This is a genomic window from Jatrophihabitans sp., assembly GCF_036388195.1.
Taxonomy (GTDB): Bacteria; Actinomycetota; Actinomycetes; order Mycobacteriales; family Jatrophihabitantaceae; genus Jatrophihabitans_A.
Genome location: NZ_DASVSG010000056.1, coordinates 1 through 55,543 on the forward strand (window position 1 = coordinate 1; position 55,543 = coordinate 55,543).

Consider the following 55,543-nt stretch of genomic DNA (forward strand, 5'->3'; position numbering starts at 1 on the left):
TCCCGCCACCCCGACCAGGATGGGCCCTACTCGAAACATCGGCCCAAAGCAGGGTCTTTCATGGCCTCCGCGAGCCGGCGCCAGCACGACGAAGGCGATCGCGAGCCTCACTCTCCGACAGTGAGGTGATGGGCTGCCCGACCGTGTGCTGATACTTGGCGTCGTAGGCCCGGGTCCAGACGCCAGCCGCCCACGACTGTTCGAGTTCGCCGGCGCTGAACTCCCGCCCACGCGCATGGCAATACGCGGCGAGGAACCGCTCGGTGTCCTCGACGGTGGCCAGCTCGTCCGCGCTGACGGTCGAGTACAGCGCGGACGCGAAGCCGACGAGGACGGCTTCGCTATCAGCGGTCATGCTGTCCCAGTCGTGCACCACCAGTAGCTCGTCTCCGCTCCAGCGCAGGTTGCCGGCAAGCCAGTCGCAGTGACCGATCACGGCTTCGGACTCGCCGGCTCGCAGCCGGTCACGGGCACGGCGCCCGGCATCGTCGATCCACTCCGCGCCGGCCACCTCATTGAGGTTGACATCCCGGCCCTCCGGACACGGCCACAGCCCGTCCCCGCCGTGGTTCCAGGCCGCCCACGACGGCGCCGGGTCGAGCGTGGACACCTCAGCCGGCCGGGGAGCCAGCCGGATCAGCCACGCGAACGCATCAGCGAAGGCTGTGGCCGCGTGGTCCGAGCTCGGGAGCGTCGCACCGCCGGGGACGTAGGCCTCCGCGGTTGCGACGTCGCATCCGAGAGGAACGGCGCCAGTGAGCGGCTGGGGGCACGGATAACCAGCCTGGGACATGCGGCGCTGGACCTCCACGCATGCCGCTATCCGCGGCGAGTCCGGACGAACCTTGACCACGACCTCGCGGCCGTCTGCCAGCCGAAGCCCGATGACCGCGGACAGGTACCCGGATGTGAAGATCTCACCCGCTGGCGGGCTGCCCAGATGCTCCAGGCACCACTGGGCAAGACGGCCAGGATCCACGGCAAGCGCACGGGGTGACATCTGAGCATCGTCACATAGCTGGTGGTGGCATGGCTGCTTCCAGACCTACGCGCATCACCCAAACAGTGGCAGGCTCGGCAAACAGGTATACAGTTACTGGCGTTCCTCCCGAGTGCCTTTGGCGGCTACGCCGCCGCGCTGAGGCCCACCCGGCTCGTTGCCGGACGCTCTTCCCAAACCCCCAAGGAGAAACGTGCAACCCTGCACAGCCCTGCCCCCGCATGTCCCGACCCGCCGATCCTCACCCACCACGCTGCGCACCATGATCCGGGCGCTCGTCCTCGCGATATTCGTCCTCGCGACCTTGCCGCTGATCGCGACCCGGGATGAAGCCCATGCCGTCGCGCCGCTCCTGACCAAGACGCAGCGACAGGCCTATTTGAACTACTACGCGCCGGTGATCTTCAAGCGCGGCAACGAGAACAACGCGCAGGAGGGCCGCGACTGGTTGACGAACTACGACTTCGATCAGGACCGCAACTACGCGACGAACCGGGTCAACTGGCTGAAGGTGAACCAGTACGTCGCCGCGTCGGCGGCCAAGGCAACCACCAGCCCGTACGCCAAGTGGCGCATCCGTCCGACCCTCTACACCTCGCTGATCGAGTACATGAACGGCACCACCAAGTCACTGGTGCTGCTCTATCACGTGTACAACGCGGCGGACAAGGAAGGCTCCGAGATCCACGACTGGGAGCGGATCGAGATCGTCGTGCGCAACGTCACCGGCACGCCGGGAGCGACCGGTGAGTACGTGAACACCTCGACCATCACCCACCACAGCGAGGACATCATCCGCAAGCGCGGCGACTCCGGGTTCAACTTCATGAACACCGCGACCGGCAAGCACCTGATGATCTGGCAGGCCGACGAGGCGGGCGACGTCACGGCCACCCATGCGCACGAGCTGCGGTACTCCAACGACACCTACAGCGCGCTCATCAGCCAACCCTCGACCAACCAGGCCGAGGTGGAGATCAGCGGCAAGGACGAGGACAAGAACGTCCACTACATCTTCGTCCCGCAGTCATCGTCGGCGGCGGTCAGCGCCTGGGGCGCGAAGCCGCTCAACTTCTCCAACGCCGCCACGCTGTACACCGGGTACGACAACGAGCAGACCATCGCCTGGTACCAGACGAAGCGGCTCACCTACGAGCTGCAGGACCTCGCCGACATCACCCTGAGCCACTGGTCCGGCAACCCTGCCTGGTCCACGCACTGGCTGTCGACCACGGCGGGCGACATCGTGCTGGAGTCGCCGGTCGTGAACGAGGCAGGAGCGACCGAGGTGCCCGTCGGGCGCCAGCGCTTCTACACCCGGGCCCGTGACAACGGGAAATCCGACCTGGACGGCAGCCGCAACGGGCAACTGCTCAAGGACTGGTTCTACGGCGCGTACTCCGCCGAGGCCGACGAGGACTGGCCCTCTGACAGCGATGACTTCAAGGGTTATGAGGGGGTGGGCACCGACAACTCCGTGTGGACCCGCCAGATGGCCAGCGGACGCTACGACTCGCCCAGCTCCTACTGGTGGCAACACGACTACTTCGTCCATGACGGAACGGTCGACACCGACGCCTCCGAGGAGAACGGCGACTGGCTGCGCGGCGCCTGGTACACCGCCGCGAACGGCGGCTTCGACGGACGCTGGGTGCAATTGTTCGACGACCGTCCGGGGCTCGAGCCCTAAACCTCTGACGGGCGCAGGGAGCGGCCCGGCTCGCGCACACTCCGCGAGCCGGGCCGTTCCGTTGTTCTGGAGCTAGGTGGCCGGGCCGGCCTGGCCGTCCACCGGGCCGGACGACGTAGCGCGGGGCGAGGTCCGCGCGGGCGTCTGGCGGGTAACAGCGGACGAGGCCGTGCCTCCCCCGCTGGCCGTGGCGCCCGCTTGGGTGCGGGCGAGGAACTGCTCGCGCACATAGCGCAGCGCCGTGACCGAGACGGCGACCAGCGGCACCGCGAGGAACGCGCCGATGATGCCGGCCAGCGCGCCGCCGGTGGCGACGGCCAGGATCACCACAGCCGCGTGCAGCTCCAAGGCACGGCCCACCAGCACCGGCTGCAGCACGTGCCCCTCCACCTGCTGCACGATCACCACCAGCGCAAGCACGATCAGGGCGCTGGTCGGCCCGTTGGTGACCAGCGCGACCAGGGCGGCCAGCGCTCCGGTGACGAAGGCGCCGACGATGGGGATGAAGGCGCCGAAGAACACCAGAACCGCCAGCGGCAAGGCGAACGGCACGCCCAGCACCGCCAGGCCGATGCCGATCGCCACCGCGTCGACCAGCCCTACCGCGGCCTGGGCGCGCATGAACCCGCTCAGGACGTTCCAGCTGCGCACCGACAGCTCCCCCAGGTGACGGCCGCCCTCCGGGCCGACCCAGCGGTCGAGCCAGGGGACGAACTTCGGCCCGTCCTTGAGGAGGAAGAAGCACAGCACCAGCGCGAGCACCCCGTGGATCAGCAGGCCGCCGATGGTGGCGACCCCGGTCAGGACAGTGCCGGCGATCGAGCCGGAGTTCGCCTTGAGCCTGTCGGTGGCCTGGTTGACGTAGTCGGTCAGCGCGGTCGCGTCGAGGTTGAAGGGCGGCTTGGCGAGGCGATCCCTGAGGTCGGTCAGCCCGCCTGCCACCGCGTCGGTGAACTCGGCCCACTGGTCGGTGACCTGGGGCACCAGGATCGCCCCCAGACCGACCAGGACGCCCACCCCGATGAGCAGGGTCAGCAGGGCGGCCAGGGCCGGCGGGACGACCTTCCGGAGCAGCCGGGTAAGGGGCCAGAGCACCGAGGCGAGGAAGAGCGCCAGCAGGACGGGGAGGACCGCGTCCCACAGCTTGCCGAGTATCCAGGCGACCACGACCACGGCTGCTCCGGTGAGCAGCAGCCGCAGGCTCCAGGTGGCGACGGTGGCGCCGGCCCGTTCGATGACCGCGGCCGGGCCGGTGACGCGGCGGTGGTCGGCCGGCGCGGACACCGGCTCGGTCACCGTCGGCGCGATGGCTGGACGTGCTCGGCGGGCAAACATGGAAGGGGCGCTCCTCAACTAGGTGGTGGTGGGCTGGACACGGCTTCCCCACGGCGCACGGCGGCGTCGTGGCTGGCCCGGGCGCGTTCGAGCAGCGCCATCAGGGCCGGCTCGTCCCGGACCTTCTGGCGGTACTTCGGGCCGAGGGCGATGATCTGGTCGCGTTCGGCCAGCAGCGCGCGATAGATGCGCTCCCGCTCGGCCGGGTCCGCGGTGTACTCGGAGTCCAGGTAGGAGCTGGCGTGCCGGCGGGCGTTGGAGATGGCGTTCTGGGCCTTGCCCGCCGGGCTGAGCACAGAGGCGAGCACCGTCACCAGCAGGACTCCGATGATCACCGACAGCGAGAGCCCGGTGCTGATCTCGACCACCTTGACGTGCTCGCCGTCGTTGATGAACGGCACGTTGTTCTCGTGCAGGGCATGCAGGATCAGCTTTACGCCGATGAAGCCCAAGATCGCCGCGAGCCCGTAGGAGAGGTAGATCAGGCGGTCCAACAGCCCGTCGATGAGGAAGAACAGCTGCCGCAGCCCCAGCAGCGAGAACGCGGTGGCGGTGAAGACGATGAAGGTGTTCTGGGTGAGCCCGAAGATGGCCGGGATCGAGTCCAACGCGAACAGGATGTCGGTGCCGCCGATGGCGACCATGACCAGCAGCATCGGGGTCATCGCGCGCTTGCCCTGATGGACGGTGAAGAGCTTGTCGCCGTCGTAGTAGTCGGTCGTGTGAAACATCTTCCGGGCCAGCCGGATGATGAGGTTGTCGGCGGAATGGGAGTCCTCGCCCTCGGACTTCAGCAGGTTGCCGGCGGTGAGCAGCAGGATCAGGCCGAACAGGTAGAAGACCCAGGCGAAGGAGTTGATCAGCGCCGCGCCCACGAAGATGAAGCCGGTGCGCGCGATGAGCGAGAAGACGATGCCGAACAGCAGCACCTTCTGCTGGTCCTCCCGCGGCACGCGGAAGCTGGTCATGATGATCAGGAAGACGAACAGGTTGTCGACCGAGAGCGCCTTCTCGGTGACGTAGCCGGCGAAGTACTCCGAGCCCGCCTGGACTCCCCCGAACACCAGGACGCCGACGCCGAACAGCAGCGCCAGCCCGACGTACAGACCGGACCACATCGCGGCCTCACGCAGGCTGGGCACGTGGGCCTTGCGGACGTGGAAGACGAAGTCGAAGGCCAGCAGCCCGGCGATCGCCGCGATCGTCAGAACCCAGACGAGGCCGGATACCTCCATCGATCCTCCTGCCAGACGGCGGCCGGCGGGGGGCGGCGCGGCCGTGCCCCATCGAGCGGAGGGCTACCGTCACGTTAGAGGCGTCCCACCACTGTGTCATAACGCCGCCGGGGACCTGTCAAGGCCGGTGAGCGAACCCCTGGCGCCTCGATCCTGTCAGAGCGCGGGTGCACAATCTGGGATATGGAGAAACCGCAGGTCGTCTCGGCCGAGGAGTGGCAGCAGGCACGCGAGGAGCTGCTCGTAGCCGAGAAGGAGGTCACCCGCGCCCAGGACGCCCTCGCCGCCCGGCGCCGGCGGCTGCCGATGGTCAGGTTCGAGAACTCCTACACCTTCGACACTCCGGCCGGTCCCCAGTCCCTGCACGAGCTGTTCGAGGGCCTCAACCAGCTGGTCGTCTACCAGTTCATGGACCTCGGCCCCGATCGCTACTGCCCGGGCTGCACCTGGTTCACCGACCACGTCCCGGCCGCCGCGCTCGTGCCGCTGGCCGACCTCGGGGTCAGCTGGGCCACGGTGTCGAACATGCCGCTGGCCCAGATCCAGGCGTACAAGGCCGAGAAGGGCTGGACGCTGCCGTTCGTGTCCTCGCACGGCACCTCGTTCGCCGACGACTGCGGCGTCGACGGCGGCTTCATGCTCAGCGTGTTCCTGCGCGACGGCGAAGAGATCCATCGGACCTACAACACCACGTCCCGCGGAGTCGACCGGTTGGTCTTCACCAACCATCTGCTGGACCACACGCCGTACGGCCGGCAGGAGGACTGGGAGGACTCGCCCGCCGGCTGGCCGCAGCACCCCACCTACGGCTAACCGCGGCTGCTCAGCTACGGGGCTATGGCGGGCAGCCCAGCTGGCTAGACCGCGGCTGCTCAGTCGAACTGAGCCTTGCCCTCCGCCTCGGCCCACGCCTCTTCCAACGACGGGCGATCCGGGGCTGCGAGAACCACCCAGCCCAGCCGTGACCGGAAGTCCGGATGGGTGTTGGGCCTGGCGCCCACCGAGGTCGTGAAGCCCGCGGAGTCGACGTTCTTGCCGGCGAGCAAATCCTCGACCGACGGAACCCGAGCCACCACGTCCAGCTCGGGCCGCCGGAAGAAGCGGATGCCTGCCGTCCGCGCGAACTCCACGTCGAGCCCGCGGCCGCCACTGCTCCTGAGGCCGGTCGCGATCTCGACGAACACGTCGGCCAGCGGCACACCGGTGCTCAGCGCGACCAGGTTCGCGATCTGGTCGCCCGGCATGCGGGCTCCCAGCTCGATGACGAACGGCTTGGCGCCGCAGATCCGGAACTCCAGGTGGAACAGCGCGTTGTCGACACCCAGCGCCGTCGCGACCGCCGCTGCCCAGTCGGCCAGCTCCCGCAACCGCGCCGGCGGCATGTCGGCCGGGACCGTGTGGCCGAGCTCCACGAAGCTGGGCGGCGCCGAGAGCAGCTTCTCGGTGATCGAGACGACCGTCGGGACTCCTCCCACCACGTAGCCCTCAGCGCTGAACTCCGGCCCGTCGAGGTAGCTCTCGATGAGCACTTCGCGGCCCAGCTCGTTGCCGAGATCCAGATCGGTCTCCGAGCAGATCAGGTCGTAGGCAGCGCCGAGCTCCTCGGGTCCCTCGACCCGGCTGACATGAACGCTGCCGGCAGCCCGGGGCGGTTTGACGACCACCGGGTACCCGATCTCGCCGGCCGCCGCCTCCACCGCGGCCCGCGACGAGGCCACCCGGAACCGGGGGATGTCGAGTCCGGCCGCAGCGAGGGCCTGCCGCATCAACCTCTTGTCCCGGACCCGCTCGGCGACGTCGGGCGTGAGCCCGGGCAGCCCCAGCCTGGCCGCCACCTCCGCTGCCGTCGGCACGAAGTACTCGAAGCCGGGGAGGACGCCGCGGATGTCGCCCCGCTCGGCAAGCTTGTCCACCAGGGCGATCACGGCCGCCCGGTCGTTGGTATCCACCTCATGAACCTCGACAGCGTCGTTGTCGAGCATGCTCGGCGGGATCCTGCGGTCCTCCTGCTGGTAGGACAGCACGATGGGCCGCAGGCCGTGCCGGAGCGCGGCGTCGACCAGGCCGAACCCTGCCGACACGGGCTGGATGATAAGGAGGGCAGACATCTCTTCCGCGTTATCCAATCTGGTGGGCGGTCATCCGACCGGCGACGGCGGTATCCGACCCGGCGGGGCGTGCCGACTCATCGCGGCGCCTTTTCGTAGAAGATTCCCAGCCCTTCCCCGAATTCGGGCTGATCGACGGTACGGGCGTGTGCGGTCAGCCAGGCGGCGATGCCCAGCGCGAGCGCGATCATCGATACCACGACCCAGGTGGCCCGCAGCCCGTACCGCCCGACCAATCCGCCGATCACCAGCCCGGCAAACGGCATGGGCAGGTAATTCAGGAACACCGTAGCCGACATCAGCGAGGAGTACCGGTCGCGCGGGATGATCCGGATCCGGACCGACCGGGCCACCATCGCGATCACCGAGTCGCCGACGTAGGCGATCGTCAGCACGACGGCGAACAGCACGATTCCCGGCGAGAAGGTGGCGAGCGCCCCGGCGGCGACGGTCGCCGCGGTCATCGTCCACAGGCAGGCGGCGTAGCCGAATCGCCGGGTCAGCACCGGGGTGAGCAGGATCGTCGCCAACGAGATCGCCCCGCCGGCGGACGTGATGATCGAGGCCGCCCGGGGATCGTGTCCGTAGATGATCCCCACGACAGCGGCGAGGGTGGACAGGATGGCCGCGAGGATGATGTTCGCAGCCATCGCGGTCAGCATCGTGATGCGCAGCAGCCGGTGGCCGAGGACCGTCCGGACAGCCCTGGCCGAGTCGGCCGCAGCCGAGGATCGCCCCTGCGCTGACTCAGCGGGGGACGTCCGGGCCTCCGGCGCCGATCTGGTCGCGACCAGGCCGATCGCCATGGCCAGCGCATAGCCCGCCAGCAGCGCCGGGATCCCGAGCAGCAGCATCGCGCCGCCCAGTGCCGGGCCTCCGATCAGCGCCGCCTGGTCGACGGCCCCAAGGCGGGACTGGACGACCTCCGCCCGCGATCCCCGGTCCACCACCTCGGCGGCCAGCCGCTCGTTCGCGACGAACCCGATCTCGAAGAACCCGGCGCTGATGACACCGCAGGCCGCCAGGATCACCGCGGTGACCGTCTCCGACCCGGAGCCGAGCACCACTCCGAGAAACCCGAACAGCCCGGTGGCAGACCGGATCAGCCAGGCGGCCGTCGCCGACCTGACCGGGCCCAACCGGTCGATGATGGTCCCGCCGAAGAACAGGAACGCCAGCCGGGACACCCATTCCAGGCCGAAGACGAGCGCCGACAACGCCGGCTCCCCCGTCACGATGAACAAGGCGGCCGGAATCGCGAACTGGAACGCCTCGTTGACGAAGAAGTTGATCGAGCGGTCGAGGAAGATGGCGCCGAACCCGCTCTTGGAGGGATTGGTCAGCATCACTCGTCGATCTCAGCCAGCTCGTTGGTCGCACAGTGGATGCTGCCGAAGTTGCTCTCGAAGGTCGAGAACTCCACCGTGACGACGTCTCGTCCCAGCTCTCGCAGCGGGGCGGCCATCTCCGGCGCGGAACGGCTGCAGATCACGGCGGACGCCTCCGGCAGGTCCAGGACGTTGAAGCCGAACGGCCCGGCGACCTCGCGCGGCACCGGCAGCAGGCTCATGCCGAGGAACTCTAGAACGTGATCCAGTCGCGTCGCAGCCGGCTGGCCGCCGTCCTCCGGCGTCAGGTACTCGACGTCGGCCAGATCCGCCACCCGCTCCCGGTCGCACACCAGTGTCTCGCCGACGACCGCCGCCCAGTGGTCGAGGTGGAACTCAGCACGGGCCCGGCGCCGATCGGGCAGCAGCACCGTCGACCAGCCGCGACCGGCGATCGCGGTGGCGATGCGCAGCGCCGCACGGCGGTCCGAGCGGTAGCCGTGGGCAAGGAACAGCACCCTGCGCCGCCGGCACGCCAACGCGTCCCCTCCTTCGAAGAACGAGTCGAGCCGAACGAGGTCGAGCTGCGGCCGGGCCGCCCGGATGCCCAGCGCAACCAGCTCGGCCTCGGCCTGGCGCTCGTCGCGGCGAAAGTTCGCGACGAAGCAGAGGTCCTGCACCTGCAGCACATGATCGCGCGGGAACATCAACCCGTACAGCGGCTGCAGGGTGTAGGACTCCGACTCCGAGTCAGGGCTGATCTCCGACAGCCCGGGCTTCGGCGTGAGGGTGAGGGACGGGCGCTCCACGATGATCTGGAGCAGCTCGCCGGCAGGCATGGCCGCCAGGTTCTGCTGCACCTCCTCAGCGCGGCCGGGCGGGTGCCGCACCGCGGCCGCAGCCATGGCGCGGAGCTCGTCAAGGGTCATCCGGGACGTCAGGTGCAGCAGGTCGCACGGCTGCACCCCCAGCTCGGCCAACGCGCCCGTGAGGCCGAGGAACTCCTGGTGCGCCTGTGCGGTGGAGAAGCCGGACGGCCCGTCGTTGAAGACGGACATGGCCGGTGGATGCACCAGCCGGGGATCGTGAACCAGGATCACGCGTCCAACGCATCTCTGTCGACGTACTCGATGACCAGCACCTCGAGGAACCGCTCGATGCGCGCGATCGCCTCGGCGGGACAGGCGCCGTACACGTGGGCCGACACCCCGGTGAAGTCGTACTCGGGGTCGTCCGGCACGACCTGGCCCGGAAAGGCGGCGTGGCTGATGGCGATGCCGTCCGGGAGGAGGCCGCGCGCGGAGATGCTGCGCACCACCCTGCCGGTCTGGCCGACGGCCGGGCACATCACCCAGCCGTAGCTGCCTTCCGGCGATCGCGGCCGGGTCCCGGGCTGCAGCGCCGGCAGCTGGCAGGACAGCCGGACGGCGGCCGACATCAGGTCCACCCCGCCGTGCCGGTGGATCACCGGCAGGATGTCTCCGCCACCGGGCCGGTGCCCGATCTCCAGGAACACGAACTCGCCCTGGTCGAGGAAGGCCTCGAGATGGAACACGCCGTTCTCCAGCCCGAGAGCCCGCAGGGCCCGGGCCACGCCGTCAGCCAGGATCGGCGCCTCGTCGGTGTGCTGCACACTCACCGAGGCGAGCGGCTGGCCCTCGTTGAAGGACGTGCAACTGCCGACGTACCGCGACATCGACAGATAGCCCACCACGCCGTTCTCGGCATATCCGTCGCAGTGATATACCGGGCCGGGAATGAATGTCTCGGCCTCCCATTCCAGCGCCGGGTCCAGGCTGTCGAGCTTTTCCTGCAGCTCGGCGCGGTCCAGGCATACCCGCACCCCGGTGCTGGCTGCGCCGGAGACCGGTTTCACCACGACCGGATATCCCCAGACCCGATCGATCGACTCTGCAGTCATGCCCGGGTGCACCGGCATCCATTCGGGCGTCCGGACACCGCCGGCGGCCACCAGGCTCTTGCTGTAGACCTTGTCCCGGAAACGACGGACGTACTCGCTGGAATAGCCCTTCACGCCCAGGTATTCGCATACCGCGGCGCCCAACTCCAGGTCGTACTCGGAAATGGCGACCACATGCTCGATCGCGGTCGACGCCGACGGGTCGGAATCGAGGACCTGCGCGATAGTGGCCAGGTCCAGCTCGGAAACCAGGTTCACCTTGCCGAAGTCGTGCCTGCGAAAGCCGGGCAGCCCGTCGATCTTGGTGCTGATCAACCACAGCTCGGCGTCCAGGTCATCGAGATAGGAGGCATACCGCGAATAGTCGTCGGAGAATCTGTTGATGATCAGGCAGATCGGTGTAGTCATTATGTGAATCTCGCTGTCTCCTTGACCGCTTTCCAGGAACGGTCGACACTCCGCCGGTCGGCGCCGGTCATCAGGACCCAGCCCAGTCGCGAGCGGAAGTCGGCCCGGCCGTTGGGACGGTCCCCCGGGCTGACCGTCACCGCGCCCGTGACGACGTTGGGCAGGGTGTGCAGCTCGGAATCGGTGGGCGCGCTGTTGACGATGTCGAGGCCCGGCTCGTAGAAGAACCTGATCGCCGCCACGCAGGACGACTGCACCGTCGGATGGTCCACCTGCTGACCGGTGGCGAGCTGGACGAACAGGTCGGCCAGGCTCACCCCTCTGCTCATCTCGATGAGCGATCCGATGGAGTCGCCCGGCAACCGGGCGCCGAGCTCGATGACGTGCGGGATGCCGTCGCGCAGCCGCAGCTCCAGATGGAACACGGTGCAATCGATGCCCAGCGCCCGGACCACCTCTGCCGTCCAGCTCACCACCTGGCGCTCGGTCGCCGGCTCGATCGAGGCGGGGACGGTGTGGCCCAGCTCGACGAAGTGCGGAGGATCGGACACCAGCTTCTCGGTGATCGACACCACGGCGGTCCGGCCGTGCTGGACGAAGCCCTCGACGCTGTACTCCGGGCCCGGCACGAACTCCTCCAGCAGCACGTCGGGCCCCAGCCGGGTCCCGAGGTCCAGGGTGGGTTCGTAGGCGATCGCCGCGTAGGCGGCCCGGACCTCGTCGAGGCAGGACGCCAGCGACACCCCGATGCTGCCCGCCGACCGGGTGGGCTTGACCACCAGCGGATATCCCACCTGCGCGGCCGCGGCTTCGAGTTCGGAGGTGTCGGAGATCAGCCGGAACCGCGGTCCCGCGATGCCGGCGGCCTCCAGCGCCCGGCGCATGAGGTGCTTGTCCCGAACCCGCTGGCCGGCAGCGGGTTCGAGACCGGGCAATCCGAGGTGGGTGGCCAGCTGGGCGGCCACCGGGACGTAGAACTCGAACCCGGGAAGGACGCCGACGATCTGCTGGCTCCTGGCCGCCTGGGAGGCGCCCTGCAGCACCGCAGCCGGGTCGTTGGTGTCGAGGACCACCAGCTCCGCTCCCCATCGGCGCAGCGCGGCCGCCGGCACCACCCGGTCTGCCGCGTCGTAGGAGAAGACCAGCGCGTGATATCCCGCACGAGCCACCGCGGCGATGAGGTCGAGGCCCGAGGACGACGGCTCGATGATCACCACGCTGGAGCGCAGCACGGCCGGCTCCCCTAGCGCTGCAGGCAGACCGCGACGCCCACCCGCCGCATCAGTCAGCCGAGCTGGCTGCGAATGCCCGGCTGTCGCCCACCGTGACCGTGGATTCGTAGAGCTCCAGGAAGTAGTCGCCGATGAGCTTGACGAAGGAGTCCGCGTACCGCAGGGCGGTCTCGGGCGTGCTCCAGCGGGAGATGGCCCGGTCGACCACCTTCCACATGAGCTCGTCGTGGTCGTGGCTCTCGTCATAGTCCAGATGCGCCTGCGAGCCGCGCAGGGCGTCCTCGCCGTACTGGCTGCGGGCGTTGTTGGTGATGATCTGGTTGAACTGGTCGGAGTACCACTCGACGAAGTAGTTCCAGACCGTCGTCGCGGCCGGCCCCTCCTTGTTGACGCAGAGGTAGAGGTAGCCCATCAGGAGCTCGGTGGAGAACATCGGCCTGGTGCCGTCCACCTTCTCCTGCGTCCATCCCAGCTGCTTGATGTCGCGCATGAACATGTGCTCGTGCCCGTACTCCTCAGCCAGGTACTGCGCCAGGGTGGCCGCGAGGTGGTCATCGGTCGAGCCGACCCGGTAGAGCGCGTACGCGTCCACCTCATTGTTGAGTCGAATTCGCAGAACCGTCTCCACCAGGTGCCGAATGTAGTATTCCCGGTGCATCCACTGACCGCTGTGGAACTCGCGCATCATCGGTACCCGGTTGAATTCGCGTTCGAGACAAACCCTGAGCTGGTTGTCGAGATCCGCTCGTTGAAGACCCACGTCGTTCCCCTTTTCCTGGTTATGTTTTCCGATGAGCTATGAGCACGCCCGCCTGTCGGGCAGATTTCACCCAGCACCCCACTCAAGGCATGCCAAATAGAAGAGCCGCTTACAGCGATAGGGCAATAGCCCTCTCATGCGCTCACGCAAGCGCATTACGTCAACTGTGCTCGGATTCGTGTGCCGCGAACTACCGAGTGGCGAAAACAGGCCCACCTTCCATAGTCACTGACTTCATCCCGCTCGCTGGATCGCGGCTACCGGCTGCTGATATCGACTAGAAAAGCACTGGCTACGGGCTATGTCAATAGCGAGCAGTGTGACTATATTGACGGCATCGTTACATGACTGCGAGGAGGCTTTGGCAGCTCATTCCTCGATGGCGCCGCGCACCGAGCGCAGGTGCTCGCGGAACGTCAGGGACGGGTTGCGGGACCGCTCCGAGAGGTAGTCGCCGAACCGCACCTGCGCGCGCAACGACACACCCTCGCGCATCCGCTCGGCCTGCCCGCGTTCGGTGTCGCGAATCCCCTCAGCGATCCCGAGCACCTCCTCGACCTGCGCGAGCGGCACGAACAGCACCCCGTCGTCGTCTGCGAGCACGACATCGTCGCGGCTGACGAGCCACTGGCCGACGGTCGCCGAGTCCAGCGCGTCCGGCGGCCGGACGCCCGGGCTCAACGGGCCGGTCGGGATCGCTCCCATGCTGAACACCGGCAGGCCGATCGACCGGATGTCGGCGGTGTCGCGGTGCAACCCCCAGATCACCACACCCGCCAGGCCCGCCGCCGCGGCCTCCAGCACCACCAAGTCACCGACGCACGAGGTGTCGGCCCGGCCACCGTCGTCGACCACCAGCACGTCGCCCGGCGTGGCGCCTTCCAGCGCCTCCAGGAAGATGTCGACGCTGCCGACATGCCGGGCCGGCAGGACGCGCCCGGCCAGCCGGTCACCGGCCACCACCGCTTTCACCGCGGCCGGCGCGCAGCGCACCGGCGCCTGAGCCCGAATGCAGGCGTCGGCCACATGGGCAGTGGTCAACTTCGCGAATCGCTGGTCAAGCCCTTCCGAACCCATTCCGCCTACCCTTCTCCCGTTGCCGGCCACTGTCGCGGGACCACGTTGATCGCGTCCTTGATGCAGACGTGGACGATAGTCCCCATGCACCGCTCCCAGCAGCCGGCCGGCGTCCCCCCTCCCGCGGTTCTCGCCGCGGTGGATTCCCGGCTCGCCGGCTCCCCCGGGCACGAGCTGTTCACGCTTCGCCTGCAGCGCTGGTGGCCGGACCTGCACGACGGGCTGGCGGCGGTGTACGGCGCACAGGCCGAGGCCACCGCCGTGCGCCTCATCGAGCTCGCGGTGGCGGCCTACACCGCCCGCGACCCCGAGCTGGCCCGGCTCGACCTGATCCGCAGCCTGGAGCCGGACTGGTTCCAGCAACCGGACATGATGGGATACGCCGCCTACGCCGACCGGTTCGCCGGCACCCTGGCAGGAGTCGCCGAGCGGGTCGGCTACCTGAGCGAGCTGGGCGTCACCTACCTGCACCTGATGCCGCTGCTGCGTCCGCGCGAGGGCGACAGCGACGGCGGTTACGCCGTCGCCGACTACCGCGACGTCCGTCCCGACCTCGGCACGATGGAGGACCTCAGCGCACTCGCCCGCACCCTGCGCGAGGCCGGGATCAGCCTGGTGCTGGACCTGGTGCTCAATCACGTCGCCCGCGAGCACGATTGGGCCCGGGCCGCCCGCGCGGGCGAGGCGAAGTACCGCGGCTACTTCCACACCTTCGCCGATCGCACCGGGCCCGACGCCTACGAGCGCACCCTTCCCGAGGTGTTCCCCGACTTCGCGCCCGGCAACTTCAGCTGGGACGACGACCTGCGCGGCTGGGTGTGGACGACCTTCAACTCCTTCCAGTGGGACGTGAACTGGGCCAACCCCGACGTCTTCGTCGAGTACGCCGACATCCTGTTCTTCCTCGCCAACGCGGGCGTGGAAGTGGTGCGGCTGGACGCGATCGCCTTCCTGTGGAAGCGGCTGGGCACCGATTGCCAGAACCAGCCCGAGGTGCACGCCATCACCCAGGCGCTGCACGCGCTGACCCGGATCGTCTGCCCGGCGTTGCTGTTCAAGGCCGAGGCGATCGTCGGGCCGGCCGATCTGGTGCACTACCTGGGCCAGGGCCCGCACCACGGCAAGGTCAGCGACCTGGCCTACCACAACAGCCTGATGGTGCAGATCTGGTCGATGCTGGCGGCCGGCGACGCGAGGTTGGCGGCCCGCGCGCTCGGCAACCTGCCGCCGGCGCCGTCCACCACCGCCTGGATCACCTACCTGCGCGGTCACGACGACATCGGCTGGGCCATCGACGACGCCGATGCCGCCGCTGTGGGGCTCTCCGGCCACGCGCACCGGTCGTTCCTGTCCGACTACTACGCCGGACGGTTCCCCGGCTCGGCCGCCCGCGGGCTGGTGTTCCAGTCCAACCCGGCGACCGGTGACCGGCGGATCAGCGGCACCTCGGCGAGCCTGGCCGGCATCGAGGCCGGCGACGACCGCGGGGTGCCGCGCGTGCTGCTCGGGCACGCGCTCGCGTTCGGCTGGGGCGGCATCCCGGTGATCTGGTCCGGCGACGAGCTCGGGCTGCTCAACGATCCGGACTGGGCCGCGGAGCCCGGCCACGAGAACGACAACCGCTGGGCGCACCGCCCGCGGCTGACCGAGGCCACCCTGGCGCGCAGGTCCGATCCGGGCACCGTCGCCGGCCGGCTGTTCACCGGCCTGCGGGCCCTGGTCCAGGCTCGCGCCCGCGTCCCACATCTGGACGCCTCGGTCAGCAGCGAGATCGCGCCGCTGGCCGACCCCGGCGTCCTGCCGGTGCTGCGCCGGCACCCGCTCGGGCCGTTGCTCGGCCTCTACAACGTGACCGACAGCTGGCGGCCGTTCCCCTTCTCCCGGCTCGAGGAGCTCGGCATCGCCGATGCCTGGGACGCGCTGTCGGACACGGGCGTCCGGCGGGGCGAGGACGGCGACCTCTGGCTGGCGCCGTACCAGGCGATGTGGATCGTCTGATCCCTCTCGGGTCGCCGGCGCCGGGCCGGCCCGTAAACTCGGTCCAAACAACCGGGCAAGCAGCCGAAGGGTGCGACGTGAATCCGGGTACGGAGATCCAGCTGTACAACTCGATGGGGCGCGCCCTGGTGCCCCTGACGCCGCTGCGCGAAGGCAGCGTCCGGCTCTACAGCTGTGGCCTGACCGTCTACTCCGACCCGCACCTGGGCAACCTGCGCCCCTACGTCTTCAGCGACTCGCTGCGCCGCCTGCTGGAGTGGAAGGGCTACGCGGTCGAGCAGGTGGTCAACATCACCGATGTCGGCCACGCGGTCGGCGACGGCGATGAGGGCGAGGACAAGGTCGAGTGGACCGCCCGCGCCCAGCGGGTGACCCCGCAGGAGGTCGCCGAGCACTACACCGCGCTGTTCTTCCAGGACCTGGAAGCCGTCAACGTGCTGCCGGCGCACCATTCCCCGCGCGCGTCCGCCTACGTCGAGCAGATGATCGAGTTCGCGAAGGTGATCGAGAAGCACGGGTACACCTACCTGCTGCCGGCGGGCCTGTACTTCGACACCGCCAAGTCGCCGGGGTACGGCAAACTGGCGCTGATGCCGAACGCCGGGCAGCTGGAGGGCGGCCGGGTCAGTTCGGAGGGCAAGCGCTCGCCCGCCGACTTCGCGATCTGGCGCAGCGATCCGCCGGACCAGCGGCGGATCATGCGGTGGGACTCGCCCTGGGGGCCAGGGGTGCCCGGCTGGCACCTGGAGTGCTCGGTGATGAGCATCAGCCTGCTCGGCCCGCACTTCGACATCCACACCGGCGGCGTCGACCATCGCCAGATCCACCACGTCAACGAGATCGCCCAGAGCGAGGCCTACCTGCAGGACGGGCAGGACTGGGTGCCGATCTGGATGCACAACGAGTTCCTGCTGCAGGGCGGCGCGAAGATCTCCAAGTCAGCGGGCAAGATGCCCACCCTGCGGGACCTGACCAGCGATGGCTACCCGGCGATGGCCTTCCGCTACTTCCTGCTCACCGGCCACTACCGCTCCCAGATGGACCTGACCGATCAGGGACTGCAGTCGGCCCTGTCGAGCGCGCGCAGGCTGGCCCACCGGGTTGCGGCCCTGGGCCCGCTGCCGGACATCAGGACGTACGAGCAGGCCCGTTCGGGGCTGGGCGAGAACGCGCTGGCGGTCCTGAACAGCATCGATGCCGCCATGTCGGAGGACCTCAACACCCCACGGGTGCTGGCGGACCTGCAGGTCGCGCTGCGATCTGCCGACCTGGCGCGCGACGAGCTCGCCGTTCTCGCCGCCGCGGCCCTGTGGCTGCTCGGGCTCGACCTGAGCACGCTGGCCGAGGAGCCGGCGTCGGAGTCCGGTGCGCCTGAGGGCATCGCCGCCGAGCAGGTCGAGGCCCTGGTCCGCGCCCGGGAGCAGGCCCGTACGAGCAAGCAGTGGGGCGAGGCCGACCGGCTGCGGGAGGAGCTGGCAGCGCTGGGCGTCCAGGTCATCGACACCGCCGAGGGCTCGCGCTGGAGCATCGCGCCCTGAGCCGTGCCTAGAATCAGGCACGACCCTGAGACGTGCCTAGAATCAGGCACCATGCCAGGTACCGCGCGTCCGGTCGTCATCGTCGGCGACCCGGTTCTGCACACCCCCACCGCCGCTGTCACCGAGTTCGACCAGGCGCTGGCCACCCTGATCGAGGACATGTTCGCGACCATGTACGTGGCAGAGGGGGTCGGGCTCGCCGCCACCCAGATCGGCGTGGGGCTCTCGGTGTTCGTCTACGACTGCCACGACGCCGAGGACGTCCAGCACCGCGGGCACCTGGTCAATCCCCGGATCGTCGCCACCTCCACCGTCGAGGAGAAGATCGACGAGGGCTGCCTGTCGGTGCCCGGGCCGTACGCCCCGCTGGCCCGGCCGTTCGAGGTGACGGTCGCCGGCCAGGACCAGCACGGTGAGCCCCTCGAGGTCACCGGCACCGGTTTTCTGGCGCGCTGCCTGATCCACGAGACCGAGCACCTGGGCGGCACCCTCTACATCGATCACCTGAACCGGCGCAGACGCCACCGGATCCTGCAGGAGATCGAGCCGTACGACTGGAACGCGCCGCTGTTCGAACCTCAGCCGTCCTGACGTCCGGACGAGGCCAGCCGAGCCACCTCAGCCGGCCGAGCCACCCTGAGCCGGCCGAGCCACCCTGAGCCGGCCGAGTCACCCTGAGCCGGCCGAGTCACCCTGAGCCGGCCGGCAGCGGAGCTCAGCCGGCCGGGGCCAGCCGCTTCGCCGCCAGCAGCTCGGCGATCTGCACGGTGTTCAGCGCCGCGCCCTTGCGGAGGTTGTCATTGGACACGAACAGCACCAGGCCATAGCCGTCGGCGACGCTGCCGTCCTGCCGGATCCGCCCGACGTAGCTCGGGTCCTGACCGGCGGCCTGCAGCGGGGTCGGGATGTCGGTCAGCGCGACGCCAGGCGCCTGGCTCAGCAGCTCGGTCGCCCGGTCCACCGAGATCGGCGACGCGAACTCGGCGTTGATCGACAGCGAGTGCCCGGTGAACACCGGCACCCGGACGCAGGTCCCGGACACCTTCAGTTCGGGGATGCCGAGGATCTTGCGGCTCTCGTTGCGAAGCTTCTGCTCCTCGTCGGTCTCGAACGACCCGTCGTCGACGAGGGACCCGGCCAGCGGCACGACGTTGAACGCGATCGGGCGCTGGTACTTCACCGGCGCGCCCAGGTCCAGCGCCGAGCCGTCGTGGGCCAGCGACGGCGCTGCCGAGCCTGCCTTCTGCACCTGCGAGTCCAGCTCCTCCACCCCGGCCAGCCCGCTGCCGGAGACGGCCTGGTAGGTCGAGGCGACCAGCCGGATCAGGCCGGCCTCGGCGTGCAGCGGCCGCAGCACCGGCATCGCTGCCATCGTGGTGCAGTTCGGATTGGCGATGATGCCCTTGCTGATGGAGGCGAGCGCCTCCGGGTTGACCTCGCTGACCACCAGCGGGACGTCCGGGTCCATCCGCCAGGCGGAGGAGTTGTCGATCACGGTCACCCCGGCCGCGGCGAACTTCGGCGCCAGCAGCCTCGAGGTCGCGGCGCCGGCCGAGAAGATCGCGATGTCCAGCCCGGACGGGTCGGCGACAGCGGCGTCCTCGACGACGACGTCCTGCCCCTGCCAGGGCAGCGTCGTGCCGGCCGAGCGGGCCGAGGCGAAGAACCGGATCTCGGCAACCGGGAAGTCCCGGTCGGCCAGCAGCTGGCGGACGACCGCGCCCACCTGGCCGGTGGCGCCCACCACGCCGATCCGCAGGCCGGTCATCGGCCGGTCCCGCCGTAGACGACGGCCTCCTCCTCGGCGGTGCCCAGGTCGAACGCGTCGTGCACGGCGCGCACCGCGGTGTCGAGGTCGGTGTCGCGGGTGACCACCGAGATCCGGATCTCGGACGTCGAGATCATCTCCACGTTCACCCCCGCCTCGGCCAGCGCCGCGAAGAAGGTCGCCGATACGCCCGGGTGCGAGCGCATCCCGGCGCCGATCAGCGACAGCTTGCCGACATGGTCGTCGTAGAGCAGCTCCTCGAAGCCGACCAGCTGCTGCACCTTGGTCAGCGCCTGCATCGCCACCGCGCCGTCAGCCTTCGGCAGGGTGAACGACACATCGGTACGCCCGGTGCCTCCGGTGGAGATGTTCTGGACGATCATGTCCAGGTTCAGCTCGGCCTCGGCCAGCACCCGGAACAGCACCGCCGCCTGGCCGGGCTTGTCGGGCACGCCCACCACCGTGACCTTGGCCTCGCTGCGGTCGTGCGCGACACCGGAGATGATGGCCTGTTCCACGGTGAGATCCTCCATAGCCCCGGCGACGAGGGTGCCTGCCAGGTTCGAGAACGACGAGCGGACATGGATCGGGACGCTGTAACGACGGCCGTACTCGACGCAGCGAAGCATCAGCACCTTCGCCCCACAGGCCGCCAGCTCCAGCATCTCCTCGTAGCTGACGGAGTCGAGCTTGCGGGCGTTGCGCACGATCCGCGGATCGGCGCTGAACACCCCGTCGACGTCGGTGTAGATCTCGCACACGTCCGCGCCGAGCGCGGCGGCCAGCGCCACCGCGGTGGTGTCCGAACCGCCCCGGCCGAGCGTGGTGATGTCCTTGGTGTCGGGCGAGACGCCCTGGAAGCCGGCCACGATCGCGATCTTGCCCTCGGCCACCGCGTTCTGGACCCGGCCCGGGGTGATCTGCTGGATCCGGGCCTTGCCGTGCGCCGGGGTGGTCAGCACCCCGGCCTGCGAGCCGGTGAAGGATTCGGCCGAGTAGCCGAGGGAGTGGATCGCCATCGCCAGCAGCGCCATCGAGATCCGCTCGCCCGCGGTGAGCAGCATGTCGAACTCCCGGCCGGAGGGCACCGGCGCGACCTGTTCGGCCATCTCGATCAACTCGTCGGTGGTGTCACCCATCGCCGAGACCACCACCACGACGTCGTGGCCCTCCCGGCGGGTGGCCACGATCCGCTCGGCGACCCGCTTGATCCGCTCCGCATCAGCGACCGACGAGCCGCCGTACTTCTGCACGACGAGTCCCACGGCATTCCTCCAGACGCAGGTCACCGGGCAGACGCTGCTGGGCCAAGTCTAAACGGCGACCGTCACATCATCGGACGCTCAGAATGCACCTGTCGTGACAGGTCCGTGACGGCCGTAAACCAGGGACAGGCGCGGCGCTGCCGGAAAGCCACTCCCGAGGACCTCTCAGAGGGCGGCGGCGAAGGCGTGCTCGACGATATCCAGGCCTTCGCTCAGCAGCTCGTCGCTGATCGCCAGCGGTGGCAGGAACCGCAGCACGTTGCCGTAGGTGCCGGCGGTGAGGGTGACCAACCCCTGGGAGTGGCAGTAGGCGTTGACCTTGCCGGTCAGCGCGCTGTTGGGGGTCAGGTCACCGGCGCCGGCGATCAGCTCGACCGCCAGCATCGCGCCACGCCCCCGGACGTCGCCGATCTGCTCGTACTTGGCTGCCAGCTGCTGCAGCCGGGGCACGAACAGCGCCTCGATCTGCTTGGCGCGGGCGTTGAGGTTCTCGGCCCGCATGGTCTCGATGGAGCCCAGCGCCGCCGCGCAGGCGACCGGGTTGCCGCCGTAGGTGCCGCCCAGGCCACCGCCGTGCACCGAGTCCATCACCTCGGCCCGGCCGGTCAGCCCCGACAGCGGCAGGCCGCCGGCGATGCCCTTGGCGGTGGTGACCAGGTCCGGGACCACGTCCTCGAACTCGCAGGCGAACCAGTCGCCGGTGCGGCAGAACCCGGTCTGGATCTCATCGGCGATGAACAGGATGCCGTGCTCGGCGCACCAGTCCGCGACCCGGCGGACGAAGCCCGGCGCCGGGACGATGAAGCCGCCCTCGCCCTGGATCGGCTCCAGCAGCACCGCGGCGGTGTTGTCCTCACCGACCTGGGCGTGCACCTGGCTGACGAACTGCTCGAACGCCTCGTCCGCGCAGCGGCTCGGCCCGGTGGGCCACCGGAACGGGTACGCCATCGGCACCCGGTAGATCTCGTTGGCGAACGGGCCGAAGCGGTGCTTGTACGGCATGTTCTTGGCGGTCAGCGCCATGGTCAGGTTGGTGCGGCCGTGGTAGGCGTGGTCGAAGGCCACCACCGCCTGGCGCCCGGTGAACGTGCGGGCCACCTTCACCGCGTTCTCGACCGCCTCGGCGCCGGAGTTGAACAGCGCCGAGCGCTTCTGGCCGGTGCCCGGGGTCAGCTCGTTGAGCGCCTCGCAGACGGCCAGGTACTCCTCGTACGGGGTGACCATGAAGCAGCTGTGGGTGAAGTCGGCCACCTGGGCCCGGACCTGCTCGACCACCCGGGGCGCGGAGTTGCCGACCGTGGTCACCGCGATGCCGGAGCCGAAGTCGATCAGCTGATTGCCGTCGACGTCGACCAGGATGCCGCCGGCGGCGCGCTCGACGTAGACGGGCAGCCCGGTGCTCACCCCGGCCGAGACCGCGCTGAGCTTGCGCTGGTGCAGCTCGTTCGACCGAGGTCCCGGAATGGCAGTCTTGAGAACCCGCTGCTGCTCGATCGGGGCGGGACCTTCAGTCATCGCGATCTCCAGGTCGTGGGTCGGTTCGGCTGATTCTAATGCGGCGGGCGTGACGCCCGACCGGGCTAGAAGTCGATGTTGTGCATGACGTGCTTGATCCGGGTGTAGTCCTCCAGGCCGTACATCGACAGGTCCTTGCCGTAGCCGGAGTGCTTGAAACCACCGTGCGGCATCTCGGCGACCAGCGGGATGTGGGTGTTCACCCACACGCAGCCGAAGTCCAGCCGGCGCGCCACCCGCATCGCCCGCCCGTGGTCGCGCGTCCACACCGAGGACGCCAGCCCGTACTCGACGCCGTTGGCCCACCGGATCGCCTCGTCCTCGTCGGTGAAGGACTGCACCGTGATGACCGGGCCGAAGATCTCGGTCTGGGTCTGCTCGTCCTCCTGGCGCAAGCCGGTGAGCACCGTCGGGGAGTAGAAGAAGCCGTTCTCGCCCTGCCGCCGGCCACCGGCCAGCACCGAGGCATGGTCAGGCAGCCGCTCCACCAGGCCGGAGACGTGGCTGAGCTGGTTGGCGTTGTTGAGCGGTCCGTACAGCACGTCCTCGTCATCGGCGGCGCCGGTCTTGGTGGAGTTGGCCTGCTCGGCCAGCGCCGCGGCGAACTCCTCGGCGAAACCGGCCCGGGCCAGCACCCGGGTGGCGGCCGTGCAGTCCTGGCCGGCGTTGAAGTAGCCGGCCACCGCGATCGCCTCGGCGGCCGCCGCGACATCGACGTCGTCGAACACGATCACCGGGGCCTTGCCGCCGAGTTCCAGGTGCACCCGCTTGAGGTCCTTGGCGGCAGCCTCGGCGACCTGCATGCCGGCCCGGGCCGATCCGGTGATCGACACCATCGCCGGGATGGGGTGGGAGACCAGCGCGCGGCCGGTGTCCCGGTCACCGCAGACGACGTTGAAGACGCCGGGCGGGAAGAACTCGGCCGCGATCTCGGCCAGCAGCACCGACGAGGCCGGCGTGGTGTCCGAGGGCTTGAGCACCACGGTGTTGCCGGCGGCCAGCGCCGGGGCGAACTTCCAGACGGCCATCATCATCGGGTAGTTCCAGGGGGCCACCTGACCACACACCCCGACCGGCTCGCGCCGGACGTAGGAGGTGTGCCCGGCCATGTACTCCCCGGCCGAGCGGCCCTCCAGCACTCGGGCGGCGCCGGCGAAGAACCGCAGCTGGTCGACCATCGGCGGGATCTCCTCGCTGCGGGTCAGCGCGAGGGGCTTGCCGGTGTTCTCGCTCTCGACGGCGATGAGCTCCTCGGCCCGGGACTCGACCGCGTCGGCGAACTTCAGCAGCGCCCGCTGCCGGTCGCTCGGAGTGGTGTCGCGCCAGCTCTCGAAGGCCGTCGCCGCAGCCTGATAGGCCCGGTCGATGTCCTCAGGCCCGGACAGCGGCGAGGTGAGGTACACCTGGCCGGTCGCCGGATTGGTCACCTCCAGGGTGCGCCCATCGGCGGCCGGAACCTGCTCTCCGTTGACAAAGTTGGATAACGAGCGCGTCATTGCGTGCCTTCCAGGGATTTGAACAACGATTTCGGTACCTGTTCTACCTTTTCACAACGAGAACGCCAAGGGCCGGCGGGTCTGGTTCTCCCGCTCGGATGCCGCGAGCCAGGGCGGCGCCGGGAGCCCGGCGGTTACACTTCCACGCGACCGCGCCACCAGCAATGTTCCCAAATCCACCGGATCGGATAATCGATGCCAGCCGGCCCTCGGATCAGCGCCTTCGACTTCGATGTCGTGGTGGTGGGTGGCGGCGGCCATGTCGGCCTCCCGCTGGCGATCGCCTTCGCCGACCGGGGCCTGCGGGTCGGCATCTACGACGTGAACGAGCAGGCGGTCAAGACGATCCTCGCCGGTGAGCTGCCGTTCCGCGAGGAGGGCGCCGCCGAGGCGCTGCAGCGGGTGCTGGCGGCCGGCCGGCTCGAGGCCACCGTCGACCCGAGCCTGGTGAGCCGCGGCGAGCACATCGTGGTGGTGATCGGCACCCCGGTGGACGAGCACCTCAACCCGGACCCGCACGCGGTGCCGCGCGCGCTGCACGAGTGCAAGCAGCACTTCCGTCCGGGCCAGTTGCTGGTGCTGCGCAGCACCCTCTACCCGGGCGTCACCCGGCGGGTCGAGACGCTGCTGGCCGACGAGGGCATCGACATCGAGGTCGCGTTCTGCCCCGAGCGCATCGCCGAGGGCCATGCGATGCAGGAGCTGTTCTCGCTGCCGCAGATCGTCTCGGCACGGTCGGCGCCGGTGCTGGCGCGGGCCGGCGCGCTGTTCGCCACCCTGACCGAGACCATCGTGGAGCTGAGCCCGGAAGAGGCGGAGCTGGCCAAGCTGTTCACCAACACCTGGCGCTACATCAAGTTCGCCGCCGCCAACCAGTTCTACGTGATGGCCAACGACCAGGGCCTGGACTTCGACCGGATCCGTACCGCGCTGGCGCAGGACTACCCGCGGGCCAGCGACCTGCCACGAGCCGGTTTCGCAGCCGGGCCGTGCCTGTTCAAGGACACCATGCAGCTGGCGGCGTTCACCGACAACTCCTTCGTCCTGGGCCATGCGGCGATGCTGGTGAACGAGGGCCTGCCGCTCTACCTGGTCTCCCGGCTGGAGGCCAGGTACGACCTGGCGAGCATGCGGATCGGGATCCTGGGCATGGCGTTCAAGGGCGAGAGCGATGACATCCGATCGAGTTTGTCCTACAAGTTGAAGCGGATCCTCGAGTTCAGGGCCAAGCAGGTGCTGTGCACCGACCCCTACGTCAGCGTGGACGACAGCCTGGAGCCGCTGGAGCACGTGCTGGCCACCGCCGACCTGCTGATCATCGGCGCGCCTCACCTGCAGTACCGCGAGCTCGCTGCTCCGGTGCCGGTGGCTGACGTCTGGAACCTCCTCGGACAGGGCAGCGTGATCTGAGTATGGGTGGGCTGAGTATGGGTGGGTCGACATGAGCCTGGCGATCTCAGTCGTCATCCCCGCCTACAACGAGGGCGAGGCCATCATCGCGGTGCTGGACCGGATCTTCGACGCGGTCGAGTCCGAGTGCGAGATCCTGGTGGTGGTGGACTTCGAGGAGGACACCACCGTCCCGGTGCTGCGTGCCTATGCCGAACGGGAGCCGCGGCTGCACATCCTGGTCAGCAGTTACGGCCGCGGGCCGGCGAACGCGATCCGGTACGGCATCGACCAGGTGAAGAACCCGGTCGTGGTGGTCACCATGGCCGACGGCAGCGACGACCCCCGTCAGATCGACGAGCTGGCCCGGCTGGTGGACCGGGGCGTCGTGGTCGCGGCGGCGTCGAGGTACTGCCCCGGCGGCCAGCAGGTCGGCGGCCCGCTGGTCAAGTCGATGCTGTCCAAGGCCGCCGGGCGGTCCCTGGGCACGTTCGGCCGGGTCGGCACCCGGGACGCCACCAACAGCTTCAAGGCGTTCTCCACCGAGTTCGTCCGCGAGGTGGGCATCGACAGCCGCAGCGGCTTCGAGATCGGCCTGGAGCTCACCGCCAAGGCCCGCCGGCTGCGCCGTCCGGTCGCCGAGGTGCCGACCATCTGGCTGGACCGGACCCTGGGGGTGTCGAACTTCCAGCTCGCCGGCTGGATCCCGCGCTACCTGCGGTGGTACCGGTTCGCCTTCGGGCCGCAGCTGACCAAGGAGCAGGTCGCGCGCGCCGCCAAGGCCATCGCGGAGCAGAACACCAAGCCGGCCAAGGGAAAGCAGCGCTGGTGAGCGTGCACACTTCCCAGGCCGGGGCCGCTTCGCAGCAGGTCCTGGTGTCCGGCTCGGCCGGCTTCATCGGTGGCTACCTGGTCGAGGAGCTGCTCCGGCGCGGCCATTGCGTCGTCGGCATCGACAACTACTCCAAGTACGGGCCGGTCGCCAAGTCCTACGACGGCCACCCCGACTATCACTTCGTCGAGGGTGACGCCCGCGACGTCGCGCTGATGACCGAGCTGCTGGCCGACTGCGACCACTTCATCGCCGGCGCGGCGCTGATCGGCGGCATCTCCTACTTCCACGCCTATGCCTATGACCTGCTGGCGACCAACGAGCGGATCATCGCCTCCTCGTGCGACGCCGCGATCGCGGCCCACCGGAACGGCAGGCTGAAGAAGGTCACCTACCTGTCGTCCTCGATGGTGTTCGAGTCGACCGGGCACTGGCCGTCCGCTGAGGGCGACCAGCACCGGATCCCGCCGCCGCGGTCGTCCTACGGCTTTCAGAAGCTCGCCGTCGAGTACTTCGCCAGGGCGGCCTGGGACCAGTACCGGTTGCCCTACACCGTCGTGCGCCCGTTCAACTGCGTCGGCATCGGCGAGGGCCGCGCGCTGGGCGATGTGGAAGTCGCCTCGGGCAACGTCAAGCTGGCGATGAGCCACGTGGTCCCCGACCTGGTGCAGAAGATCGTCAAGGGCCAGGATCCGCTGCACATCCTGGGCGACGGGCACCAGATCCGGCACTACACCTACGGCGGCGACCTGGCCAAGGGCATCGTCGAGTGCATGGCGTCGGACGCCGCGCTCAACGACGACTTCAACATCTCGACCGCCGAGAGCACCAGCGTCCGCGAACTCGCCGCGGTGATCTGGCGCAAGATCAAGGGCGATGTCCCGCTGAACCTGGTCTGCGACCCGGCCTACGAGCACGACGTGCAGAAGCGGGTTCCGGACGTGTCCAAGGCGCGGGACGTGCTGGGCTTCGAGTGCACGACCAGTCTGGATCAGATGCTGGATGAGGTCATCCCGTGGGTCACCGAGGCGGTCAGGGCTGGCCGGCTGTAACAGAGTTGCGGCGGCCTTGTCATGAGGGCGCCGGATAGCGGATCCAGCTCGCCCTGCCTGTGGTGACGGATCGTCTACAACTTGCAGGGTTTCGGCTCCCCTGGCTGGCATCACCACATCACGCTGCTGTCCAGAAGGCAGCTGACACGTGCTGCCCGGTGGAAAGAGGAGAAGGCCTGGGTTGTCCTAATCCGCTGCCAGCGCAACGGAAACTTCCACGAAATTCGATGAGCTGGGGTGCATCCCCGAGCGGTCCTCGCGTGGAAGAAGGGGCAAGGTCGGCTACCGGTCCGGCCCATCGAGAGAGGACATCAACAAGGGCAACCAGCAGATCGCCACGGCATCACCCGCGTCCTTCGCCCGATCAACCTCTGAGCCACCACCCCCCATTCAGAAAAGGAAGAACTGACATGAAGAACGTTCTCGCCCTCGCCGCTGTGACCCTGGCCGGCGCCACCTTCGGACTCGCCGCCCCCGCCCACGCCGCCGACAGCGATGCCACCGTCTCGGTGCTGCACGGCGTCCCAGGCGCCACCGTGGACGTCTACGCCAACGGCAAGACCCTGCTGACCGATTTCAAGCCCGGCACCCTCACCGACCCGGTTCAGCTCGCCGCCGGAAAGTACGACCTGAAGGTCACCGCGGCCGGCGCCGGCGCCGGCGGCGCGGCGGTCATCGAGGCCAAGGGGGTCACCGTCCCCGCCCGGGCCAACATCACCGTCGTGGCTCACCTGAGCGCGGCCGGCAAGCCCGTGCTCACGCCCTACGTCAATGACACGTCCAAGGTCGCCGCGGGCCAAGCCCGGCTCACCGTCCGGCACACCGCCGCCGCGCCGGCCGTCGACATCCGCGCCAACGGGACCGCCGCGCTGAAGAACCTGACCAACCCCAACGAGGCCAAGGCCGACCTGGCCGCCGGCACCATCAAGGCAGACGTGGCGCTGGCGGGCACCAGCACCGTTGCGATCGGCCCGGCCGACCTCACGCTCAAGGAGGGGACGAACACCATCGTCTATGCCTGGGGCAGCGCAGCGGACAGGAACCTCAAGCTCGCCGTCCAGACCATCGCTGGCCTGCACTCCGCTCCCGGCGGCGTACCGGCCGGCTCGGGCGGACAGGCCGCAGCCGCCACCACCGGCGGTTCCGACAACGACCGGCTGGCGCTGATCGGGTCCGTCGCCGGGCTCGCCGGGCTCCTCGTCCTCGTCGCTCGCCGCCGGCCGGCACGGGCGACCAGCTGACGTGAGCCCGACCCGTTCGGTGAGGAGGGTGGCCACCGCTCTGGTGGCCGCCCTCCTCGCGGGTGCCGGCACTGCCTGGGCCACCAGCCCCGAGCACCCTGCAACCCCGACCCCGCAGGAGCAACTGCTCCCCCCGGTGCCCGCCTCCGCTCCCGTCGCGCCTTCCACTGACGGAGCGAAGAGGGCCCCGCGCGTTGCCGTCCGTGCCGTCGAAGCCCCGCAGCTGCCGACAAGCATCGTCATTGCCCGCATCAAGGCGCGGATGCCGATCCTTCCGGTCGGGGTGGCATCGGATGGGCAGATGGCGCTTCCGCCCGATCCGGCCGACATCGGCTGGTACCGGTACGGCTCCCGCCCCGGCGACAGCGCTGGCGCCACGGTCCTGGCCGCGCACGTCGACTCGAAGGAGTACGGGATCGGACCGATGGCCCGTCTCGGCGAACTCCAGGCCGGCGACGTCATCACCGTCCTATCGGCACGTACGGCACGCCGCTACGTCGTCACCGCGACCCGACAACTTGAGAAGTCCACCCTTGACCTCGCTTCCCTTTTCGCCCGTACCGGGCCACCTCGCCTGCACCTCATCACGTGTGGCGGCGAATTCGACGCGCAGGAACGCCACTACGAGCAGAACGTCGTCGTGCTGGCGGTTCCCGTCCGAGGATCTGGAGGAGGCTAGGTTTGTTCGTGTGAACCATCTCGGACCTGAACTGCGCGAGGACGAGCTCGCAGGTCTGCTCGCGGCAGGCTCTCCGGACGCGCTGTCCGACGCCTACCGTCGATGGTCCCCCCTGGTCCACACGATCGCGCTGCGGTCCCTGCGCGATCCGCACGACGCGGAGGACGTCACCCAGCAGGTCTTCGTATCCGCCTGGAACGGCCGCCACACCCTGCGCCCGGACCAGGGCTCGCTGGTCGCCTGGCTCGTAGGCATCACCAAGCACCGGATCGCCGACGTCAGGACCCAACGGTACCGAGCCCACCGCAATCTCACCGCAGTCGCCGCCCATACGACGACCCACGCGTCCTCCCCGCACGACGAGGAGTGCGCCGAGCGACTGCTCGTCGCCCACGAGCTGGAGCGGATGGGCGATCCACGGGGGACCGTGCTCCGAATGGCCTTCATCGAGGACCGACCGCACGAGGAGATCGCCACCCAACTCGGCCTGCCGCTGGGCACCGTGAAAAGCCACGTACGGCGTGGACTGATACATCTACGCACCAGACTGAAGGAGGTGGAAGATGTCTCATCCTGACGAAGAGCTGCTCGCCGATCTTGCTCTCGGAGCTGACCTCGAGGTCAGCCCGCAGGCGCGCGATCACGTCAGCGGCTGCCCCGTCTGTCAGTCCACGGTGCAGGATCTGCGACGAACCCTCGCGCTCGCCGCTCACGCCGAGAGTCCCCCGACGTGGAGCCAGCCCCCGGATCGGGTCTGGTCACGCATCGAGGACGCGGTCGGCGCGCAGCCAACCACGCCCCCCGGGGCGGCTTCCGAGGCCCCGGATCCGACGGCGCCCGCGCCGGTCACCACGCTGGAGTCACGCCGCACCCCGCGCTCGTCTCGGCGGGTCCTGCCATGGGCAGCCGGGATGGCCGCTGCCGGGCTCGCGATCGGACTGCTGGGCGGCAGGGCGCTGTGGCACGACCCCCCACCCGCCCCCGCCACCACCATCGCCCAGGCGCAGCTCGACACGCTGGACACCAAGCGGCCCCGTGGCGAGGCGAGTGTGGTGCGGTCGGGTAGCGGCATCAACCTCAAGATCAGCACCACCGCGCCCCTGGAGGCCGGCAGCGGGTTCCTCGAGGTGTGGTTGATCAACAAGGACGGAAAGCGCATGGTGTCGATCGGCGTGCTGCGCAGCGGCGAGGCGGAGCTGCTGCCGATCACGCAGGCGCTGATAGACCAGGGCTACGTGATCGTCGACGTCTCGCGTGAGGCATTCGACAACAAGCCGCAGCACTCGGGCGACAGCCTGGTCCGGGGCACCCTTCGCATCTGAGGCGTCCGGGGCTCGGGTCCACGCTCGATCCAGCGCTCGATCCAGGGTCAGCCCCGCGTCGGGGTGGCGACCAGGAATGCCTGCGCGCCCAGCACCCGCCAGGCCAGCGGGACCCGCAGGTAGAGCTTCACCAGCGCCGGACCGCTCGGCAGCCGGCTCTTGGTGCTGTAGGGCAGGAACCGCGGGATGTTGGTGAGCACGTCGAAGCCGGTGGCCGCGAATGCCTCGACCAGCGCGCGGTCATCGACCGGGGTGATGTGGTCGAAGAACTGCCAGTAGTCCCGCGCGCAGTACCGGACGTTGGGCTGCAGCACCAGCAGCCGCCCACCCGGACGCAGCACCCGGCGCGCCTCGACCAGCGTCGCCAGGATCGCCTCCCGGCTGATGTGCTCGAAGAAGTTGCTGATGAACACCACGTCGACGGACTCCTCCGCGATGCCGGCCAGATCATCCGAACGGAGCACGTAGGCCTGGACGCCGGCGGCGGCGTGCTGAGTGACGTCGGGGTTCAGATCCACCGCGATCCGGCGGCCGGCGCGGATGTTGTTGATGAACTCGCAGTGCCCGGCGGCGATGTCCAGCACCACCGCGTCCTCGGGCACCCAGCGCTGGAAGAAATGGCTGCACAGCACGCCCCAGAGCTCCTGCCGCTGCTGGGACTCCTGGGCGAATCGGTTGCGGTACAAGGCTTTCAGCCCGCTTGGTTCGAGTTCCACAGGTACGCACCCTTTCGGATCCAGACCCGGCAGGGGTCGCCGCGAGAGCCAGATTGCCCGCGGCAGACTACCGCGTGTGGCGTGTAGCCTTGGGCCCATCATGCGCGCGCTGCTCCTCCTTCGCGGCCGTGACGAGGCACTGGGACGCTAGACGCAGCTGAGGCTGCGGGCGACGTCCGGGTCGGCCCCCTCGTCGCGGGCGAAGTGCTGTGCCGACATCCCGACCACCGTCCGGCACGTCCCGCGCCTCCTGGAGCTCTCCATGCATTCCGCTGTTTCCGCTGCCGTCCGCCGCACTGCCCAGCAGCCCACCACCATGCCGTCGCACCGGTACCGCCCCTTCCCCGCCGTCGACCTGCCCGACCGGCAGTGGCCATCCCGCACCCTGAGCCGGGCGCCGCGGTGGCTGTCGACCGATCTGCGCGACGGCAACCAGGCCCTGATCGACCCGATGAACACCGCCCGCAAGCAAGCCATGTTCGACCTGCTGGTGCGCTTGGGCTACAAGGAGATCGAGGTCGGCTTCCCGGCCGCCAGCCAGACCGATTTCGACTTCGTCCGCGAGCTGATCGAGTCCGGCCGGGTGCCGGACGACGTCACCATCTCGGTGCTGACCCAGGCGCGGGAGGAGCTCATCGAGCGCACCGTCCAGTCCCTGGTCGGCGCGCGCCGGGCCACCGTGCACCTGTACAACGCCGCAGCGCCGGTGTTCCGCGACGTGGTCTTCGGATTTCCCGGAGACGGCCGCGCGCAGTGCACCGCGATCGCCGTCGACGGCACCCGGGCGGTTCTCAAACATGCCGAGCAGTATCTGCTGTCCGGCGCCCGGTCCGGTTCGGGCCCCACCGAGTTCGGGTACGAGTACTCGCCCGAGATCTTCATGGACACCGAGTTGGACTACGCGCTGGAGATCTGCACGGAGGTGATGAACGTCTGGCAGCCCGAAGCCGGCCGCGAGATCGTGCTGAACCTGCCGTGCACGGTCGAGCGTTCCACCCCCAACGTCTACGCCGACCAGATCGAGTGGATGAGCCGGAACCTGCCGCACCGCGAGCACGTCGCGCTGTCGGTGCACACCCACAACGACCGCGGCACCGCGGTGGCCGACGCCGAGCTGGCGATGCTGGCCGGCGCCGACCGGATCGAGGGTTGCCTGTTCGGCAACGGCGAACGCTCCGGCAACGTCGACCTGGTGACCCTGGGGCTGAACCTCTACAGCCAGGGCATCGACCCCGAGATCGACTTCTCCGACATCGACGAGATCCGCCGGACGGCGGAGTACTGCAACCGGATCGGGGTGCACGAGCGGCATCCCTACGCCGGCGATCTGGTCTACACCTCGTTCTCGGGCTCGCACCAGGACGCGATCAAGAAGGGCTTCGACGCCCTGGAGCGGGCTGCGAAGGAAGCCGGTGCGCCCATCTCAGCGATGCCGTGGGCCATTCCGTACCTGCCGATCGACCCCGAGGACGTCGGGCGCTCCTACGAGGCGGTGATCCGGGTCAACAGCCAGTCCGGCAAGGGCGGCGTCGCCTACATCATGAAGACCGAGCACTCCCTGGACCTGCCGCGCCGGCTGCAGATCGAGTTCAGCCAGGTCATCCAAGGGGTGGCCGACGGCGAGGGCCGCGAGGTGGACGCGGCGACCATGTGGTCGATCTTCGAGTCGGAGTACCTGTTCGACGCCGACGCGGCCTTCTCCCTCACCTCGTTCTCCTCAGCCGATGAGGACGGTGTGACCCGGGTGACCGCGCGGGTGCGGGCCTTCGGCAAGGACTACGACGTCGCCGGGGTGGGCAACGGGCCGATCAACGCGTTCTGCCAGGCGGTCTCGGAGCCGGACATGGGCCTGGGTGGCATCGGCCTGCGGGTGCTGGACTACTCCGAGCACGCGCTGAGCACCGGCGGCGACGCCGAGGCGGCGGCATACCTCGAGATCGAGGTGGGCGATCAGGTGCTGTGGGGCGTCGGGATCAGCGAGTCCATCGTGGCCGCCTCGCTGCGCGGGGTGATGAGCGCGGTGAACCGGATCGCCCGGACCCGCTGACCCGGGTCGCCGGCTGCGCACCGGGCGTGAGTTCAATGCGGAGGCGCCGGCGCTAGCTGCACATGTCCTCAACGGCTGACATAGCAGTTGAACGGCGTTACGCGGCTAATGCGGCTGTTGCCTGCGCGTGTAGAGATAGTCTGGAACACTCGCGCACGTAAGAACAGCTAATACCTTCGACGTCAAGGGGACAGCGGCATGACCACAGTGCAACCGGACACGCGACCGCTGATATTCATCAGCCACGTAAGCGCTGATGGCCAAGCCGCGAGCCGATTGCAGGAATATATAGACGAAACGTTTCTCGGTGCAGTCGCCCTGTTCAACACATCCTCTAGATCAACACTGGCTCCGGGAGATAGCTGGCTCGCCCGGATATTTAGCGCGTTAGAAAGAACAAGTCTACTTCTTCCAATTCTTACTCAAAGAAGCATCAAGAGTCCGTGGGTCAACTTTGAGTCCGGTGCCGCCTGGCTCCATGGTGCCAAAGTTGTCCCTTGCTGTGGCGGCGGGATGTCCAAGGGCGGCTTGCCGCAACCTTACTCGACATTACAGGCGATCGACCTCACAGATAGCGATGATCTCGAACAGCTGATGGTGATAATCGGGCAAGAATTAAGCTTTCGAGTCCCCGAACATTCCACCGCGACACTTGCTGCGAACCTTGCTATCGATTTAGCTCCGGACCCTGCCCCGGTTTCACCTCCTCGAGGAGGTTCCAGACGGGAGCGAAAGAGTCACCGCAGATGGCAATTCGAAAAATCTACCACAAACAATGATACATGGAGTGCCAGTTTCAAGTACGTATCTGAATTCACGGTCCTTGAACCACAACTTGAAGAATTAGGCATGAGCTTTACTCCAGCGTTGGAGGCCATATCTTTCAACGAACGCACCCCGCCCACGCAGAAATTGGAATCCTGGACACGTTCCTCAGGTGGATCGGTTTATTTGTCGGACCCTCATAGGCGAACAGGATCGTCCTATGGCTTTAAAATTCGCTTTGAGCCGCCATTGAAACGCGGAGATGAAGTTTCTTTCGAACTTCGGGTCTTCTTCCCTGAGTATCATCTCAGCTCGCGGGAGCAGCTAGCGCAGGCACAACTAGCCAACGGTGTTGAACTCAGTGACTACCGGTGGTCCGGTCGAAGTATCTCGGTGCCTACCGATGATTTCATCTACGAAGTTATATTGCCCAAGCATCTGCTGGCCGCGCCGAGCGATCCTCATGTAATTCGGTACTCCAATCGATATCAGGAAGAAGAGGCATTCATCCGTGACTCAGGTGCATTTATCATTCAAGAAATCGAGGAGGAAGGTGTCGAGTGTTGGCTGATGCGTTTGCGTCGGCTGAATCCACCTGCCGACGTTACCTACCGGCTCCGGTGGAGGTTACCGTCAAGAGCGGCGTTAGCCGCCGCGAGCACTCAGCATGCGCCACAGGCCGAACGAGGGGTTCCGAGATCGGACCTTTGATAGAGCCCGGCCCTTCATAGACCCAGCTATTAAGTGATACTTTGATCATCATGATCCCGGATAACAGGGACACAAGCCTCAACCCCCTGTTGCTTATCACCCTTATTACTCAACCCGCAAAGATTGCGAGATCTGACCATGGGACTGCTTGATCACCGTAAGACATGGCGTTTCACCCTGGTCGCACCGCCAGACCGGTGCGTGGCCGCCTTCATATCCGCCTTCGATGGTTCGAGGAGTGGGCCTGTGCTTAGTCGGGCCAAGTGGGATGTCGGCCGTAAAGGGCAGGGTGCCGTTGCTTCATATAAAGGCCGATCTGGTCTTATAAAGGGCGTGACGCTGCTTTCGTCGCGTGCAAGCAGCGAAGAAGACGCCGCCTTGGGATCAGAGATAACGTTCAAGACCGAGAGGGACGCTGAGGGACGGACGGTGTGCTCGATGTGGCTCAGTTCCCGCGGAACCGCGCTCGGCTTTACCGCCGATGGTAGATTCTTTAGACCCTATATGCGCATGGTGCAAGATGCGTTGGCCGAGCTCGACCCTGCGCTCCTGGTGCAAACATCTTAATGTGAGCACTCACCTCAGGTGATAGCCGATCGCTGTCCGACTCAGGAGTGCGGCACCCTATTCGAGCTGGCACACCACCTCCATTGAAGGGTGCCGGCGCGGCATGTTCGGCTGCTGGTCTGCAGGGCGCGGGTGGCCTCCGGCGATCCTTTGAGCACGCACACCTCTAGACGCGGCCGTGCAACAGGAAGCTCGACCAAGCTGTCATCGCGACCAGCGCCTCGGCCCGGACGCCGCCGGGCTCGGCAGTGTTCCCCTGACCGGGATGCCAGCTACAGCTGCGACCCGGCGCAAACCGCGGTCCTGCCTCGTCTCCGACAAGGTACCGACAGCGTTGCGAGATAGGGCAGCGGCTGATGGGCTGCGCTATCCGTGACGCCGTTTTCCGGGCATTCACCGTAATCGTGATGCCCGCCGCTGCCGGACCGCGGCGGCCAGGACGAGCGCCAGGGCTCCGAATCCCGCCGATCCGCCGGCCAGCAGGTAGAACCGGGAATCCAGCCGGCTGGGCGGGCTGCCGATCCGGTACTCCCCGAGCGGCGCGTCCCGCCGTGCGACGGCGGCCGGTGGGGCGGGGGGCTTGGCCCGGGCCCGGGCCAGCGCCAGCAGCGGCGCGGCGCCGTCCAGCACCGGGTTCGCGCCGGCCGTTCCCGCCGGTCTGGCAGCAATGGCGGCGGCCGGGTCGATGACGCCGATGCCGTACGCGGAGTCGCGGCCCTTCGGCCCGCGGTCGATCGCCGTGGCCAGCAGCCGGTTCAGGATCTGGCGGGCGTTCTCGCGCGGGTACTTCGACCAGATCAGGGCCAGCGCGCCCGAGGTCAGCGCGGTGGCATGTGACGTGCCGTTCCCGACGAACGCCGAGCCTGACTCGCGGGTGAGCGTCGCGATGTCGCTTCCCGGCGCCGTCACGGTGAGGTAGCGATGCCGGGAGGAGAACTCGGTGACCTCCAGCCGCGAATCCACCGCGCCGACCGAGACCACCCCGAGGCAGACCCCGGGCTCCTCCACCGGGTTGCCGGACCCGGCGGAGTTGCCCGATGCGGCCACCACCAGCGCGCCCTTGCCGATCGCGTGCAGCACCGCGTCCTGGATCGATTGGGGGCACGGCACCCGGTCCTCGCGTTCGTTGCGGGGCCCGCCCAGGCTCATGCTGATGATCCGGGCGCCATGGTCGGCGGCATAGCGGATCGACCGTGCGGTGGCGTTCTTGGGCGGCTCGCCGCGGCGGACCACGCTGGCCAGCGGCACCGCGACCGGCAGGATCTTCGCCGCCGGCGCCAGCCCCTCGATGTCGGCGAAGCCCCTGTCGGCAGCGATCAACGAGGCCATCGCGGTGCCGTGCGAGAACTCGTCGCTGTCATAGTCGGTGCGGCCGTCGCTGCCGTTGCCGATGAAGTCCGCGCCCGGCAGCACCTTGCCGCGCAGCTCCGGGATGTCGGCCTGCACCCCGGAGTCGAGCACCGCGACGGTGATGCCCCGGCCGTCGGCGCCACCGGCCCACAACTCGTGGACGTGCCAGCTGTCGAACCACCATTCGGGCGCGCTGCGCGGTCCCGGGGTAGCCGTGGCCGGAGCCGGCGGCAGCACGACCAGCGCGAGCACGGCTGCGGCCAGCAGCGACCCGAGCCGCCTCACGACGGCTTCCAGAACGCGCGGGTGGGCTGGTCCAGGAAGACCCGGGCGTTGAGTACGACGGTGATCGACCCGCGTCGCTGAACGACCTGGTTCTCGAAGTCCCAGGCCTTCCAACTGCCCTGCACCGGCACCCGGGCCCGGACGCTGATCACTCCGGTGCCGCCTTGCTCCAGCTCGACCTGGGGGTGAACGGTGGCAATGGCCGGCGCGCTGCCGTGCAACGAGCCGGGAACCGGCCGGGCCCAGCCGGGCACCGGGCAGAGCGGGTCCTTCGAAGCCGCTGCCAGGCAGCCGGCCAGCAACGCCTGCGCCGCCCGCTCGGCCTGCGTCCGCAACTGCGGTGTCAGGGCAACCCGGGCCTGCGCGGTCAGCCGGCTGTCGGCCAACCTGATCATCGGCTGGTCCTCGGCCGCGCCTTCGGACGTCCGGGCGAGCACCTGCAGCGCCGGTGGGTCGGCGGCCAGGGGCAGCGCACCCGGAAACAGCGTCACCGACCCCGCTGCCGGAAGCGTGCGACCGGCCAGTCGCAGCCGGGTAGCAGTCGGCAGACCGGCCCAGACACTTACCGTGCCGGCCACCCGGCTCATCCGCCACACCGAGCCGCGCCGGACCAGCCTGGCCGTGTCGGCCACCGACCGGGCGCCAGAGCCGAACAGCAGCCGGTACCGGACCTCGACGGTGGCGGTCGCGCCGAGCCGGGTGGCGCGCAGCACCGAGATGTCGGCGAACCGGGCCACCTGCAGTTGCTGCCGCAGCACCACGCTGGTCAGGTAGGGCCCGTGCGGCGGCGCGTCGGCGACGGCCAGCGCGGCCGGCGCATCCCCGTCGGCGAGCGCCTGGAAGAAGGTCCGGGCCACCGATTCCGGGCTGGACCGCGCGGTGTACCGGTCATAGGCGGCCAGGCCCAGCCCAGCTGCCAGCACGGCCGACATCAATGCGGCCAGCAGCGGCCAGCCCCGGCCGCGCCGTCGCCGGCGCCGGGCTACTGGTGGCACCGGGGCATCTGCAGGGAAGGGCACCGGATACTGCTGCCGGGCCGGCCAGACCGGCGGCGGAGCGGTTGGCGGCAGCGCCATCGGCGGTGGAGAGGCTGGGGGAAGTCCGACCGGCGGCGGGGCCGTTGGGGGCAGCGCGGCCGGCATCGAGCCCGAGCCGGGCCACTGGGGCGGCCCACCGGCTCCGGCTCCGCCAAGCTCTGCGGTCATCGGCTAGTCGATGGCCCGCCGGCCGGAGAATGCCCGGCCGAGAGTGACCTCATCGGCGTACTCCAGGTCGCCACCGACCGGGAGTCCGCTGGCCAGCCTGCTCACGGTCACACCCATCGGCTTGATCAGCCGGGCCAGATAGGTGGCGGTCGCCTCGCCCTCCAGGTTCGGGTCGGTGGCCAGGATCAGCTCGGTCACCGTGCCGTCGCTGAGCCGGTGCAGCAGCTCACGCACCCGCAGGTCGTCCGGGCCGATGCCGTCGATCGGGCTGATCGCGCCCCCCAGCACGTGGTAGCGACCCCGGAACTCCCGGGTGCGTTCCACCGCGATGACGTCCTTGGGCTCCTCGACCACGCAGATCACCGCGCCGTCCCGGCGGGGGTCACGGCAGATCCGGCACTCGTCGGAATCGGTGACGTTGCCGCAGATCCGGCAGAACTTCACCTCGGCCTTGACCCGGCGCAGCACCGCGGCCAGCCGGTCGACGTCCACCGACTCGGCGGCCAGCAGATGGAAGGCGATCCGCTGCGCGCTCTTCGGGCCGATGCCTGGCAACCGGCCGAGCTCGTCGATCAGATCCTGAACCGCGCCTTCATACATCACAGTCCGGGGATGCCCAACCCGCCGAGGCCGCCCATGCCACCGGTCAGCGGTCCCAGCTTGTCGGCGGCCAGCTCACCGGCCCGCCGGGTGGCATCGCGCACCGCCGCTACCACCAGGTCCTGCAAGGTCTCGACGTCGTCCGGGTCGATTGCCCTCGGGTCGATGGTGATCGCCAACAGCTCCCCGCCGCCGGTCACCTTCGCGCTGACCAGGCCGCCGCCGGCGGACCCCTCCACCTCGGTGGCCGCCAGCTCGGCCTGGGCGTCGGCAAGCTGCTGCTGCATCTTCTGCGCCTGCTTCATCAGCTGCTGCATGTTGGGCTGGCCACCTGGTCGCACGCGGATCTCTTCTCTGGGAGTGCCTGTCTGGACGTGACGGGGGCAGGACACCGGCTGTCGGGCCGATTCGGGGCAAGCCTAACGCCGGGCGCCGTCAGTTTCGCCGACCGAGACCGCGGGCAGCGGTTCGGACCCGGCACGGCGGCGGTCATCTGAGCGGCCGCCGGCGGTTGCGCCGCTAGGCAGGGCTGCCCGCAGGCGGTTTGTCCTCCAGGATCCCGCGGAACCCGCCCTTGACCAGCCAGGACAGGGCGAAAGCGCAGACCATGATCGACTCGAGCCAGAACAGGGCGCGCCAGCTGTCCGGCATTGCCACCAGCGCGACCAGGCAGAGGATGAGGCAGCCGACGATGACCCCGCCGCAGGCCCGGTAGACCCGATTGCGCAGCACCTTCTGCGGAGTCTTCTTCCCTTGTGAGAGCGTGAAGCGGAACAGGCAGAAGACAGCAAGGATCACGAACAGCGCTACGGCGCATACGTAGTGAAGGGCTCCGACCACCTTCTCGGGGCCGGTCGATGTGACGCCGCCCCGGGTGGTGGGCAGGAAGGCGACGCCCAAGGCGGCCACGCTCGCCAGGTTGCTCAAGAGGTTGTCAGCGCGGAACTCGTCCACAGAACGGTATTCGTAGGACAGGAAGAACACCGCGAGCGCGCACAGGGCGCCGACGAAGTAATTGCGCGAGCTGGTGTAGTAATAGGCGCTGATCGAGCCCTGCGGCACCCAACTGCCGTCCAGCAGGCCCTTACCGAGGACAATGGCGAAGGGCAGGCTCAGCGCAAGGAGCCCGATGGCTATGCGCAGATGGCGGTAGGCCACACTCAGCGCGCGTTCCTCGTCCGGGTCGGTCACCTCGGCCGAGCGCGCAGCAGGCGTATCGGCGGATCGGGTCACGGCGGCTCCCGCTAGGGCAGGGCTAGCGCACCAGCTGGGTGGCGGTGCGGGAGAAACATACCCTCACTGACCTCGGCGGGCCTGGTCGAATTGCGGTGTCAGCGCCCGCGCCAGGCCGTCACAGGCGGCCTCGATCTGGGCGAGCGCGGCAGCGAACTCCGGCTCGCCGTCGTAGTACGGATCCGGCACGTCCAGCTCGCCGGCGGCAACCGCGACCGGGTCGTAGCTGCGCAGCAGGCTGATCGAGGCCGCCGCATCGGCCGGGTCCTCGGCCAGCCGGGCCAGCTGCCCGAGCCGGGCCAGGTGGCCGCCGTCCAGGGCGATCACCAGGTCCCTGCTGGCAAAGTCTTCCACCAGGAACTGCCGCGCGACGTGCGCCGGGACCTGGTAACCGTTGCGGGACAGGGCCTGCCGCGCCCGCGGGTCCATGTCCTTGCCGGCATGCCACGGGCCGGTGCCGGCGCTGTCGATGATCACCTCATCGGCCCAGCCCGCCTCGGCCAGCTTCGCTCGCAGCACCACCTCGGCGGTGGGCGAACGGCAGATGTTGCCGGTACAGACGAAGCAGATCCGGACCGGGCCGCCGGCCAGCTCGCGATCAGGAAGCATCGATCGGCCGCGCGCCCAGGCTGGTTTGCAACAGCTCCATGGCGGCAGCCTCGGCATCGCCGCCGGCCCGCTTCGAGCCGTGCACCTCGTCGGACTCCTCGTCCACGCCGTCGTCGTCGATGACCGGGGGCGGCTGCTCGACCGGCGCGGCGGGAGCCGGACGGGGCTGGCGCGTGGGCCTGGCGGCACGCGGCGCGGGCTCCGGCTCTGGATCAGCCGGCGGCTCGTCAGGCAGCGGGGCAGCGGCGCTGTTCGCGGGCGCCGCCGAGCTGATGACCAGTCGCCAGTGGCCGAACACCACCGACTGCAATACCTCGCGCAGGACGGAGAGGTTGGCGTCCTCGGCGATCCGCCGGGCCAGTCCCGCAGGCGCCAGCAGGTTGACCACCTCACCCTCGACGGAGGCGATCACCACCTCGTTCATCATCGCCCACTTGACCCTGCTCCGGTCCTTCAGAGCGGCCATCACGTCCGGCCATAGCTGCCGCAGGGCGTTGGAGTCGGGTGCTGCGTCACCGACCACGGCAGGCTGCGCCGCCGGACCGGGCTCGGCGGGCTTGGCCTCGCTCACCGGTTCGAGCCGTTCCGCCTGCGTAGGCGGCTGCTCGGCTTGGCCGGGTGACTGCTCGGCTTGGCCGGGTGACTGCTCGGCTTGGACGGGCGGCTGCCCGGTGGCAGGTGCCCCCGCCTGGGCCGCCGGTTCCACCTTGGCGGCCGCTCGGCTCGCCGGCTCAACCTTGCCCGCCGGCTCAGCCTTCGCGGCCGGCCGTTCCAGCCGTGCCGGCGCCGGGTCCGCGGTCGAGGCAGATACCGCCAGCCCCTGCCGTCGCTCCAACCGCTCCAACCGCTGCAGCAGCGCCGCCGAGTCCGACGCGGCGTCGGGCAGCAGCATCCGGGCCGACAGCAGCTCCAGCATCAGCCTCGGTGAGGTGGTGCCTCGCATGTCGGTCAGCGTGGTGTGGGTGATGTCGGCGAACCGGACCAGGCTCGCCACCCCGATCCGGCGCGACTGGTCGGCCAGCCGCATCGCCTGGTCGCCGGCGTAGTCGATCAGGCCCTTCTCCACCGCATCCGGCACCGCGTCCAGCACGATCAGGTCCCGAAAGCGGTCCAGCAGGTCGGCGGCGAACCGGCGCGGGTCGTGACCGGCCTCCACCACCCGGTCGATGGTGGCGTACACCCCGGCCGCGTCGCCGACCGCCAGGGAATCGGTCATGTCATCGAGCAGCGCCGAGTCCGTGACGCCGAGCAGCCCGACCGCCCGGGCGTAGGTGACGCCCTCGGCGCCGGAACCGGACAGCAACTGGTCCAGCACCGACAGCGAGTCCCGGGCCGAGCCCGCACCGGCCCGCACCACCAGCGGGAACACGGTGGGCTCGACCGTGACGGCTTCGGCCTGGCAGATCCGCTCCAGGTGCCCCCGAAGCACCGAGGGCGGGATGAGCCGGAACGGGTAGTGGTGGGTGCGCGAGCGAATCGTCTGCAGCACCTTGTCCGGCTCGGTGGTGGCGAAGATGAAGACCAGGAACTCCGGCGGCTCCTCGACCAGCTTCAGCAGCGCGTTGAAGCCCTGGTTGGTGACCATGTGCGCTTCGTCGATGATGTAGACCTTGTAGCGGTCGCGCACCGGGGCGTAGTAGGCCCGCTCGCGCAGGTCCCGGGCGTCCTCCACGCCGCCGTGGCTGGCCGCGTCGATCTCGATCACGTCGATCGAGCCCGGGCCGTTGGGCGCCAGCTCCACGCAGGACGAGCACACCCCGCACGGCGTCGGCGTCGGTCCCTGCTCGCAGTTGAGCGACCGGGCCAGGATCCGGGCGCTGGAGGTCTTGCCACAGCCGCGGGGGCCCGAGAACAGGTACGCGTGATTGATCCGGCCGGCCGTCAGCGCCTGGATCAGCGGAGCGGTCACATGCTCCTGGCCGATCACCTCGGAGAAGTCGGCGGAGCGGTACTTGCGATAGAGCGCCAATGCCACCGGGCAACCCTACCGTCAGCTGTCACCGGCCGACGGGGGCGACGGCTGGATCGCCGGCTCGTCCGCGATCGCGCCACAGGCCACCCCGCGCGCCAGGTAATCGGCCAGCGCCCGCGCGGTGGCCGGCTCGTCCGCGATGCCGGTCCGCAGCCTGGCCTGATAGGCCGCCAGCCGGGCCCGGGCCGCGGCCAGGCCGTCGGTGAAGAACCGGAAGGTGGCCGCGTACCGGCTGGCCAGCTGTGCCGGATGCAGGTCCCAGCCCTGGTAGAAACCGCGTTCCAACGAGCGCCGGACGAGGTCGGCGTGCAGCTGCCAGGCCTGCCGGACGGCGGCGGTGTCCCCCACCGGCAGGACGTTGGTCGAGCCGTCCGACACCGGGATGCCGGTCTCGGCCGCCGCGACCTGCAGCACCGCCTTGGCGTGATCGGCCGCCGGGTGCGCCATCGACTGGAACGCCGCGGCGATGCCCAGCGAGGCGCTGTAGTCATAGGTGCCGTAGTGCAGCCCCGCGCACCGCCCGGCCGCGGCCGTGATCATGGGTGCCACCAGCACGGCGCCGTCTGGGCCGAGGATCGCCTGCGGCGTCTCGATCTGGATCTCGAACCGCAGCTGCCCGCCGGCCAGGCCGAACCGGGACTCCAGCACCTCGCAGCACTCGACCATCGCCTGCACCTGGGCCACCGAGCTGACCTTGGGCAGGGTGATCCGGAAGCCGGCCGGCAAGGGCGCCTGCTCCAACAGCGTCTGGAGGAACAGCGTCAGGGTGCTCAGGCCGCGGCGGCGGACCGCCGGCTCCAGCGACTTCATCCGCAGCCCGGTGAACGGCGGCGCGGCGCCTGTGCCGACCAGCTCCGCCAGCGCGGTGGCTGCCGCGCGGGCGGCGGCGTCCTCGGTCTCGTCCGGACGGACCCCGTAGCCGTCCTCGAAGTCGATCCGCAGGTCCTCGACCGGCTCCCGGACGAGCTTGGCCCGGACCTTGACCTGCTCGGATTCGTCGAACCCGGGCAGTGGGCCGTGCTCGTCCAGGGCCCGCAGCGCGGCCCGGCCCCACTGCTGGGGCGTGTCGGCCGAGAACCGGTCGGCGGGGACGTAGGCGGTGTGCACGGGTTGCCGGTCCGAGGACGGCCCCGGATAGCGGCTGGCCCGCTCGGCGTCGTCGCCGGCCAGCAGCGCCTCGACCCGGCCGGCCAGCTCGGCGGCCAACTCCGGCCCTGGGAAGCCAGGCGGCTGCATCGGCCCGGCTCAGTCGAACAGCTCGTGGTCGGAGATGCCGGCCGCGACCTCGTCCGGCAGCAGCGCCAGCCAGCGGCGGCCGAGCTCGGCGCGCGCCTCGGCGGTCAGCTCGCCGAAGACCCGGAACCGGGCGATGCCGCCGTCGGGGTAGACGTCCAGGCGGACCCGGCGCACCGGCGTCGACGAGGCGATCTTGAACACGTGCTCGGTATCGGGGGTCAGGCGGGTGCGTGGCAGCAGTCGCTCGCCGGTCTCGGCATCGCTGAGCATCGCCGCGCCGGGAGCGTTGCCGACGAAGCGGGAGGTGTCGATCACGACCGAGTGCAGCGTGCCGGCGCCGGCCAGCTCGACCTCGATCCAGTCGTTGCCGCCGTCGCGACGCCGGGCGTTCTCCCAGCCGTCGGACATCACGCTCGAACGTCCCGGGGCCAGGGTGTTCGCCGGCGCGGAGTAGAACCAGTTGCTGCAGCTGAGGATCCGGCCGCCGTTCAGGGCGGCGGCCAGGTCCACCCGGCCGCCCAGGAACCGTGGATCGCCGATCGGCTCGCCGTACACCCGGAACCGGGCCACCCCGCCGTCGGGGTAGATCCGCAGCCGGACGTGGCTGCTGAGGTGGTCGGCGACGAAGATCGGAAAGCTGTTCTCGGTGTCGCCGGCCAGTTCCGACTTGGCCAGCAGCGGCGTCCAGCTGGCCGCGCACAGCTGCTCGGCGGACGGGTAGTCGAGCAGGGTGGCGCCCTCGACCGAGGCGTACGGCGGGAAGTTGCCGGTGAAGTGGCTGGTGTCGATCAGCACTCCCCGGACGATGCCAGGCGACGCCAGCCGCAGGATCACCTCGTCGCTGACGGACCGGTTGTTCCCAGGCCGGTCGATGGCAGCCGAGCCGGTTTCGGGCGGGCGGCGGCGGCGGGTCTCCCAGCCGTCGTAGACCTTGCCCCGGGCATCGAAGGCCACCGGGTCGTGCTGGGCCGGGCCCGCGCTGATCAGGTTGTGCGCGCTGGCGAAGAAGTCGTCGTTGCACCAGACCACCGAGCCGCCGAGCGCCCGGCTCGCCAGATCGGCGAGGGTGCGGAACTCGGGATGGGTACGGAGCTCGGGGTGGGCCGTCACCGGGCCGCTGCCCGGCGCAGCAGCCGGCCGCGCGGGGTGCGTCCATCCACCCGTGCGCCGGCCAGCCAGGTTTCTCGTACCACGCCGCGCAGCCTAGCCCCGGCGTAGGGCGTGACGGGATGCCGATGCCGCAATTGGGACGGATCCACCACGAACTCCTGCTCCGGGGCGAAGACCGCGAAGTCGGCGTCGTAGCCCGCGGCGATGACGCCCTTGCCGGCCAGGCCCGCCAGCCGCGCCGGGGCTGCGGCCATCCAGCCGGCCAGCTCGGACAGGGTGTGGCCCCGGCTGCGGGCTTGGGTCCAGGTCACCGGCAGGGACAGCTGGACCGACGCGATGCCGCCCCAGGCCGCGGCGAAGTCCCCGGTGTCCAGCCGCTTGAGCTCGCCGGAGCACGGCGAGTGGTCGGACACCACGCAGTCGATCAGGCCGTCCGAGAGCGCCTGCCACAACCGCTCTCGATTGGCCTGGTCCCGGATCGGCGGGCAGCACTTGTACTGCGTCGCCCCGTCCGGCACCCGATCGGCGTCCAGGCTGAGGTAGTGCGGACAGGTCTCGACGGTGACCGGCAACCCGTCGCTGCGGGCGGCGGCGATCAGGGGCAGCGCGGCGGCGCTGGACAGGTGCACCAGGTGCGCCCGGCACCCGGTCCCGGCCACCGCGTCCAGGAACCAGCCGATGGCCGCGGTCTCGGCCTGATCGGGCCGGGACTCCAGGAACGCCCGGTACCCGCGTCCGGCCGGTTCGGGCGCCGCGGCGATCACCGCCGGGTCCTCCGCGTGGGCGATCAGCAGGCCGTCGAAGGCAGCGATCCGGCGCATCGCCGACCTCACCCCGGCCCGGTCCAGCGGCGGGAACTCCGGCACCCCGGAGTCGAGCAGGAAGCACTTGAAGCCGGTGACCCCGGCACGGTGCAGGTCCGCCAGGTCGCTGTTGGCCGGAACGCTGTTGGCTGGAACCGCGCCGCCCCAGAACGCCACGTCGACGTGCACCCGGCCCTCGGCGGCCTGCTGCTTCACCTGCAGCGCCGCGAGGTCGACCGTCGGCGGGATGCTGTTGAGCGGCATGTCGACCACCGTGGTGATCCCGCCGGCCGCCGCGGCCGCGGTGGCCGAGTCGAACCCCTCCCACTCGGTCCGGCCGGGCTCGTTGATGTGGACGTGCGAGTCCACCAGGCCGGGCAGCAGCACGCAGTCCTCGGCGATGAGGATGTCGTCCACCACGTCCGGGCCGGCCGGGGCGTCGATGCTGTCCACCGAGACGATCCGGCCGCCGCTGACCCGGACGGCGCCGGGCCGCTCGCCCTCGGGCGTGACGATGCGCCGGGCCCGCAGCACCAGATCGGTCATCGCCCCATCCAACACCGCAGCCATCCGGTCGGCATCGCGCTAGGTTGGGGCGAGGGCATGGCGCGAGGGGGTGGTGAGCGTGGACCCAGCACATATCGGCCCGATCGCGGTGGCCGAGTTCGATGCCGCGCCGGCCGCCGACGCCGCCGCCGAGCTGATGCCCTGCTGCGCCAGCAGGCGGTGGATCTCGGGCCTGGTGAGCGGCCGCCCGTACGCCCGGCTGGACCGGCTGACCGCTGCCTCGGACGCCCTGCTGGCCCGGCTGGACTGGGCGGAGCTGGAGTCCGCGCTGGCCGGCCACCCGCGGATCGGCGAGCGCGCGAGCAGCAACGGCCGGTCCGACGGCTGGTCCCGGCAGGAGCAGGCCGGCGCCGCTGCCGCCGCCGACCAGGTGCGCCAGGAGCTGGCCGCCGCCAACGCCGCCTATGAGCGCCGCTTCGGTCATGTGTTCCTGATCTGCGCCACCGGGCTGTCGGCCGAGGCGATGCTGAGCGCGCTGCGGTCCCGGCTGGCCAACGACCCGATCGCCGAGCGCGAGGTGGTCCGTTCGGAGCTGGCCAAGATCGTCCGGCTGCGGTTGGCCAAAGCCTTCCGGTGAGCTGACCGGTGCGGATCACGCCACGCTGTGCCAGGCTCACCACCCATGAGCGAGCATCGAGCGAGGCGCGCGGGCCAATGGCAGGGATGAGCGCTCGCGCGAGGACCCGGGAACGACTTCTGACCGAGGATCGCCCGTGAGCCTGTCCACCCACGTCCTGGACGCCGTCCACGGCCGGCCCGCGCACGGCGTGCCGGTCCGGCTGGAGCACCGCGGCCCGGGCGGCTGGATCGCGCTGGCCGAGCGGGTCACCGGCGCCGACGGCCGGATCGCCGACCTGTCCACCGGGCTCGCGGCCGGCAGCTACCGGCTGGTCTTCGACACCGAGAGCTATCTCGGCCCGCAGGCGTTCTATCCCGAGGTGGTCATCTCCTTCCGCGTCGAGGGCGCCGGCCAGCACTACCACGTCCCGCTGCTGCTCAGCCCGTTCGCCTACTCGACCTACCGGGGCAGCTGATGGCCGTCCTCGGGAGCAGCTGATGGCCGTCCTCGGCGAGAACCGGTACGGCAAGGCCGAGGTCCGGGTGGTGCACGTCGACCGCAGCCGGCAACCGCACACGATCCGCGACTGGAACGTCTCGATCAGCCTGGCCGGCGACATGCGCGAGGTGCACCTGTCGGGCGCCAATGACCGGGTGCTGCCGACCGACACCCAGAAGAACACCGTCTACGCGTTCGCCCAGCGGCTGGGCAACGTGGAGCCCGAGGTGTTCGCCCTGGCGCTGGCCCGGCACTTCGTCGACGATCGGGCGGGCATCAGCCGCGCCCGGGTGCAGCTGGACAGCTACGGCTGGAACCCGATCGGGCCGCACTCGCTGGCCCGGGCCGGCGGCGAGATCCGCACCGTCACCGTGATCCAGGACGAGCAGTCGGGCAGCTGGGTGCTCGGCGGGTTGCGCGAGCTGACCCTGCTCAACACCACCGACTCCGAGTTCTGGGGCTTCGCCCGCGACGAGTACACCACGCTGGCCGAGACCACCGACCGGATGCTGGCCACCAGCGTCGAGGCGCGGTGGCGGTTCCGCAGCGCGGACTGCGACTGGGCCGCGGCGCACGACAAGGCCCGGCAGGCGCTGCTGGACGCGTTCACCGGCACCTACAGCTACTCGCTGCAGCAGAGCCTGTACGCGATGGGCTGCCGGGTGCTGGCCGAGGCGCCGCAGGTGTGCGAGGTCCGGCTGGCGTTGCCGAACAAGCACCACTTCCTGGTCGACCTGAGCCCGTTCGGGTTGCCGAACGACAACGAGGTGTACCTGGCCGCGGACCGGCCGTACGGCCTGATCGAGGGCCAAGTGCTGGCCGAGGACGCCCCCGAGCCCGGCCCGGCCTGGTCCTGACCGCCGAGCGCGGACCAGCTCAAGGGGTGCGCGTTTCGCCCTGGTCACGACTATCGTCGCGAGCAACACAAGGGGGTGAGCGGTGGACTTCCTGCGACCGGGATCGTGGGCCGAGGCGGTGGCGGCCAAGGCCGAGCAGCCCGCCGCCGCCCCGCTGGCCGGCGGCACCGACCTGATGGTCGAGATCAACTTCGACCGCCGCCGTCCCGAAGCGCTGCTCGACCTCAACCCGATCAGCGAGCTGGCGGACTGGGCGGTCGAGGACGGCCAGCTGGTCCTGGGCGCCACGCTGCCCTACGCCCGGGTGATCACCGAGCTCGGCGATCGGCTGCCCGGCCTGGCGATGGCCTCGCGCACCATCGGCTCGCCGCAGATCCGCAACCGTGGCTCGATCGGCGGCAACCTCGGCTCCGCCTCGCCGGCCGGCGACAGCCACCCGGTGCTGCTGGCCCTGGACGCGACCGTCGAGGTGGAATCGACCCGGGGCAGCCGGCTGATCGGAGTCGACGACTTCTACCTCGGGCCCAAGCGCTCGGCGCTGGCTCCGGACGAGCTGATCCGCGCCGTCCGGATCCCGGCGGGTTCCGGACCGTGCCAGTTCGCCAAGGTGGGCACCCGCAACGCGATGGTGATCGCGGTCTGCTCCTTCGCCGTCGCCCTGCATCCGGCGACCGGCTCGGTACGGACCGGCATCGGCTCGGCCGCCCCTACCCCGGTGCGGGCGCGCGACGCCGAGGCGTTCCTGGCCGGCGAGCTGGCCGCGACCGGTCACTGGGAGTCCCGCGCCGAGCTGCCGGCGGGCATGGCCGCCCGGTTCGGCGAGCTGGCTGCCGGGGCCGCCGTCCCGATCGACGACGTCCGGGGCACCGCGAGCTACCGGCGGCAGGCGCTGGCCGTGCTGGCCCGGCGGACCCTGACCTGGGCCTGGCAGGAGTACCGCGAATGCGCCTGAACACCACGGTGAACGGTGAGGCCCGCCAGGTCGATGACGTCTGGGAGGGCGAGAGCCTGCTGTACGTGCTGCGGGAGCGGATGGGCCTGCCCGGCAGCAAGAACGCCTGCGAGCAGGGCGAGTGCGGCTCGTGCACGGTGTACCTGGACGGCGTCACGGTCTGCGCCTGCCTGGTCGCGGCCGGCCAGGCCGAGGGGCGCGACGTCCGGACCGTGGAGGGGCTGACCGCGGGCGCTGACCTCGACCCGATCCAGCAGGCCTTCATCGACGCCGGCGCGGTGCAGTGCGGTTTCTGCACGCCCGGCCTGATCGTGGCCACCCATGACCTGCTGGCCCGCCGGCCGCATCCTGAGGTGGTCGAGATCCGCGAGGCGCTGGCCGGCAACCTGTGCCGGTGCACCGGCTACCAGCAGATCATCGAGGCGGTGCAGGCCGCCGCGGCGAGCCGGGACGCCGGGGCAGGCTCGCCATGATCGTCCTGGAGGGCGGCCACGTCGCCACCGTCGATGCCGCCGGCGCCGAACACACCGACGGGCACGTGGTGATCGACGGCGCCTCGATCGTCGCGGTCGGCCCGGGACCCGCCCCGGACGAGCTGCGGGCCGGCGCGCAGCTGCTCGACACCACCGGCTGCCTGGTGACCCCGGGCCTGGTGAACACCCACCATCACCTGTACCAGTGGCTGACCCGGGGCATCGGTGCGGACAGCACCCTGTTCCAGTGGCTCACCGAGCTGTACCCGATCTGGGCCCGGATCGACGCCGACACCGTGCACGCGGCGGCCTCGGCCAACCTCGGCTGGCTGGCGCTGTCGGGCTGCAGCACCAGCACCGACCACCACTACGTCTTTCCCAAGGCCGGCGGTGACCTGCTCGAGGCCACCATCGGCGCCGCACTGGAGATCGGGGTGCGGTTCCACCCGTGCCGGGGCTCGATGGACCTCGGCCAGTCCGCCGGCGGACTGCCGCCCGATGAGGTGGTCGAGGACCGGGAGGCGATCCTGATCGCCACCGAGGCGGCGATCGACCGGTGGCACGACGAGTCCCCGGCGGCTATGACCCGGATCGCGGTGGCGCCCTGCTCGCCGTTCTCGGTCACCGCGGAGCTGATGCGCGAGGCCGCCGAGCTGGCCCGCGGCAAGGGCGTCCGGTTGCACACCCACCTCGCCGAGACCGCCGACGAGGACGAGTTCTGCCAGCGCACCTATGGCCGAACCCCGGCCGAGTACCTGGCCGACCTGGACTGGCTGGGCCCGGACGTGTGGCTGGCGCATTGCGTGCACCTGCCCGACTCCGCCATCGCCAGCTTCGCCGCCACCGGCACCGCGGTGGCGCACTGCCCGACGTCCAACGGCCGGCTGGGCGCGGGCAGCGCGCGGGTGCGGGACCTGATCGACGCCGGGGTGCCGGTCGGGCTGGGGGTGGACGGCTCGGCGTCCAACGAGGCCGGCCGGCTGGTGGACGAGCTGCGCTCGGCGATGGTGACCGCCCGGCTGCGGGGCGGGCCGCAGGCGCTGACCGCCCGGGAGACGCTGCGGCTGGCCACCATCGGCGGCGCCCAGTGTCTGGGACGGGAGTCCGAGCTCGGGTCGCTGGAACCCGGCAAGCTGGCCGACGTCGCGGTCTGGCGGCTGGACGGCCTTGGCCTCGCCGGCAGCGTTGACCCTGTGTTCTGCTGGGCATTCTCCTCCTCGGCGCCGCTGGAGCTGCTGCTGGTCAACGGTCGCGGCGTGGTCGCCGAGGGCACCCTGCTGACCGCCGACAGCGGGCGGCTGGCGCGCGAGGCAGCAGCCGCGAGCGCGCGGGTGGCGAGCCGATGAGCACCTCCTCCGCCACCCGGAGCACCGTCCTCGCGGGCGGCATCGGCACCAGCCCGGTACGGCCGGACGCGAACCTGAAGGTGCGCGGCGAGTTCGCCTACTCCTCGGACATGTGGCTGGACGACATGCTCTGGGGCGCCACCCTGCGCAGCCCGCACCCGCGAGCACGGATCGTCTCGATCGACCTCACCGACGCGTTGAAGACCGTCGGGGTGTACGCGGTGCTGACCGCCGAGGACGTGCCGGGGCAGAACCGGTACGGCCTGGAGATCGCCGACCAGCCGGTGCTCGCCGACGGTCAGGTGCGCTACCAGGGCGAGCCGGTGGCGATCGTGGCGGCCGACCATCCGGAGATCGCGCGGCAGGCCTGCAAGAAGATCGTGGTCACATACGAGGTGCTGGCGCCGATCGTCGATGCCGTGGCGGCGAGCCGGCCGGATTCGCCGCTGGTGCATGACGATGCCATCCCCGGGCACGGCATCGAGGGCAACGTGCTGCGCTCGGTGCATATCGAACGCGGCTCGGCCGACGTGACCGCGGAGGTGGTGGTCACCGGCGAGTACGAGGTCGGCATGCAGGATCAGGCCTTCCTCGGGCCGGAGTCCGGGCTCGCCGTCCCGGCCGAGGACGGCGGGGTGGACCTCTACATCGCCACCCAGTGGTTGCACGCCGACCAGAGCCAGGTGGCGGCCGCGCTCGGCTTGCCCCCCGCGAAGGTGCGGTTCACCCTGGCCGGCGTGGGTGGGGCGTTCGGCGGCCGCGAGGACGTCTCGATGCAGATCCATGCCTGCCTGCTGGCGCTGCGCACCGGCCGGCCGATCAAGATGGTCTACAGCCGCGAGGAATCCTTCTACGGGCACGTGCACCGGCATCCGGCGCGGATGCGCTACGAGCATGGCGCCGACTCCTCCGGACGGCTGGTGTACGCACGGGCGTCGATCGTGCTGGACGGTGGCGCCTATGCCTCGTCCTCGACCGCGGTGGCCGGCAACGCGGCGACCCTGGGCTTCGGCCCGTACGACATCCCGAACGTGACCATGGACTGCCTGGTCACCTACACCAACAACCCGCCATGCGGGGCGATGCGAGGTTTCGGCGCCGTTCAGGCCTGCTTCGGCTACGAGTCGCAGATGGACAGGCTGGCCGAGGCATGCGGGCTGTCGCCGGTCGAGCTGCGGCTGCGCAACGCGATGAGCGAGGGGTCGGTGATGCCCACCGGCCAGTTGGTGGACTCCGCGGCGCCGGTCGCCGAGCTGCTGCGCCGGGTCCGCGACGCCGCGCTGCCGCCCGAGCCAGAAGGCCCGCGCGATGTGCGTGAGCTGCCCGGCGGGGTGTCCAACACCACCCACGGCGAGGGCGTGGTGCGGGGCGTCGGGTATGCCGTCGGCATCAAGAACGTCGGTTTCTCCGAGGGATTCGACGACTACTCCACCGCACGGGTCCGGCTGGAGCTGCTCGGCGACACCCCGGTCGCGTCGGTGCACACCGCCGCCGCCGAGGTCGGCCAGGGCCTGGTCACCCTGCTGCAGCAGATCGTGCGCACCGAGCTCGGGGTTTCCCAGGTCACGGTGCTGCCGGCCGACACCAGCATCGGCTCGGCCGGCTCCACCTCGGCGTCGCGGCAGTCCTACGTCACCGGTGGCGCCGTGCAGGCCGCCTGCCAGGCGGTGCGGGACCGGCTTGCCGAGCGCGGCGGCCGGCTGAGCGACGAGCCGATCGAGGAGACCGTGCAGTGGCGGCACCGGCCGACGTCCCCGATCGATCCGGTGACCGGTCAGGGCAACGCCCACGTGCAGTTCGCCTTCGCCGCGCACCGGGCGGTGGTCGACGTCGACACCGAGCTCGGCCTGGTCAAGGTGGTGCAGCTGAGCGCCGCGCAGGACGTCGGCAAGGCGATGAACCCGCAGGCCGTGCTCGGCCAGATCCACGGCGGCACCGCGCAGGGCCTGGGCCTGGCGCTGATGGAGGAGATCCAGGTGCACGAGGGCAAGCTGCGCAACCCGTCGTTCACCGACTACCTGCTGCCGACGATCCTCGACATGCCGCCGATGCTGGTCGACGTGCTGGAGCTGGCCGATCCCCATGCGCCGTACGGCTTGCGCGGCGTCGGCGAGCCACCGACGATCTCCTCGACGCCGGCGATCGTGGCCGCCATCCGGGCCGCGACCGGGCTGGCGTTGAACCGGGTGCCGGTACGTCCGGAACACCTGACCGGCACGGGTGGCAGAGGAGCGGGATGACGGCTGAGGAGGAGGCGGTACGGGACGCGTTGGACTACCTGCAACGCGAGAGCCACCAGCTCAGCAACGCCGGACGGGCCCTCCTCGCCCGGATAGAACAGACGGTCCTCCTCGCCGTTGCCGCGCTGAGCGTGGCGACGGTCGTGGCGGTGACTGACCAGCACTGGGCGCTGGCGTTGGTCCTGCCGTGGCTCGGTGTGCTGCTGTGGGCCATGGTCCTGGTCGCCGCGCACCAGATCTGCGTGCTCGCGGCGGCCCGCAGCATGATCGAGGACCAGATCGAGCAGCTCCTGCCCAGGATCCGGCCGGCCATCCGGATGGTGGGCTGGCAACGCGGCGGCGCCAGGTTGGCCCTGCGCAGCGCGAGCCACCTCTTCGCCCTGGCCCTGGTCGCGAGCATGGGGCTCGCTGCCTTCGTCCTGTGCTTCGTCCTCGCGTGGTTGAAGGCTCCGTCCTGGCGCTCGGGGATCGTGATCGAGGCGATCGCCTTCCTCGACGTCCTGGCGCTGGCCGGCTTCGCGACCTGGAAGGTCTCCCATTCCTACGAGTCGGCCCGGGAGTCGATGCAGCGGCTGCCTGACCTGGTGCCCCACCTGCCGGTTGCCCGACGACGCAGTCGTGATGCAGGTCAGGAGTAGTGGTAGCGCGCCTGCAACACGACGACGTCCTCACCGTCGACCAGGTACACCAGGCGGTGCTCGTCGCTGATCCGGCGCGACCAACTGCCGGCCAGCGCATGACGCAACTGTTCCGGCTTTCCGATACCCGTGAAGGGGTCGCGTAGCACGTCATCGAGGAGCCGATTGATCCGCTTGAGGATGTTGCGATCAGCTGTTTGCCAGTAGGTGTAGTCCTCCCAGCCGTGGGAGGTGAAGACCAGCCTCACGGCAGCAGCGCACGCTCCTGCCGGTCGCCGTTGACCGCCTGCTGGAGGCTCTCGAGCAGGCGGCGGGCGTTGGCCGGTGAGCGAAGCAGATGCGCGGTCTCCTCCAGCGCGTCGTAGTCGGCCTTCGACATCAGCACCGCGTCACCGCGCCGGGAGGTGATTTCGACAGGCATGCGATCGTCGTTCACCTGCTCGATCAGCGGAAACAGGTTCTTGCGCGCGTCGCTCGCGGTAATCGCCATGCCGACCTCCTCTGTGGTACGAGAAATGGTACCACTCAACGGACAGAAGTGGCTCCCGACTAGACGGGGGTGACGTAGGCGCCGGAGATCCCGCCGTCCACCAGGAACTGCGACGCGGTGATGAAGCTGGACTCCTCCGAGGCCAGGAACAGCACCGCGTTGGCGATCTCCTGCGGTTCGGCGAACCGGCCCATCGGAATCTGCACCAGCTGCCGTTCCGCGCTGCCGGGATCGGAGTCGAACAGCTCCTGCGCCACCGGGTTGCTCACCGGCCCCGGACAGAGGGCGTTCACCCGGATGCCGTCGCGGGCGAACTGCACGCCGAGCTCGCGCGACAGCGACAGCACACCGCCCTTGGACGCGGTGTAGGAGATCTGCGAGGTGGCCGATCCCATCACCGCGACGAAGGAGGCGGTGTTGATGATCGAGCCGTGCTTGTGTTCGAGCATGTAGCGCAATGCCGCCTGGCAGCACAGGTAGACCGACGTCAGGTTCGCCTCGTGCACGTGCCGCCAGGTATCGAGGTCGGTGCTCAGGATGGACCCGTCCTCCAGCGGCGAGATCTCGGCATTGTTGAAGGCGATGTCGATGCTGCCGTGGGTTTCGAAGGCCGTCCTGAACAGCGCCTCGACCGAGTCGGGGTCGGTCACGTCCACCGCGACGAAGGTGGCGCCGAGCTCCTCGGCGAGCGCGGCGCCGGCCTCGGCGTTGACGTCACCGAGAACCACCTTGGCGCCCTCGTCCAGGAACTTCTTGGCCGTCGCGAGCCCGACGCCGCTCAAGGCACCGGTGATGACCGCGACCCTGCCCTGTAACCGTGTTCCCATGTCCACCCTTCGGTTCTGCCCGTTCGGTGGATCATTCCAGCAACGGCCGCAGCAGCGCCGCCGTCGTGTCGCAGTGCTGCTCCATCGCGGTCCGGGCGGCCAGCGGATCACCGGCCAGGACGGCAGCGACCACGGCCTGATGCTCCCGGTGCGAGTGCTCGATGGCGCCCGGCAGCCCCGGCGCCCGGCTGAGCAGGGAGTCCAGGCTCGACTGCACCCGGGTGACGGCCTCGATCAGCATCGGCGACCCGCTCAGGGTGGCCAGGGCAAGGTGCAGCCGCGAGTCGGCGATCCGGGACGCCGGGCCCGGGTCGGCCACGCGCACCGCCGCCTCCGACCCGGCCAGCCAGTCCCGCTGGTCGGCCGTCAGCTCCCTGGTCGCGGCCAGGTAGGCAGCACCCGGCTCCACCACCCGGCGGTAGTCCAGCGCATCGACCAGCTGCGGGCGCCGGCGACGCAGCTCGGCCTGGTCCATCGGCTGCGCGGCGCTGCCGGCGTAGATCACGGTGGTGCCTCCGCCGCGACCGCGACGGGTCTGCACCATGCCGGCCTCGCGCAGCGCCGCGATCGCCTCCCGCAGGTTCACCCGGCTGACACCGAGCTTGGCCGCAAGCTCGCGCTCCGGTGGCAACTGCTCGCCGCAGCCGAACACACCCAGCCGGACGGCCGCATCCAGCCGTTGCACCGTCGAGGCGAAG

Annotated in this window: 51 protein-coding genes; 22 read left to right on the forward strand and 29 right to left on the reverse strand. The window is 69.8% G+C overall.

The features are described 5' to 3' along the window. Positions 1-58: 58 nt before the first annotated feature. On the reverse strand, positions 59-1,000 hold the full coding sequence (locus VF612_RS05585; protein WP_408658863.1) for a phosphotransferase: 942 nt from the start codon (positions 998-1,000) through the stop codon (positions 59-61). A 193-nt stretch (positions 1,001-1,193) separates the two neighbouring features. Here VF612_RS05585 and VF612_RS05590 point away from each other — a divergent pair, with 193 nt between their 5' ends. Next, positions 1,194-2,690 carry a hypothetical protein gene (locus VF612_RS05590; protein WP_408658864.1) on the forward strand — a complete coding sequence of 499 codons (1,497 nt, stop codon included), beginning with the start codon at positions 1,194-1,196 and terminating at the stop codon, positions 2,688-2,690. A 72-nt stretch (positions 2,691-2,762) separates the two neighbouring features. Here VF612_RS05590 and VF612_RS05595 read toward each other — a convergent pair whose 3' ends face one another. Both VF612_RS05595 and VF612_RS05600 read right to left on the reverse strand, forming a co-directional pair. Beyond that, the gene (locus tag VF612_RS05595; protein WP_408658865.1) at positions 2,763-3,986 is read right to left on the reverse strand and encodes an AI-2E family transporter; all 1,224 of its coding nucleotides are present in this window, start codon (positions 3,984-3,986) and stop codon (positions 2,763-2,765) included. 53 nt (positions 3,987-4,039) lie between these two features. After that, entirely contained in the window at positions 4,040-5,260 is a 1,221-nt protein-coding gene (locus VF612_RS05600; RefSeq protein WP_408658866.1) for a TerC family protein, read from the reverse strand. A 183-nt stretch (positions 5,261-5,443) separates the two neighbouring features. Here VF612_RS05600 and VF612_RS05605 point away from each other — a divergent pair, with 183 nt between their 5' ends. Beyond that, positions 5,444-6,073 (forward strand): DUF899 domain-containing protein, encoded by a 630-nt coding sequence (locus VF612_RS05605; protein WP_408658867.1) that lies wholly within the window; start codon positions 5,444-5,446, stop codon positions 6,071-6,073. Between the two features lie 59 nt (positions 6,074-6,132). Here VF612_RS05605 and VF612_RS05610 read toward each other — a convergent pair whose 3' ends face one another. The 7 genes from VF612_RS05610 to VF612_RS05640 form a co-directional block, all read right to left on the reverse strand. Continuing rightward, positions 6,133-7,341 (reverse strand): ATP-grasp domain-containing protein, encoded by a 1,209-nt coding sequence (locus VF612_RS05610; protein WP_408658868.1) that lies wholly within the window; start codon positions 7,339-7,341, stop codon positions 6,133-6,135. Between the two features lie 104 nt (positions 7,342-7,445). Beyond that, complete coding sequence (locus VF612_RS05615) at positions 7,446-8,714, reverse strand: MFS transporter (protein ID WP_408658869.1); 1,269 nt, start codon at positions 8,712-8,714, stop codon at positions 7,446-7,448. Next, complete coding sequence (locus tag VF612_RS05620) at positions 8,714-9,796, reverse strand: arginine deiminase family protein (protein ID WP_408658870.1); 1,083 nt, start codon at positions 9,794-9,796, stop codon at positions 8,714-8,716. The genes VF612_RS05615 and VF612_RS05620 overlap by 1 nt, the downstream gene beginning before the upstream one ends. Further along, a complete protein-coding gene (locus VF612_RS05625) occupies positions 9,793-11,025 on the reverse strand; it encodes an ATP-grasp domain-containing protein (protein WP_408658871.1) in 1,233 nt (410 codons plus the stop codon). Before VF612_RS05625 ends, VF612_RS05620 begins: the two co-directional genes overlap by 4 nt. Next, on the reverse strand, positions 11,025-12,257 hold the full coding sequence (locus tag VF612_RS05630) for an ATP-grasp domain-containing protein (protein WP_408658872.1): 1,233 nt from the start codon (positions 12,255-12,257) through the stop codon (positions 11,025-11,027). Before VF612_RS05630 ends, VF612_RS05625 begins: the two co-directional genes overlap by 1 nt. A gap of 49 nt (positions 12,258-12,306) precedes the next feature. Then, positions 12,307-13,017: an iron-containing redox enzyme family protein gene (locus VF612_RS05635; protein WP_408658873.1), complete on the reverse strand. Its 711-nt coding sequence runs from the start codon at positions 13,015-13,017 to the stop codon at positions 12,307-12,309. 369 nt (positions 13,018-13,386) lie between these two features. After that, positions 13,387-14,094 carry an RraA family protein gene (locus VF612_RS05640; protein ID WP_408658874.1) on the reverse strand — a complete coding sequence of 236 codons (708 nt, stop codon included), beginning with the start codon at positions 14,092-14,094 and terminating at the stop codon, positions 13,387-13,389. An 84-nt stretch (positions 14,095-14,178) separates the two neighbouring features. Between VF612_RS05640 and VF612_RS05645 the strand changes: the two genes are divergently transcribed. The 3 genes from VF612_RS05645 to def all read left to right on the forward strand — a co-directional run bounded on the left by VF612_RS05645 (position 14,179) and on the right by def (position 18,221). Next, complete coding sequence (locus VF612_RS05645) at positions 14,179-16,092, forward strand: alpha-amylase family protein (RefSeq protein ID WP_408658875.1); 1,914 nt, start codon at positions 14,179-14,181, stop codon at positions 16,090-16,092. A 77-nt stretch (positions 16,093-16,169) separates the two neighbouring features. Next, a complete protein-coding gene (gene cysS, locus VF612_RS05650) occupies positions 16,170-17,630 on the forward strand; it encodes a cysteine--tRNA ligase (protein WP_408658876.1) in 1,461 nt (486 codons plus the stop codon). A 51-nt stretch (positions 17,631-17,681) separates the two neighbouring features. Further along, positions 17,682-18,221, forward strand: a complete 540-nt coding sequence (gene def / locus VF612_RS05655) for a peptide deformylase (protein WP_408658877.1) — start codon at positions 17,682-17,684, stop codon at positions 18,219-18,221. Positions 18,222-18,345: 124 nt separating this feature from the next. Here def and VF612_RS05660 read toward each other — a convergent pair whose 3' ends face one another. The 4 genes from VF612_RS05660 to VF612_RS05675 form a co-directional block, all read right to left on the reverse strand. Next, positions 18,346-19,398 carry an aspartate-semialdehyde dehydrogenase gene (locus VF612_RS05660; protein ID WP_408658878.1) on the reverse strand — a complete coding sequence of 351 codons (1,053 nt, stop codon included), beginning with the start codon at positions 19,396-19,398 and terminating at the stop codon, positions 18,346-18,348. Then, positions 19,395-20,663 (reverse strand): aspartate kinase, encoded by a 1,269-nt coding sequence (locus VF612_RS05665; protein ID WP_408658909.1) that lies wholly within the window; start codon positions 20,661-20,663, stop codon positions 19,395-19,397. Before VF612_RS05665 ends, VF612_RS05660 begins: the two co-directional genes overlap by 4 nt. 165 nt (positions 20,664-20,828) lie before the next feature. Further along, complete coding sequence (gene gabT / locus VF612_RS05670; RefSeq protein ID WP_408658879.1) at positions 20,829-22,178, reverse strand: 4-aminobutyrate--2-oxoglutarate transaminase; 1,350 nt, start codon at positions 22,176-22,178, stop codon at positions 20,829-20,831. Positions 22,179-22,243: 65 nt separating this feature from the next. Beyond that, entirely contained in the window at positions 22,244-23,674 is a 1,431-nt protein-coding gene (locus VF612_RS05675; RefSeq protein WP_408658880.1) for a gamma-aminobutyraldehyde dehydrogenase, read from the reverse strand. 195 nt (positions 23,675-23,869) lie between these two features. Here VF612_RS05675 and VF612_RS05680 point away from each other — a divergent pair, with 195 nt between their 5' ends. From VF612_RS05680 to VF612_RS05710, 7 genes are all read left to right on the forward strand, one after another. Then, a complete protein-coding gene (locus tag VF612_RS05680) occupies positions 23,870-25,084 on the forward strand; it encodes a nucleotide sugar dehydrogenase (protein ID WP_408658881.1) in 1,215 nt (404 codons plus the stop codon). Positions 25,085-25,115: 31 nt separating this feature from the next. Then, positions 25,116-25,895, forward strand: a complete 780-nt coding sequence (locus VF612_RS05685) for a glycosyltransferase family 2 protein (protein ID WP_408658882.1) — start codon at positions 25,116-25,118, stop codon at positions 25,893-25,895. Continuing rightward, positions 25,892-26,947, forward strand: coding sequence for an NAD-dependent epimerase/dehydratase family protein (locus tag VF612_RS05690; protein ID WP_408658883.1), 1,056 nt, complete (start codon positions 25,892-25,894; stop codon positions 26,945-26,947). Before VF612_RS05685 ends, VF612_RS05690 begins: the two co-directional genes overlap by 4 nt. A 410-nt stretch (positions 26,948-27,357) precedes the next feature. Then, positions 27,358-28,188 carry a DUF4397 domain-containing protein gene (locus tag VF612_RS05695; RefSeq protein ID WP_408658884.1) on the forward strand — a complete coding sequence of 277 codons (831 nt, stop codon included), beginning with the start codon at positions 27,358-27,360 and terminating at the stop codon, positions 28,186-28,188. Positions 28,189-28,216: 28 nt separating this feature from the next. Further along, positions 28,217-28,867 carry a class F sortase gene (locus VF612_RS05700; RefSeq protein WP_408658885.1) on the forward strand — a complete coding sequence of 217 codons (651 nt, stop codon included), beginning with the start codon at positions 28,217-28,219 and terminating at the stop codon, positions 28,865-28,867. Positions 28,868-28,877: 10 nt separating this feature from the next. Further along, positions 28,878-29,444, forward strand: coding sequence for an RNA polymerase sigma factor (locus VF612_RS05705; protein WP_408658886.1), 567 nt, complete (start codon positions 28,878-28,880; stop codon positions 29,442-29,444). Next, positions 29,431-30,189, forward strand: coding sequence for an anti-sigma factor domain-containing protein (locus VF612_RS05710; protein WP_408658887.1), 759 nt, complete (start codon positions 29,431-29,433; stop codon positions 30,187-30,189). The genes VF612_RS05705 and VF612_RS05710 overlap by 14 nt, the downstream gene beginning before the upstream one ends. A gap of 47 nt (positions 30,190-30,236) precedes the next feature. On the opposite strand, the gene VF612_RS05715 is transcribed toward VF612_RS05710, so the two are convergent. Then, a complete protein-coding gene (locus VF612_RS05715; protein ID WP_408658888.1) occupies positions 30,237-30,875 on the reverse strand; it encodes a class I SAM-dependent methyltransferase in 639 nt (212 codons plus the stop codon). A gap of 292 nt (positions 30,876-31,167) precedes the next feature. Here VF612_RS05715 and leuA point away from each other — a divergent pair, with 292 nt between their 5' ends. Next, positions 31,168-32,952, forward strand: a complete 1,785-nt coding sequence (gene leuA, locus VF612_RS05720; protein ID WP_408658889.1) for a 2-isopropylmalate synthase — start codon at positions 31,168-31,170, stop codon at positions 32,950-32,952. A gap of 198 nt (positions 32,953-33,150) precedes the next feature. Further along, the gene (locus VF612_RS05725; RefSeq protein ID WP_408658890.1) at positions 33,151-34,428 is read left to right on the forward strand and encodes a toll/interleukin-1 receptor domain-containing protein; all 1,278 of its coding nucleotides are present in this window, start codon (positions 33,151-33,153) and stop codon (positions 34,426-34,428) included. Positions 34,429-35,388: 960 nt separating this feature from the next. On the opposite strand, the gene VF612_RS05730 is transcribed toward VF612_RS05725, so the two are convergent. The 10 genes from VF612_RS05730 to allB form a co-directional block, all read right to left on the reverse strand. Continuing rightward, positions 35,389-36,630 carry a S8 family peptidase gene (locus tag VF612_RS05730; RefSeq protein WP_408658891.1) on the reverse strand — a complete coding sequence of 414 codons (1,242 nt, stop codon included), beginning with the start codon at positions 36,628-36,630 and terminating at the stop codon, positions 35,389-35,391. Continuing rightward, positions 36,627-37,649: a hypothetical protein gene (locus VF612_RS05735; RefSeq protein ID WP_408658892.1), complete on the reverse strand. Its 1,023-nt coding sequence runs from the start codon at positions 37,647-37,649 to the stop codon at positions 36,627-36,629. Before VF612_RS05735 ends, VF612_RS05730 begins: the two co-directional genes overlap by 4 nt. 189 nt (positions 37,650-37,838) lie before the next feature. Continuing rightward, positions 37,839-38,435, reverse strand: a complete 597-nt coding sequence (gene recR, locus VF612_RS05740; RefSeq protein WP_408658910.1) for a recombination mediator RecR — start codon at positions 38,433-38,435, stop codon at positions 37,839-37,841. Beyond that, the gene (locus VF612_RS05745; RefSeq protein WP_408658893.1) at positions 38,435-38,752 is read right to left on the reverse strand and encodes a YbaB/EbfC family nucleoid-associated protein; all 318 of its coding nucleotides are present in this window, start codon (positions 38,750-38,752) and stop codon (positions 38,435-38,437) included. The genes recR and VF612_RS05745 overlap by 1 nt, the downstream gene beginning before the upstream one ends. A 202-nt stretch (positions 38,753-38,954) precedes the next feature. Then, on the reverse strand, positions 38,955-39,668 hold the full coding sequence (locus VF612_RS05750; RefSeq protein ID WP_408658894.1) for a DUF998 domain-containing protein: 714 nt from the start codon (positions 39,666-39,668) through the stop codon (positions 38,955-38,957). A gap of 63 nt (positions 39,669-39,731) precedes the next feature. Beyond that, the gene (locus VF612_RS05755) at positions 39,732-40,277 is read right to left on the reverse strand and encodes a low molecular weight protein-tyrosine-phosphatase (protein ID WP_408658895.1); all 546 of its coding nucleotides are present in this window, start codon (positions 40,275-40,277) and stop codon (positions 39,732-39,734) included. Next, positions 40,267-42,246, reverse strand: coding sequence for a DNA polymerase III subunit gamma and tau (locus tag VF612_RS05760; protein ID WP_408658911.1), 1,980 nt, complete (start codon positions 42,244-42,246; stop codon positions 40,267-40,269). The genes VF612_RS05755 and VF612_RS05760 overlap by 11 nt, the downstream gene beginning before the upstream one ends. Positions 42,247-42,267: 21 nt before the next feature. Continuing rightward, on the reverse strand, positions 42,268-43,485 hold the full coding sequence (locus VF612_RS05765) for a DUF6986 family protein (protein WP_408658896.1): 1,218 nt from the start codon (positions 43,483-43,485) through the stop codon (positions 42,268-42,270). A gap of 9 nt (positions 43,486-43,494) precedes the next feature. Continuing rightward, complete coding sequence (alc, locus tag VF612_RS05770; RefSeq protein WP_408658897.1) at positions 43,495-44,595, reverse strand: allantoicase; 1,101 nt, start codon at positions 44,593-44,595, stop codon at positions 43,495-43,497. Next, positions 44,592-45,944: an allantoinase AllB gene (gene allB / locus VF612_RS05775; RefSeq protein WP_408658898.1), complete on the reverse strand. Its 1,353-nt coding sequence runs from the start codon at positions 45,942-45,944 to the stop codon at positions 44,592-44,594. Before allB ends, alc begins: the two co-directional genes overlap by 4 nt. Positions 45,945-46,023: 79 nt before the next feature. Here allB and uraD point away from each other — a divergent pair, with 79 nt between their 5' ends. From uraD to VF612_RS05815, 8 genes are all read left to right on the forward strand, one after another. Next, positions 46,024-46,542 carry a 2-oxo-4-hydroxy-4-carboxy-5-ureidoimidazoline decarboxylase gene (gene uraD / locus VF612_RS05780; protein ID WP_408658899.1) on the forward strand — a complete coding sequence of 173 codons (519 nt, stop codon included), beginning with the start codon at positions 46,024-46,026 and terminating at the stop codon, positions 46,540-46,542. 142 nt (positions 46,543-46,684) lie between these two features. Continuing rightward, the gene (uraH, locus tag VF612_RS05785) at positions 46,685-46,999 is read left to right on the forward strand and encodes a hydroxyisourate hydrolase (RefSeq protein ID WP_408658912.1); all 315 of its coding nucleotides are present in this window, start codon (positions 46,685-46,687) and stop codon (positions 46,997-46,999) included. Positions 47,000-47,018: 19 nt separating this feature from the next. Continuing rightward, positions 47,019-47,879 carry a factor-independent urate hydroxylase gene (gene pucL / locus VF612_RS05790; RefSeq protein WP_408658913.1) on the forward strand — a complete coding sequence of 287 codons (861 nt, stop codon included), beginning with the start codon at positions 47,019-47,021 and terminating at the stop codon, positions 47,877-47,879. 82 nt (positions 47,880-47,961) lie between these two features. Continuing rightward, on the forward strand, positions 47,962-48,831 hold the full coding sequence (locus VF612_RS05795) for an FAD binding domain-containing protein (RefSeq protein ID WP_408658900.1): 870 nt from the start codon (positions 47,962-47,964) through the stop codon (positions 48,829-48,831). Continuing rightward, entirely contained in the window at positions 48,822-49,304 is a 483-nt protein-coding gene (locus VF612_RS05800) for a (2Fe-2S)-binding protein (RefSeq protein WP_408658901.1), read from the forward strand. The genes VF612_RS05795 and VF612_RS05800 overlap by 10 nt, the downstream gene beginning before the upstream one ends. Then, positions 49,301-50,650: an 8-oxoguanine deaminase gene (locus VF612_RS05805; RefSeq protein WP_408658902.1), complete on the forward strand. Its 1,350-nt coding sequence runs from the start codon at positions 49,301-49,303 to the stop codon at positions 50,648-50,650. Before VF612_RS05800 ends, VF612_RS05805 begins: the two co-directional genes overlap by 4 nt. Continuing rightward, positions 50,647-52,890, forward strand: a complete 2,244-nt coding sequence (locus tag VF612_RS05810) for a xanthine dehydrogenase family protein molybdopterin-binding subunit (RefSeq protein WP_408658903.1) — start codon at positions 50,647-50,649, stop codon at positions 52,888-52,890. The genes VF612_RS05805 and VF612_RS05810 overlap by 4 nt, the downstream gene beginning before the upstream one ends. Then, positions 52,887-53,528, forward strand: a complete 642-nt coding sequence (locus tag VF612_RS05815) for a hypothetical protein (protein WP_408658904.1) — start codon at positions 52,887-52,889, stop codon at positions 53,526-53,528. The genes VF612_RS05810 and VF612_RS05815 overlap by 4 nt, the downstream gene beginning before the upstream one ends. Here the strand turns inward: VF612_RS05815 and VF612_RS05820 are convergent. The 4 genes from VF612_RS05820 to VF612_RS05835 form a co-directional block, all read right to left on the reverse strand. Further along, positions 53,519-53,776 (reverse strand): Txe/YoeB family addiction module toxin, encoded by a 258-nt coding sequence (locus VF612_RS05820; protein WP_408658905.1) that lies wholly within the window; start codon positions 53,774-53,776, stop codon positions 53,519-53,521. The two genes, VF612_RS05815 and VF612_RS05820, sit on opposite strands and share 10 nt — an antisense overlap. Then, on the reverse strand, positions 53,773-54,018 hold the full coding sequence (locus VF612_RS05825; protein WP_408658906.1) for a type II toxin-antitoxin system Phd/YefM family antitoxin: 246 nt from the start codon (positions 54,016-54,018) through the stop codon (positions 53,773-53,775). The genes VF612_RS05820 and VF612_RS05825 overlap by 4 nt, the downstream gene beginning before the upstream one ends. Before the next feature lie 59 nt (positions 54,019-54,077). Beyond that, on the reverse strand, positions 54,078-54,845 hold the full coding sequence (locus tag VF612_RS05830; RefSeq protein ID WP_408658907.1) for a 3-oxoacyl-ACP reductase: 768 nt from the start codon (positions 54,843-54,845) through the stop codon (positions 54,078-54,080). Positions 54,846-54,876: 31 nt separating this feature from the next. Then, positions 54,877-55,543, reverse strand: a 667-nt coding sequence (locus tag VF612_RS05835; RefSeq protein ID WP_408658908.1) for a FadR/GntR family transcriptional regulator, incomplete at its 5' end; no start/stop codon positions are given.

Bases quoted from the DNA above. Each gene is read 5' to 3' on its own strand.
- VF612_RS05585 (WP_408658863.1), bottom strand. From the start codon at position 1,000: ATGTCACCCCGTGCGCTTGCCGTGGATCCTGGCCGTCTTGCCCAGTGG.
- VF612_RS05600 (WP_408658866.1), bottom strand. From the start codon at position 5,260: ATGGAGGTATCCGGCCTCGTCTGGGTTCTGACGATCGCGGCGATCGCC.
- VF612_RS05605 (WP_408658867.1), top strand. From the start codon at position 5,444: ATGGAGAAACCGCAGGTCGTCTCGGCCGAGGAGTGGCAGCAGGCACGC.
- VF612_RS05615 (WP_408658869.1), bottom strand. From the start codon at position 8,714: ATGCTGACCAATCCCTCCAAGAGCGGGTTCGGCGCCATCTTCCTCGAC.
- VF612_RS05625 (WP_408658871.1), bottom strand. From the start codon at position 11,025: ATGACTACACCGATCTGCCTGATCATCAACAGATTCTCCGACGACTAT.
- VF612_RS05640 (WP_408658874.1), bottom strand. From the start codon at position 14,094: ATGGGTTCGGAAGGGCTTGACCAGCGATTCGCGAAGTTGACCACTGCC.
- VF612_RS05645 (WP_408658875.1), top strand. From the start codon at position 14,179: ATGCACCGCTCCCAGCAGCCGGCCGGCGTCCCCCCTCCCGCGGTTCTC.
- def (WP_408658877.1), top strand. From the start codon at position 17,682: ATGCCAGGTACCGCGCGTCCGGTCGTCATCGTCGGCGACCCGGTTCTG.
- VF612_RS05660 (WP_408658878.1), bottom strand. From the start codon at position 19,398: ATGACCGGCCTGCGGATCGGCGTGGTGGGCGCCACCGGCCAGGTGGGC.
- gabT (WP_408658879.1), bottom strand. From the start codon at position 22,178: ATGACTGAAGGTCCCGCCCCGATCGAGCAGCAGCGGGTTCTCAAGACT.
- VF612_RS05675 (WP_408658880.1), bottom strand. From the start codon at position 23,674: ATGACGCGCTCGTTATCCAACTTTGTCAACGGAGAGCAGGTTCCGGCC.
- VF612_RS05680 (WP_408658881.1), top strand. From the start codon at position 23,870: ATGCCAGCCGGCCCTCGGATCAGCGCCTTCGACTTCGATGTCGTGGTG.
- VF612_RS05685 (WP_408658882.1), top strand. From the start codon at position 25,116: ATGAGCCTGGCGATCTCAGTCGTCATCCCCGCCTACAACGAGGGCGAG.
- VF612_RS05695 (WP_408658884.1), top strand. From the start codon at position 27,358: ATGAAGAACGTTCTCGCCCTCGCCGCTGTGACCCTGGCCGGCGCCACC.
- VF612_RS05710 (WP_408658887.1), top strand. From the start codon at position 29,431: ATGTCTCATCCTGACGAAGAGCTGCTCGCCGATCTTGCTCTCGGAGCT.
- leuA (WP_408658889.1), top strand. From the start codon at position 31,168: ATGCATTCCGCTGTTTCCGCTGCCGTCCGCCGCACTGCCCAGCAGCCC.
- VF612_RS05725 (WP_408658890.1), top strand. From the start codon at position 33,151: ATGACCACAGTGCAACCGGACACGCGACCGCTGATATTCATCAGCCAC.
- recR (WP_408658910.1), bottom strand. From the start codon at position 38,435: ATGTATGAAGGCGCGGTTCAGGATCTGATCGACGAGCTCGGCCGGTTG.
- VF612_RS05745 (WP_408658893.1), bottom strand. From the start codon at position 38,752: ATGCAGCAGCTGATGAAGCAGGCGCAGAAGATGCAGCAGCAGCTTGCC.
- VF612_RS05755 (WP_408658895.1), bottom strand. From the start codon at position 40,277: ATGCTTCCTGATCGCGAGCTGGCCGGCGGCCCGGTCCGGATCTGCTTC.
- VF612_RS05765 (WP_408658896.1), bottom strand. From the start codon at position 43,485: ATGCAGCCGCCTGGCTTCCCAGGGCCGGAGTTGGCCGCCGAGCTGGCC.
- allB (WP_408658898.1), bottom strand. From the start codon at position 45,944: ATGACCGATCTGGTGCTGCGGGCCCGGCGCATCGTCACGCCCGAGGGC.
- VF612_RS05800 (WP_408658901.1), top strand. From the start codon at position 48,822: ATGCGCCTGAACACCACGGTGAACGGTGAGGCCCGCCAGGTCGATGAC.
- VF612_RS05805 (WP_408658902.1), top strand. From the start codon at position 49,301: ATGATCGTCCTGGAGGGCGGCCACGTCGCCACCGTCGATGCCGCCGGC.
- VF612_RS05810 (WP_408658903.1), top strand. From the start codon at position 50,647: ATGAGCACCTCCTCCGCCACCCGGAGCACCGTCCTCGCGGGCGGCATC.
- VF612_RS05815 (WP_408658904.1), top strand. From the start codon at position 52,887: ATGACGGCTGAGGAGGAGGCGGTACGGGACGCGTTGGACTACCTGCAA.
- VF612_RS05825 (WP_408658906.1), bottom strand. From the start codon at position 54,018: ATGGCGATTACCGCGAGCGACGCGCGCAAGAACCTGTTTCCGCTGATC.
- VF612_RS05830 (WP_408658907.1), bottom strand. From the start codon at position 54,845: ATGGGAACACGGTTACAGGGCAGGGTCGCGGTCATCACCGGTGCCTTG.